Source organism: Candidatus Dormiibacterota bacterium (assembly GCA_035544955.1).
Lineage (GTDB): Bacteria > Chloroflexota > Dormibacteria > CF-121 > CF-121 > CF-13.
Map to the genome: position 1 here is coordinate 56,211 of DASZZN010000009.1, position 57,380 is coordinate 113,590.

General features: G+C 66.6%; 56 protein-coding genes, 2 tRNA genes and 1 pseudogene (1 of these 59 only partly in view). 41 read left to right on the forward strand and 18 right to left on the reverse strand.

The features are described 5' to 3' along the window. Positions 1-43 precede the first annotated feature (43 nt). Both VHK65_02725 and VHK65_02730 read left to right on the forward strand, forming a co-directional pair. Entirely contained in the window at positions 44-691 is a 648-nt protein-coding gene (locus VHK65_02725) for a uracil-DNA glycosylase family protein (GenBank protein HVS05065.1), read from the forward strand. A 13-nt stretch (positions 692-704) separates the two neighbouring features. Further along, complete coding sequence (locus tag VHK65_02730; GenBank protein HVS05066.1) at positions 705-1,229, forward strand: hypothetical protein; 525 nt, start codon at positions 705-707, stop codon at positions 1,227-1,229. Between the two features lie 6 nt (positions 1,230-1,235). Here VHK65_02730 and VHK65_02735 read toward each other — a convergent pair whose 3' ends face one another. Genes VHK65_02735 through VHK65_02745 form a run of 3 tightly spaced genes read right to left on the reverse strand, consistent with a single transcriptional unit; the run spans position 1,236 to position 4,822 of the window. Next, complete coding sequence (locus tag VHK65_02735; GenBank protein ID HVS05067.1) at positions 1,236-3,608, reverse strand: DEAD/DEAH box helicase; 2,373 nt, start codon at positions 3,606-3,608, stop codon at positions 1,236-1,238. Then, the gene (locus tag VHK65_02740; GenBank protein ID HVS05068.1) at positions 3,609-4,535 is read right to left on the reverse strand and encodes a HEAT repeat domain-containing protein; all 927 of its coding nucleotides are present in this window, start codon (positions 4,533-4,535) and stop codon (positions 3,609-3,611) included. Further along, on the reverse strand, positions 4,532-4,822 hold the full coding sequence (locus VHK65_02745; protein ID HVS05069.1) for a DUF503 domain-containing protein: 291 nt from the start codon (positions 4,820-4,822) through the stop codon (positions 4,532-4,534). Before VHK65_02745 ends, VHK65_02740 begins: the two co-directional genes overlap by 4 nt. Before the next feature lie 75 nt (positions 4,823-4,897). Here VHK65_02745 and VHK65_02750 point away from each other — a divergent pair, with 75 nt between their 5' ends. Continuing rightward, complete coding sequence (locus VHK65_02750; GenBank protein HVS05070.1) at positions 4,898-6,712, forward strand: long-chain fatty acid--CoA ligase; 1,815 nt, start codon at positions 4,898-4,900, stop codon at positions 6,710-6,712. Positions 6,713-6,716: 4 nt separating this feature from the next. Here VHK65_02750 and VHK65_02755 read toward each other — a convergent pair whose 3' ends face one another. The 5 genes from VHK65_02755 to VHK65_02775 form a co-directional block, all read right to left on the reverse strand. After that, positions 6,717-7,379 carry a DUF2182 domain-containing protein gene (locus tag VHK65_02755; GenBank protein HVS05071.1) on the reverse strand — a complete coding sequence of 221 codons (663 nt, stop codon included), beginning with the start codon at positions 7,377-7,379 and terminating at the stop codon, positions 6,717-6,719. A gap of 89 nt (positions 7,380-7,468) precedes the next feature. Beyond that, positions 7,469-8,200: a DUF899 family protein gene (locus tag VHK65_02760; GenBank protein ID HVS05072.1), complete on the reverse strand. Its 732-nt coding sequence runs from the start codon at positions 8,198-8,200 to the stop codon at positions 7,469-7,471. Next, a complete protein-coding gene (locus VHK65_02765) occupies positions 8,185-8,685 on the reverse strand; it encodes an SRPBCC domain-containing protein (protein ID HVS05073.1) in 501 nt (166 codons plus the stop codon). Before VHK65_02765 ends, VHK65_02760 begins: the two co-directional genes overlap by 16 nt. Then, positions 8,682-8,990 (reverse strand): metalloregulator ArsR/SmtB family transcription factor, encoded by a 309-nt coding sequence (locus VHK65_02770; protein HVS05074.1) that lies wholly within the window; start codon positions 8,988-8,990, stop codon positions 8,682-8,684. The genes VHK65_02765 and VHK65_02770 overlap by 4 nt, the downstream gene beginning before the upstream one ends. A gap of 45 nt (positions 8,991-9,035) precedes the next feature. Beyond that, positions 9,036-9,617 carry an MBL fold metallo-hydrolase gene (locus VHK65_02775; GenBank protein ID HVS05075.1) on the reverse strand — a complete coding sequence of 194 codons (582 nt, stop codon included), beginning with the start codon at positions 9,615-9,617 and terminating at the stop codon, positions 9,036-9,038. Positions 9,618-9,649: 32 nt separating this feature from the next. On the opposite strand from VHK65_02775, the gene VHK65_02780 reads away from it, so the two are divergent. The 4 genes from VHK65_02780 to VHK65_02795 are packed head-to-tail and all read left to right on the forward strand — an operon-like array spanning position 9,650 to position 14,235. Then, positions 9,650-10,408: a chlorite dismutase family protein gene (locus VHK65_02780; protein ID HVS05076.1), complete on the forward strand. Its 759-nt coding sequence runs from the start codon at positions 9,650-9,652 to the stop codon at positions 10,406-10,408. Continuing rightward, a complete protein-coding gene (gene hemE, locus VHK65_02785) occupies positions 10,405-11,475 on the forward strand; it encodes a uroporphyrinogen decarboxylase (GenBank protein HVS05077.1) in 1,071 nt (356 codons plus the stop codon). The genes VHK65_02780 and hemE overlap by 4 nt, the downstream gene beginning before the upstream one ends. Beyond that, a complete protein-coding gene (gene hemH / locus VHK65_02790; GenBank protein HVS05078.1) occupies positions 11,465-12,454 on the forward strand; it encodes a ferrochelatase in 990 nt (329 codons plus the stop codon). The genes hemE and hemH overlap by 11 nt, the downstream gene beginning before the upstream one ends. Next, a complete protein-coding gene (locus tag VHK65_02795) occupies positions 12,451-14,235 on the forward strand; it encodes an ABC transporter ATP-binding protein (protein HVS05079.1) in 1,785 nt (594 codons plus the stop codon). Before hemH ends, VHK65_02795 begins: the two co-directional genes overlap by 4 nt. Here the strand turns inward: VHK65_02795 and VHK65_02800 are convergent. Then, the gene (locus VHK65_02800; protein ID HVS05080.1) at positions 14,215-14,538 is read right to left on the reverse strand and encodes a hypothetical protein; all 324 of its coding nucleotides are present in this window, start codon (positions 14,536-14,538) and stop codon (positions 14,215-14,217) included. The two genes, VHK65_02795 and VHK65_02800, sit on opposite strands and share 21 nt — an antisense overlap. After that, positions 14,522-15,331 (reverse strand): AAA family ATPase, encoded by an 810-nt coding sequence (locus tag VHK65_02805; protein ID HVS05081.1) that lies wholly within the window; start codon positions 15,329-15,331, stop codon positions 14,522-14,524. Before VHK65_02805 ends, VHK65_02800 begins: the two co-directional genes overlap by 17 nt. Before the next feature lie 117 nt (positions 15,332-15,448). Between VHK65_02805 and VHK65_02810 the strand changes: the two genes are divergently transcribed. The 11 genes from VHK65_02810 (at position 15,449) to VHK65_02860 (ending at position 25,068) form a co-directional block, all read left to right on the forward strand. Next, positions 15,449-16,165, forward strand: coding sequence for a hypothetical protein (locus VHK65_02810; protein HVS05082.1), 717 nt, complete (start codon positions 15,449-15,451; stop codon positions 16,163-16,165). A gap of 174 nt (positions 16,166-16,339) precedes the next feature. Continuing rightward, positions 16,340-17,659: an aspartate aminotransferase family protein gene (locus VHK65_02815; protein HVS05083.1), complete on the forward strand. Its 1,320-nt coding sequence runs from the start codon at positions 16,340-16,342 to the stop codon at positions 17,657-17,659. Beyond that, positions 17,656-19,173 carry an aldehyde dehydrogenase family protein gene (locus VHK65_02820; GenBank protein ID HVS05084.1) on the forward strand — a complete coding sequence of 506 codons (1,518 nt, stop codon included), beginning with the start codon at positions 17,656-17,658 and terminating at the stop codon, positions 19,171-19,173. The genes VHK65_02815 and VHK65_02820 overlap by 4 nt, the downstream gene beginning before the upstream one ends. After that, positions 19,107-20,000: an alpha/beta hydrolase gene (locus VHK65_02825; protein ID HVS05085.1), complete on the forward strand. Its 894-nt coding sequence runs from the start codon at positions 19,107-19,109 to the stop codon at positions 19,998-20,000. Before VHK65_02820 ends, VHK65_02825 begins: the two co-directional genes overlap by 67 nt. Then, the gene (locus VHK65_02830; protein HVS05086.1) at positions 19,997-20,908 is read left to right on the forward strand and encodes an arginase family protein; all 912 of its coding nucleotides are present in this window, start codon (positions 19,997-19,999) and stop codon (positions 20,906-20,908) included. The genes VHK65_02825 and VHK65_02830 overlap by 4 nt, the downstream gene beginning before the upstream one ends. 7 nt (positions 20,909-20,915) lie before the next feature. Further along, positions 20,916-22,034: an FAD-binding oxidoreductase gene (locus tag VHK65_02835; GenBank protein HVS05087.1), complete on the forward strand. Its 1,119-nt coding sequence runs from the start codon at positions 20,916-20,918 to the stop codon at positions 22,032-22,034. After that, the gene (locus tag VHK65_02840) at positions 22,034-22,906 is read left to right on the forward strand and encodes a peptidylprolyl isomerase (protein HVS05088.1); all 873 of its coding nucleotides are present in this window, start codon (positions 22,034-22,036) and stop codon (positions 22,904-22,906) included. Before VHK65_02835 ends, VHK65_02840 begins: the two co-directional genes overlap by 1 nt. Continuing rightward, positions 22,896-23,483 (forward strand): RNA 2',3'-cyclic phosphodiesterase, encoded by a 588-nt coding sequence (gene thpR, locus VHK65_02845; GenBank protein ID HVS05089.1) that lies wholly within the window; start codon positions 22,896-22,898, stop codon positions 23,481-23,483. Before VHK65_02840 ends, thpR begins: the two co-directional genes overlap by 11 nt. A 14-nt stretch (positions 23,484-23,497) precedes the next feature. Then, a tRNA-Arg gene (locus tag VHK65_02850) sits at positions 23,498-23,571 on the forward strand. 44 nt (positions 23,572-23,615) lie between these two features. Continuing rightward, a complete protein-coding gene (gene galT / locus VHK65_02855; GenBank protein ID HVS05090.1) occupies positions 23,616-24,632 on the forward strand; it encodes a galactose-1-phosphate uridylyltransferase in 1,017 nt (338 codons plus the stop codon). Between the two features lie 61 nt (positions 24,633-24,693). Further along, positions 24,694-25,068, forward strand: coding sequence for a hypothetical protein (locus VHK65_02860; protein HVS05091.1), 375 nt, complete (start codon positions 24,694-24,696; stop codon positions 25,066-25,068). Here the strand turns inward: VHK65_02860 and VHK65_02865 are convergent. Next, entirely contained in the window at positions 25,030-25,233 is a 204-nt protein-coding gene (locus VHK65_02865) for a hypothetical protein (GenBank protein HVS05092.1), read from the reverse strand. The genes VHK65_02860 and VHK65_02865 overlap by 39 nt on opposite strands. Then, positions 25,226-26,104: a pseudouridine-5'-phosphate glycosidase gene (locus tag VHK65_02870; protein HVS05093.1), complete on the reverse strand. Its 879-nt coding sequence runs from the start codon at positions 26,102-26,104 to the stop codon at positions 25,226-25,228. The genes VHK65_02865 and VHK65_02870 overlap by 8 nt, the downstream gene beginning before the upstream one ends. Before the next feature lie 37 nt (positions 26,105-26,141). Here VHK65_02870 and VHK65_02875 point away from each other — a divergent pair. The 22 genes and pseudogenes from VHK65_02875 (at position 26,142) to VHK65_02980 (ending at position 49,315) form a co-directional block, all read left to right on the forward strand. After that, positions 26,142-26,223: transfer RNA gene (locus VHK65_02875), tRNA-Leu, on the forward strand. Between the two features lie 108 nt (positions 26,224-26,331). Then, a complete protein-coding gene (locus tag VHK65_02880; GenBank protein HVS05094.1) occupies positions 26,332-26,817 on the forward strand; it encodes a hypothetical protein in 486 nt (161 codons plus the stop codon). 126 nt (positions 26,818-26,943) lie between these two features. Further along, a complete protein-coding gene (locus tag VHK65_02885) occupies positions 26,944-27,378 on the forward strand; it encodes a MarR family transcriptional regulator (GenBank protein HVS05095.1) in 435 nt (144 codons plus the stop codon). After that, positions 27,371-28,594, forward strand: a complete 1,224-nt coding sequence (locus VHK65_02890) for an MFS transporter (protein HVS05096.1) — start codon at positions 27,371-27,373, stop codon at positions 28,592-28,594. Before VHK65_02885 ends, VHK65_02890 begins: the two co-directional genes overlap by 8 nt. 277 nt (positions 28,595-28,871) lie before the next feature. Then, positions 28,872-30,269: a trigger factor gene (gene tig, locus VHK65_02895; GenBank protein HVS05097.1), complete on the forward strand. Its 1,398-nt coding sequence runs from the start codon at positions 28,872-28,874 to the stop codon at positions 30,267-30,269. Positions 30,270-30,350: 81 nt separating this feature from the next. Next, positions 30,351-30,950: pseudogene (gene clpP / locus VHK65_02900) on the forward strand (ATP-dependent Clp endopeptidase proteolytic subunit ClpP). Positions 30,951-31,072: 122 nt separating this feature from the next. Further along, positions 31,073-32,344, forward strand: coding sequence for an ATP-dependent Clp protease ATP-binding subunit ClpX (gene clpX, locus VHK65_02905; protein HVS05098.1), 1,272 nt, complete (start codon positions 31,073-31,075; stop codon positions 32,342-32,344). Positions 32,345-32,360: 16 nt separating this feature from the next. Then, the gene (lon, locus tag VHK65_02910; GenBank protein ID HVS05099.1) at positions 32,361-34,793 is read left to right on the forward strand and encodes an endopeptidase La; all 2,433 of its coding nucleotides are present in this window, start codon (positions 32,361-32,363) and stop codon (positions 34,791-34,793) included. A gap of 435 nt (positions 34,794-35,228) precedes the next feature. Next, positions 35,229-35,402 carry a hypothetical protein gene (locus tag VHK65_02915; protein HVS05100.1) on the forward strand — a complete coding sequence of 58 codons (174 nt, stop codon included), beginning with the start codon at positions 35,229-35,231 and terminating at the stop codon, positions 35,400-35,402. Positions 35,403-35,459: 57 nt separating this feature from the next. Next, positions 35,460-38,063, forward strand: coding sequence for a valine--tRNA ligase (locus tag VHK65_02920; GenBank protein ID HVS05101.1), 2,604 nt, complete (start codon positions 35,460-35,462; stop codon positions 38,061-38,063). 40 nt (positions 38,064-38,103) lie between these two features. Next, positions 38,104-38,574 (forward strand): zinc ribbon domain-containing protein, encoded by a 471-nt coding sequence (locus VHK65_02925; GenBank protein ID HVS05102.1) that lies wholly within the window; start codon positions 38,104-38,106, stop codon positions 38,572-38,574. A gap of 20 nt (positions 38,575-38,594) precedes the next feature. After that, positions 38,595-40,154: a hypothetical protein gene (locus VHK65_02930; protein ID HVS05103.1), complete on the forward strand. Its 1,560-nt coding sequence runs from the start codon at positions 38,595-38,597 to the stop codon at positions 40,152-40,154. Further along, positions 40,151-41,719, forward strand: coding sequence for a hypothetical protein (locus VHK65_02935; protein HVS05104.1), 1,569 nt, complete (start codon positions 40,151-40,153; stop codon positions 41,717-41,719). Before VHK65_02930 ends, VHK65_02935 begins: the two co-directional genes overlap by 4 nt. 16 nt (positions 41,720-41,735) lie before the next feature. Further along, positions 41,736-42,410, forward strand: coding sequence for a Maf family protein (locus VHK65_02940; protein ID HVS05105.1), 675 nt, complete (start codon positions 41,736-41,738; stop codon positions 42,408-42,410). Continuing rightward, the gene (locus VHK65_02945) at positions 42,322-43,662 is read left to right on the forward strand and encodes a hypothetical protein (protein HVS05106.1); all 1,341 of its coding nucleotides are present in this window, start codon (positions 42,322-42,324) and stop codon (positions 43,660-43,662) included. The genes VHK65_02940 and VHK65_02945 overlap by 89 nt, the downstream gene beginning before the upstream one ends. A 50-nt stretch (positions 43,663-43,712) precedes the next feature. After that, complete coding sequence (locus VHK65_02950) at positions 43,713-44,387, forward strand: DUF3105 domain-containing protein (GenBank protein ID HVS05107.1); 675 nt, start codon at positions 43,713-43,715, stop codon at positions 44,385-44,387. 38 nt (positions 44,388-44,425) lie between these two features. Further along, positions 44,426-44,869 carry a 50S ribosomal protein L21 gene (gene rplU, locus VHK65_02955; protein HVS05108.1) on the forward strand — a complete coding sequence of 148 codons (444 nt, stop codon included), beginning with the start codon at positions 44,426-44,428 and terminating at the stop codon, positions 44,867-44,869. A gap of 3 nt (positions 44,870-44,872) precedes the next feature. Then, the gene (gene rpmA, locus VHK65_02960) at positions 44,873-45,133 is read left to right on the forward strand and encodes a 50S ribosomal protein L27 (GenBank protein HVS05109.1); all 261 of its coding nucleotides are present in this window, start codon (positions 44,873-44,875) and stop codon (positions 45,131-45,133) included. Between the two features lie 74 nt (positions 45,134-45,207). Further along, on the forward strand, positions 45,208-46,488 hold the full coding sequence (gene obgE / locus VHK65_02965) for a GTPase ObgE (protein ID HVS05110.1): 1,281 nt from the start codon (positions 45,208-45,210) through the stop codon (positions 46,486-46,488). After that, entirely contained in the window at positions 46,466-47,098 is a 633-nt protein-coding gene (gene nadD, locus VHK65_02970) for a nicotinate-nucleotide adenylyltransferase (protein ID HVS05111.1), read from the forward strand. The genes obgE and nadD overlap by 23 nt, the downstream gene beginning before the upstream one ends. 20 nt (positions 47,099-47,118) lie before the next feature. After that, positions 47,119-47,562, forward strand: a complete 444-nt coding sequence (gene rsfS / locus VHK65_02975) for a ribosome silencing factor (GenBank protein HVS05112.1) — start codon at positions 47,119-47,121, stop codon at positions 47,560-47,562. Between the two features lie 130 nt (positions 47,563-47,692). After that, positions 47,693-49,315 carry a helix-turn-helix domain-containing protein gene (locus VHK65_02980; protein HVS05113.1) on the forward strand — a complete coding sequence of 541 codons (1,623 nt, stop codon included), beginning with the start codon at positions 47,693-47,695 and terminating at the stop codon, positions 49,313-49,315. Between the two features lie 26 nt (positions 49,316-49,341). On the opposite strand, the gene VHK65_02985 is transcribed toward VHK65_02980, so the two are convergent. From VHK65_02985 to VHK65_03010, 6 genes are all read right to left on the reverse strand, one after another. After that, the gene (locus VHK65_02985) at positions 49,342-49,998 is read right to left on the reverse strand and encodes an SGNH/GDSL hydrolase family protein (protein ID HVS05114.1); all 657 of its coding nucleotides are present in this window, start codon (positions 49,996-49,998) and stop codon (positions 49,342-49,344) included. A gap of 172 nt (positions 49,999-50,170) precedes the next feature. After that, positions 50,171-51,211 (reverse strand): polyprenyl synthetase family protein, encoded by a 1,041-nt coding sequence (locus tag VHK65_02990; protein HVS05115.1) that lies wholly within the window; start codon positions 51,209-51,211, stop codon positions 50,171-50,173. A 4-nt stretch (positions 51,212-51,215) separates the two neighbouring features. After that, positions 51,216-52,265 (reverse strand): type 2 isopentenyl-diphosphate Delta-isomerase, encoded by a 1,050-nt coding sequence (gene fni / locus VHK65_02995; protein ID HVS05116.1) that lies wholly within the window; start codon positions 52,263-52,265, stop codon positions 51,216-51,218. 3 nt (positions 52,266-52,268) lie between these two features. Then, positions 52,269-54,695, reverse strand: coding sequence for a diguanylate cyclase (locus tag VHK65_03000; GenBank protein ID HVS05117.1), 2,427 nt, complete (start codon positions 54,693-54,695; stop codon positions 52,269-52,271). 8 nt (positions 54,696-54,703) lie between these two features. Next, complete coding sequence (locus VHK65_03005) at positions 54,704-55,621, reverse strand: terpene synthase family protein (GenBank protein HVS05118.1); 918 nt, start codon at positions 55,619-55,621, stop codon at positions 54,704-54,706. Further along, complete coding sequence (locus VHK65_03010; GenBank protein HVS05119.1) at positions 55,602-57,056, reverse strand: hypothetical protein; 1,455 nt, start codon at positions 57,054-57,056, stop codon at positions 55,602-55,604. The genes VHK65_03005 and VHK65_03010 overlap by 20 nt, the downstream gene beginning before the upstream one ends. 287 nt (positions 57,057-57,343) lie before the next feature. Here VHK65_03010 and VHK65_03015 point away from each other — a divergent pair, with 287 nt between their 5' ends. Then, positions 57,344-57,380 carry the 5' end (the start) of an MFS transporter gene (locus VHK65_03015; protein ID HVS05120.1) on the forward strand. 1,223 nt of this gene lie beyond the right edge of the window, so the window shows 37 of its 1,260 coding nt (coding positions 1-37); the start codon lies at positions 57,344-57,346; its stop codon lies beyond the right edge, outside the window.

Consider the following 57,380-nt stretch of genomic DNA (forward strand, 5'->3'; position numbering starts at 1 on the left):
GGCTGAGCAGAGGCTCCTTGCCACTCTGGGAGACAATCGATCGGTGACGGCGAGCCTTGCCCGACTTCACCTCGAGATCCTCTCCTGCTCCCGATGCGTCGAGGCGGGTTACCTGCCACAGGCGGCCCCGGTCTTGAGCGGCCGTGCGGACAACCGCATCATGCTCATCGGCCAGGCGCCCGGCGCGGTCGAGGCCGTCCGCCGGCTGCCCTTCCAGGGACGGTCGAGGCAGGTGCTGATGGGATGGTTGATCCGTGCGGGTTTTGCCTCGGAGACGCAGGCACGGCGGCAGATCTACCTGACCTCCGTCACCATGTGTTTTCCCGGCAAAGGTACCGGCGGAGGAGACCGACGCCCCAGCCGGGCTGAGGTTGACCTCTGCCGTTCCCACCTTGATCGGCAGCTGGCTCTCATCAAGCCCGAGCTGGTGATCCTGGTCGGCGGGCTGTCCCATGAGCGTTTCCTGCCTGGTCGCCCGCTCGACGCGCTGGTCGGCCGGGTCTTCGACCTCTCCGGCCGCGAGGTCTCAGGTCGCGGCCGCGCCCGGCCGCTGCTGGTGCCGTTGCCGCATCCGTCGGGTGCGAGTCGGTGGCTCAATGCGCCCGAAAACCGGGTACTGCTTGACCGCGCACTGTGGCGGCTCAGTCCGATTGTTCGGACGTTGCTTGACGGTCAATTGGTGGGCGCCTAAACTTCCGACAACAATGCCGCGAGATCGGGAGCGCGACGCCGTCGAGCCAGAAAAGGCGCCGCCCGTCCCCCGCACGGAACCGGACGAAGCCCCCGCCGTCGGCAAGTCGGCCGAGGCCATCCTCGCGTCCATCTTCAGTCCCGTCGCCGAAGCGAGCCCGCTGGAGCAGCTGGAGCAGACGATCCGTCACCCCAAGAAGCTGGTCTATATCGCCATGTCGAACCGCAACTTCTACTGGCGGATGCACGTCTCGAAGCTGGTCCTCGACGAAGGGTACGTGCCCATCAACCCCTTCATGCTCTTCGATTACTACCTGCTGCACACGGTGCCCAAGCAGCTCGTGCGCGAGGCGATCAACAATCTGCTGGCGCGCTGCGACGAGGTCTGGGTCTTCGGGACGATGAGCCTGGGTGTGAAAGTGCAGCTGGGGATTGCGAAGCGACTCAAGAAACCGTTGCGCTTCTACGACATCGCGGACCTGCCGGAGCAGGTCTACCGCATCTCCGAGAAACTCGCCCAGGAAGAGGGGCGCGACTGACGCCCGTTAGACGCGGGTGATCAGGTCGCGCTCGAGGCTCTCGCGCGCCTTGAGCACGAGCTTGCGAAGCGTGGGCCGATCGGTCACGGCCCATTCGATCTGGCGCAGCGCGCTGTAGAGGCCCTTCAGCGCTTTGACGGCGTCACCCAGCTCGACGTCGGTCGGCGCTTGCATCTCGGTCAGCGGGCGGCCGCTGCACCAGTCGTAGGTGAAGTTGACGTAGTCCGTTGAGATCGGTCGCAGGTTCTCTTCACCCCGTTCCTTCTCGCGCGCAGAAAACCGGTAATAGATGATGCGGAGCCGCTTCTGGGCGAGAGCCACCCCGCTCGTCGGAAGGCGCCGCCGCGGCCGCGGGCGGTCGCGATTGCGGTCCTCGGCCGTGACCATCACCAGCGAGGCGGCCAGCTCCGCTGGCGTCAACTCCTCCAGCCAGCCGTCGGCGATGGACTGCGTGATGATCAAGCTGTTCTCCCCGTAGATCCGAGACGCGAGCAGGCCTTTCTCGGTTGGGACAGCCCCGTCCAGGAAGCCGATCTCGCCCAGAACGCCGCGCAGCGCGTGCATCCGCCGCCGGTATTCTCCCTGGCTTCGTTCCGCGTCCTGCTCGGACGCGCGGATCCGTGCCTGCAGCTCGCGGACCTCGGCATGGTGGGCCCGATGCTCGGCGACAAACGGGCACTTGCGGCAGGGAAGCTCGCTGAGTTTGTGCTGCCACGTCTGCAGCTCCTCCTTGAGCTGCGCGAGCGTGCGGCCGCCAACCTCCCGCGTCGAGCCGCCGCGGCGCCGCCGGCCCCGATGCCAGTGCTCGCTGCGCAGCCGTCGCATCCGAACCCGCAGTGAGGCGATCTCCTCCTCGGCGCGGACGAAGGCACTGAAGGTCGGCTCGGTGCAACACGGCTCGCCCTGCGCGTTGAAGCGACTGGCGAGGACATCGGCCAGGCGCTGCCGGAGGTTCGCCAAGCGGTCATCGAGCGATCGGCGGGCCACCGTCTTCTGGTACTGGCCGAAGGAGCGTTCCATGAGGAGGTCGACCTCTTCCGGCGGGTGGTAGCGCAGCAGGTTCAGCGCCATGTTGTAGGTCGGGGCGAACTTACTTTCCACCGTCATTTCTTCGCCGGTGGCCGCCTCGTACACCACGCCGATGTCGATGTCGGGCTCTTTGAGGATCACGCCGTGCCCGATGGGGTCGATCCCTCGTCGACCGGCCCGGCCCATGAGCTGGGTCAGCTCGCCTGAGGTGAGCGGCGCGAAGTCGCGGCCGTCGAACTTGGTAAATGACGAGACCACGCAGGCCCGCGCCGGCATGTGGATGCCCAAAGACAGGGTCTCCGTGGCGAAGACGACCTTGATCAGGCCGCGCTGGAAGAGGTCTTCGACGAGTTCCTTGAGGTAGGGGAGGAGACCCGCATGGTGCATCGCCAGCCCCCGCCGCAGCATGTCCCCATCGAGGAGGTTGCGGTACACCTCGGCCTCATCGGCGTCTTCGATCTGGTCCAGGCGATTTTGCATCGTCGCGTCGATTTGGGCTTTCTCGGCATCACTGGTCAGGTCGAAGCCGTGCACCGCGCAGCGCGCCAGCGCCTCGCGGCATCCGCGCCGCGAGAAGATGAAGTAGATCGCCGGCAGGAATTCTCGGCGCCGAAGACGATCGACCACGGGGAGCAGGTCATTTTCCGGCGGCCGTCGCAGCTGCGACAGCCGGAAATCGGACGCCGCCTCCGCCTGCGCCCGCTGGCGCGTCTCGCGCGGGATGCCGCCCTGCTCGTCGAGCAAGGGATAAAACTCGTTGCGCATCGCCAGCCACAGTCGAAGCTCGACCGGACGTTTGGTGACGCTCACGGTCGCGACGTCCCCACGTTGCAGGCTCATCCACTGCGCGACTTCCTGGAAGTTGCTGATCGTCGCGGAGAGTCCGATGAACTTGATGTGCGGTGGCGCCTGGATGATGATCTCTTCCCATACCGCCCCGCGCGGGAAGTCATCGATGTAATGGACTTCGTCGAGGATGACGTAGCGAACGCGCTCCAGCCGCTGCGGGTCCTCATAGATGAGGTTGCGCAGGATCTCCGTCGTCATCACGACCACTGGTGCACCCGGGTTGATGGTGTTCTCGCCGGTGACGAGTCCGACATACCCATCGCCATGGAGCCGCCGGTAGTCGTGGTATTTCTGGTTCGACAGCGCCTTGAGCGGCGTCGTGTAAATCGTGCGCGCGTTGGTTTCAAGCCCACGGAAGACGGCGTAATCCGCGATGACGGTCTTGCCCGAGCTGGTCGGTGCCGAGACCAGGACACCCTGGTGTGCGTCAAGCTTTTCGATGGCCTCCATTTGAAATGGATCGAGCGGCCATGGCAGCGTTGCCTGAAAGGCGTCGATCAACTAGCGCTTCTTCAGCGGACCAACCAGCTCAGCCGTGGCAGTGCGGTCGCGATCCTTGAGCCAGCGAAGCCGTGTCTCTTCGACCTCTTCGGTGTAGCGCTGACGGCTGCGGCGCATCGCTTTGGCGACCGCATTCCGCACGAGCGGTTCCGGCCCCTTCGCCAGCCGCTCGAGGATCGACTTGGCCGCCGGCCAGTGGAAGGAGCCGATGGCGCTGGAGAAGGCCATCGCGACATTCCATCGGACGATGTGGTCGCGGTCCTTCGACCATTCCCGCAGGCACTTCAGGGTCTCCTCCGGATCAACCCGCAGCAGGCCGTCGCCGATCGCCGAAGGGCCGAGGTTGCGGCGGACGTAGGGCTCCTCATCGCGCATGAGCGGCTGCAGCAGCGACAGCAATTGCGGAACGCGCTCGGGCTTGTCGCGACGGGCCGCGTACTTCACCGCCAGCACGACCGACCGCCGGAGATTCTCGGAGCGGGATGAGCGAAGAACTTCCAGGCGTCCGCGGATCTTGGCGAAGTCGCGGTCGAGCAGGGTTCCGAGCAGCCCGCCGGCCGCTTCGCGCACCTCCCAATGTGGGTCGTCGGCGAGGGCCTCGGCGGTTCGCAGGACGCCGGCGGGGTCCTCGGGATAGCGGCCCGCGAGCAGCAAGCAGGCGACCTGGCGGCCGGTCGGCGATGGCGAGGTGGCGAGCGCGTCGATCCAGCGGGTGACCCGCCCAGTCTGTGCGGCGAGGGCCGTGGCGAGCCGTTCTCCGACCTGCTGGCGGAGGGCAGCCGGGCTTCCAGGGCGCCCATGGTGGAGCTGGCCGTCGAGGGCGGTCACGACGCCGCCCGGATCGTCCCGCGCCAATGCGGCGAGGATGGCGGAGAGTGGGCCTTCCTCTACCGTGCCGAGGTCGTCGGCCCTGGTGGCGGGACTCATGTCCTGAGGATCTCGATGTGGTGCTGGTGCAGGAGGGCCCCGCCGTTGTGATCTGCGACGAAGTCGACGATCTTACTCAGCACCTCGTCGGCATGCCGGCTGTCGTTGCTGACACAGCTGACCCCGATCGACAGAGTTTGCCAGCTGTCCAGGTCGGCCACCTCGGCCACGGACACGTTGAACCGGCCGCGGATTTGTTGCACCAACGAACGGCTCACCTGGCGTTTTCCCTTGAGGCTGTGATTTTCCGGCAACTGGAAAATGAGCTCGCAGGTGCCCACAACCATCTCTATCCCATAAGAATACGTAACAACTCGCCAAAGGCTTATGGCAAGCCGGCGGAGTTCTCTTATAGTGGCGGCATGAGCGCGGCCGTTCGTGCGCCGGAGCCTGCCGCGACGCCTGGCGAGCTGCCCGAAACCGTGCCGGCACTGTTCCAGCGCACCGCGCAGCGTCGGGGCGACGCGCCCGCCCTCCACTTCAAGACGGGGCAGCGTTGGACGCCGATCAGTTGGACCGACTACCGCCGGGCCGTGAACCGGATGTCCAATGCCCTGCTCGCCGAGGGGCTGAATCCCCAGGACCGGGTGGCGCTGTGGTCCTCGAACCGGCCGGAATGGCAGATCGCCGACATCGGGATCGCGCACGCCGGGCTGGTGACCGTCGCCATCTACCAGTCCGATTCCGCGGAACAGGTCAAGTACTTGTTGAATCACTCTGAGTCGAAGGTTCTGATCGTCGAGCATCGGAAACTGCTCGACCAGGTCATTGCGCTGCGGGGCGAACTGCCGGGATTGCAGCGGGTGATCCTCGTCGAGGGCGATGCGCCGGAGGGGGAGGGCTGGGTCGTGACCTGGGAGCAGGCGCTGCGGCGGGGTGATGATTTCGGCCGCGGCCGACCGGGGCTGTTTTCCAGCCGCTGGCAGGCGGTTAGGCCCGAGGACACCGCCAGCCTGATCTACACTTCGGGCACCACGGGTCTTCCGAAAGCCGCAATCCTGACGCACCGCAATCTCACCTGGACCGCGGTCGCGACGTTGCAATGCTTCCGCGGCGACCCCAACGACCGAGTCGTTTCCTATCTGCCGCTGGCGCACGTGCTCGAGCGCGTGGTCAGCGAACTTCGCCAGCTCTGCACCGGTTGCGAGGTGTACTTCTGCCCGAGCATCGACCAGGTGATGGCGGTCGTCGCGGAAGTCCATCCCACGTACTTCACGTCGGTGCCAAGGCTTTGGGAAAAGATCTACGCGGGAATTCGGGCCAAGATGGAGAAGGTCACCGGCCCTCGCCGCATGCTCCGCGACTGGGCGCTGCTGACGGGCGCGCTGCGCACCGCGGCGTATGAGCAGCACAAGCCAATGGCCCCCTGGGCGCGGTGGCAGTGGTCGCTGGCCGACAAGCTCGTCTTCTCAAAAATCCGCGAGACATTGGGCTTCGACAAGATCGAGGTCTGCATCAGCGGCTCGGCTGCCGTCTCACCCGACATGCTCCGTTTCTTCTACGGCCTCGGCATCGAGATCCTGGAGGGCTATGGGCTCACCGAGACCACCGCGCCGGCGACGTTCAACCGACCCGGCGACGCGCGATTCGGCACGGTCGGGCTGCCGTTGCCCGGGGTCGAGATCCGCATCGCCGACGACGGCGAGATCCTGGTCAAGGGCAACAACGTCTTCGAAGGGTATTTCAAGGATCCGAAGACGACCAAGGAGACGCTGGTGGATGGTTGGCTGAAAACCGGCGATATCGGCGAGCTTGACAGAGACGGCTTTCTGAAGATCACCGACCGCAAGAAGGACTTGTTCAAGACCTCCGGTGGAAAGTATGTCGCGCCAGGCGCGATGGAGACCCAGCTCAGAAGTCGGAGGGGCATTGCCCAGGCGGTAGTGCTTGGCGATCGCCGCCCCTTCGTGGCGGCGTTGTTCACCCTCGACCGCGACGCTCCCGAAGCCATAGGTGGTCCCAACGATCCCGTCGCGCAGCGGCTCGTCGATGAGGCGGTCCAGAGTGTCAACCGGGGCCTATCGCACCCGGAGCAGATCAAGAAGTGGCGCATCCTCGACGGCGACTTCCTGGTCGGCGATGAACTCACGCCCAGCATGAAGGTCAAGCGCAAGCGGATCGCCGAGAAGTACGGCGCCGAGATCGAAGCGATCTACGCGGAGAAGAAGACCGCCTGACGGGCTACAACCGAAGGAGGATGTCGGGCCGGATGATCGCGGTCAGGCCCAACATCACACAGGCGGCGCCCGCGACGTAGGAAAGCATGATGCCATGCTGCCACGCTTTCTCCAGGAAGAACACCGCCGCAACGACAGCCATTAATGGCAGGTTCATCAAGCCGAGAACGGCAAGCACCGCCATGAGCGCCCCGCATGACCCCGCGCACTGGAGACCGTGTAAGAGTCCGGTGCGCGCCGCGGCAGACGTGCCGACACCGACGTCATGCGAGAGGATGAAGCTGAGCGGCGACCGACACGCTCGCAAGCAAGCGTTGTTGAGCGGCGTCAGCTGGTATAAGCCCGCGAGGACCACAATGGCCCCACCGAGGCGGGGCAGCCAGCCGTCCAGCGGGGCGGCGATCGATGATCCAAGAAGCTGGATAACGCCAAACAGGACGACCCCGGCCGCCGTCCAGACCACAAGGTAGCCGACCACAAACGCGACTGTCCGGATCTTTCCTTCGCCGCGCGACCGGACGACGCCGGCGTGAGTCAGCACCATCGGTGCCACGGCCGGAAACATCATGGCCACCATCATCACGACCCACGTCCCGAGAAAGAGCCCGCCACCCACCATCGCCATCCCGCCCATGGCGGCCATCGAGGCCGCCTGCTGAGCGATCACCAGCCAGGCAGCGGCGGCAAAGCCGAGCAGCGCGGCAATGATTGCGGTCGCAACGGGGCGCGGCAGAGCGACTTCGGGTGACAGTGTGCCTATCTGTTGGCTCCGTAGTCGAGTGCTGGCCCCCAGTCTTTGCCTCGACCCTCGGGCGTGCGGTCGAAGACCAACCACAGCGGCCACATGAAGTCGACGTGCCGCATGTCCTGGCCGGGGTCGGGCGCTACCAGGAATAGCTCGCTGCTCCAGAAGTGGTAGATCCTCCCGTCTCGTCGAATAAAGACCGTCGCCATCGGAGTTTGCTCGCCGTCGGGCTCCTCGGCCTTGTAGTCACGGTTGTAGGTGTTGTTGGCGGAGGAGAGCAGGCGCGCGTGGCGCCAGCCCCGCGACTGCGCGTGGGCGCGGAAGCGCTCGATCGGCGCCTTCGCGGAGACCGCGAAATTGATCCGCTGGGTGATGTGCGGTACCTCGCCATCGATCGCGTCGATGATCGCCGTGCACGACGGGCAGCCCTCCTCGAGCGGCAGCCCTTTCTTGCCAGGGATGAACATGTGGCTATAGAGGAACAGAGTGTCCTTGCCCTTCGCGAACAGCTCCGAGAGCCGGACCGATCGTGCGGAGCTGGTGCCGGCGTCCCACTCCTCGAAGGTGTAGTCGCGCGGCACGAGTCCGCCGAGCGGGAGCTTCCGCCGCTGCGCGGCCACGGCCTCGATCCGCCGGCGCAGGTCGATCTCCGCCTTCAGGAGTTCGTCGCGCGCCCGGCGGTACTGGTCCGACTCGCCGGGGAAGCGCACCTCGTGCAGCGATTGCTTTACTTCGGTTGCCATTGCCTGACTCCTTTCTTTCCTATTGATTCCGTGCGTGGCCAGTAACTAACGCCGTGCTCGACATAGAACTTGATGAGGGTCGCCGCTTCGCCCCAGCCAAGCGAATTCCCTTCGAAGGACTGCCGACCCTTGGCCGTGGGCGCGAAACCGTGTTCCCGGAGGCGCAGCAGCGTGCCACCCGGGCGCTCTTCGAGGTCGAACTCGACCGTGGTCATCGCATCGGCTGTTTCGCCCCATTGATAGGCGAAGCGCTTTGGTGGAACCACCTCGAGGATGGGGCAGTCCCGATCAGCGTTGATATCTCGTTCGGCTCCCCACCCGCGCCAACGGAGCGTGAGCCTTCCACCGGGTCGTAGGTCGATCTCGCTCCCGCGCGTCCCCCACCACCCGTCGAGTCCCTGGGGGGTCGTCAACGCGGTCCACACCTTCTCGCGCGGCGCGCGGATGAACACGCTGTGGCGGATCTCGGGCCCTGATTCGCTCATGACTCCTCCTCTACGTAGCGCTTGAGCCGCAGCAGACGCTGCTCCCACCGTGCCGAGAGGGTCGTGAGCCAGGCGGTCGCCTCGCCCAGCGGCGCGATCTCCAGGCGGTAGTGGACCTCACGTCCGTGGCGCTCCTTGGCGACCATGCCCGCGTCCTGGAGCGCGCCAAGGTGTTTTACAAGCGCTTGCCGGGTTACTGGAAATTTGACGGCAATGCCCGTCGCGGTCGTGGGGCCCATTGCCAGGCGCTCGAGCAGCTGCCGGCGTGTCGGATCCGCGAGCGCGACGAACACCGCGTCATTCATGTGCAACCCAACAGTTGCACATGGGCACGTCGCCTGTCAAATCGGCTACCGGATCCGCAGGTAGGGGTTGCCGATCCGCTCGGCGCCGATCGTCGAGTTGGGGCCGTGGCCGGGATAGACGACCGTATTGTCGGCGAGCGTGAGGAGTTGGCCGTGCAGGCTGAGGAGCATCTGCTGCGGGCTCGAGCCGGGGAGATCGACGCGGCCGATCTTTCCCATCAGCAGGGTGTCCCCCGTGAAGACGTGATTGCCGACTTTGAATGACAGCCCACCCGGTGTGTGGCCAGGCGTGGGCAGCACCTCGAGCACAAAGTCGCCGAAGGGCATGGTGTCGCCGGCGACGAGGTAACGGTCCGCGGACTTCAACATCGCCGTGGCGTCGGACAGGTGCATCGCGGTCACGGCCTGGGTCGCGGCTTTCACCCGCTCCTTGGCGCCGGTATGCCCGGGGTGCCCATGGGTGCAGCAGATCCAGCGCACCGTTAGGCCCTCGAGCTGGCCGAGGATCTTGGGGGCGTCGTCGCCGGGGTCGATGACCACTGCTTCCTTGGTGTCGGCGGAGGCCACCACGTAGCAGTTGGTGTCCTTCGCACCGACATGCACCTTCCGGATGGAGAGGCGAGCCACGATTCAAGATTAGTGCGATACCCTTGTACCGGATGGCAGAAGCTCGCCAGGCGGTCAAGTACACCTTCCTCAAAGTCGAGGCACCCGTTCTCAGCTGGCCCGTCGAGGAGCGGGAGGCCGCCGTTGGCGATTTCACCGACGTGCTCGTGGCCGGTCCGACGGCGGAGGCCCTGCTCACCTACTCAACGGTCGGGCTCCGCGGCGACTGCGATCTCCTGATCTGGCGGGCGGCCGACACCGTGGCCGCCATCCAGCGGGCGGAGTCGCAATGGCGGGCCACCCGACTGGGACCCTACTTGCGGGTCGCGCATTCGTTCCTGGCGATGATGCGGCCGTCGCCCTATCTCGGACGCCATAAACACCCCGACCAGGAAGGGCGCCGGACCCGCCTGAAGCCGGCCGGCGGACGCTACCTCTTCGTCTACCCCATGGTCAAGAAGCGAATCTGGTACCGGCTGCCGTACGAGCGGCGCAAGGCGATGATGGTCGAGCACTTTGCGATCGGGCACCGCTACCCGCAGGTCAAGATCAATACCGCCTACTCGTTCGGCCTCGACGACCAGGAATTCGTGGTCGCCTTCGAATGCGACGAGCCCGCCGCCTTCCTCGACCTGGTGATGGAGCTGCGCGAGTCGCAGGCCAGCCGCTATACGGAGCGAGAGACGCCGATCTTCACCTGCGTCCTGATGCCGCCCGCGGATGCCCTGCAGCTCGCGCTCGGGCTGAGCACAGAGGAGCCGGCGGATGCCAACGACCTTCAGCGGAAGGTCAGCCTGATCGCGGGCAGATGAGGACGATCGAGGCCAGCGAACTCGGCCGGCCGGCGGCCGATCGCCTGGCGCCCGCCCTGGTTCGAGCCGCGCGCTGCGAGTTCGTCGATCGGCGCCCGGTGTGGTTCATGCGCCAGGCCGGCCGATCGTTGCCGGAGTACCGGAAGGTCCGCGAATCTTACGACCTTTTCACCATTTGCAAGAACCCCGAGCTCTGCGCCGAGGTGACGCTCCAGCCGGTGCGGCGGCTCGGCGTCGACGGCGCCGTCCTCTTCGCCGACATCATGCTGCCCGTAGCCTTCGGGCTGGGGGTCGAGCTCCAACTGGTGGACGGCGTCGGTCCGGTCGTCGAGCAGCCGATCCGCACGCATGCCGATATAGATAGGTTGCAGGCACGACCGGCTGGCGAGGCCGTCCCCTTCGTGCTGGAGACGATCAAGCTCTTGCGCCGCGAACTCGATCCCACGGTCGCCGTAATCGGCTTCTCGGGAGCCCCCTTCACGCTGGCCGGCTACCTGATCGAGGGGAAGCCGTCCCGGGAGTTCCTCCTCACCAAGACCATGATGTATGCGGAGCCTGCCCTCTGGGATGCGCTGATGACGCGCCTCTCCGGGTTGGTGCTCGACTATCTGCTGGCGCAGGTCGAGGCCGGCGCCCAGGTTGTGCAGGTCTTCGACAGCTGGGTCGGCTGCCTCTCGCCGGCGGACTACCGCCGCTACGTGATGCCGCACATGACCGGCATCTTCAGCGGGCTGCGGCGCGGTGGCGCCCCCTCGATGCATTTCGCCACCGGCACGGCCGGCATCCTTCCATTGATGCGGGAAGCGGGCGGCGACGTCATCGGCCTCGATTGGCGGGTCGACCTGGGCGACGCCTGGCGGGTGGTCGGCTACGACCGCGGAATCCAGGGAAACCTGGATCCCGCATTACTGCTGGGGCCCTGGCCCGTGATCGAGGACGGCGCGCGGCGCGTGATCGAGGCCGCGGGCGGCCGGCCGGGACACATCTTCAACCTGGGCCACGGCGTGATCCCCGCCAGCCCTGTCGAACACCTGCAGCGACTGGTGGAGTTCGTGCATGCCGCCTAGGCACACCGCGATCCTGCTGATGGCGTACGGCAGTCCGAACCGGCTCGAAGACGTGAAACCTTACTTCACCGATATCCGGGGCGGTCGAACGCCGTCCCCGGCGGCGGTCGAGGAGCTGACGTCGCGCTATCGGCGGGTTGGCGTCCCAACCCCGCTCTTGGCCGTGTCGACGGACCTCGGCCGGCAACTGGAACGGCTCTTGAACCTGGACCCCCCGAACGACGCGATCTATACGGTGCATCTGGGGATGAAGCACTGGACACCGCGAATCGCGATGGCGATCGACGAGATCGTCGATAGCGGTGCGGATCGGCTGATCGCCATCGTGCTGGCGCCGCACTTCTCGACGATCAGCACGGGTGGCTACCGGCGCCAGGTCGAGGCCGCCCTGGCCGCCCGCGACTCGTCACCAGTCACGCTGGACTTCGTCGAGAGCTGGCACGAGCTGGACGGATACATCCAGGCGGTGGCCGAGAACGTCCGGATGGTCCGCGCGGAGTTCCGCAATCCCGAGGAGGTGGTGGCGGTCTTCACGGCGCACAGCCTGCCCGCGCGCATCCTCAAGGAAGGTGACCCTTACCAGGAACAGCTGTTGCGTACCTCGGAGCTGGTCGCCGAGCGTGCCGGCATCGAGCAATGGCGCTTCTCGTACCAGAGTCAGAGTCACACCGGGGAGCCATGGCTCGGCCCGGATCTGGTCGAGACAGTCGAGGAGCTGGCGGCCCAGGGTCATCGCGCCGTCCTGGTTGCATCGGTGGGCTTCATCGCCGACCATCTCGAGATCTTTTACGACATCGACATCGAGGCTAAGGAGCGAGCCGATGCGCTCGGAATCGAGCTGCGGCGCACGCCAATGCTCAATGCCGACCCCCGGCTCGCGCAGGCGCTTCATGCGCTGGTCGCGGAGCGGAGCCCTCACCCTGCCCTTTCCGAACTATCTCCCCGCTCTTTCACGCCGGAGCGGGGCCCCTACGCATGATCTTTCTCTCCCGCATGCTGGCGATCACGCGCGGCCATCGCGGGTTGCTGTCGATCGCCGTCGTTGGGTCAGTCGTGTACACGGCCCTCAGCGTGCTGCCCGCGTTGATCATCCGGCAGATGCTGACGGTGCTCTCGCGCCCGTCGCCGGCCGGGACGCTCGTCTTGCTGGGCCTCGCCATGGTGGGCGCCACCGCGCTGATGGCCGTGGCCCGCTACCTCGAGGGCGGCTTCGGTCATATCGCCGCCTTCAAAGTCCTGCACGACCTGCGGATGCGAATCTATGAACAGCTGCAGCGGCTGTCGATGGGATTTCACACCCGTCAACAATCGGGCACCATCGCCGCCAAGGTGATCGGCGACGTCGAGACCATCGAATTCTTCACCGCGCACGCCGGCATCCAATTGATCAGCGCCGCCACGGTCCCGTTCCTGCTCGGCATCCTGATGCTGCTCTTCAACTGGAAGCTGGCGCTCGTGGCGCTCGCGCCGCTGGCCGTGATCCTGCTCATCCTCGTGGTGTTTCGACGCTCCGCCTACCAGGCCTTCATGCGCTACCGTGACGAGCTCGGCCGGTTGAACGGGATCATCATCGATTACATCCAGGGCGTTGGGGTGCTGAAAGCGTTTGGGGCGCTCGGCCACGCGCGGCGCGCGATCGACGAGCGAAGTGACGAGCTCAAGAAGGCGGCGACACGAGCCAACCTGATCCACACGTGGTATTTCTCCGGCGTCGAGTGGATGGCCGCCATCCCGGTCGCGCTGGTCCTGCTGGTCGGCGGCCTGATGGCCAACGCCGGTCAGCTCGGCATCCCGGACCTGGTGCTGTTCGTCTTCCTGACGACCCAGCTCTACCGGCCGGTCACCGAGCTCAACCGGCAGCTCGAGGGCCTGCGCAACGCGGAAGCCGCCACCGATCGGATCTTCGAAATTCTGAATGCGCCGATCGAGGTCCAGGAGTCGCCGACCGCGCGGGTTCCGAAGGATCCCCGCTACGACATCGTGCTCGATCAGGTGAGCTTCGCCTACGAAACCGGCCGGCCGGTGCTGCACGACGTCTCGATCGATTTGAAGGAAGGGTCGGTGCTCGCCCTCGTTGGGCCAAGCGGTGCCGGCAAGACGACGGTGGCGAACCTGATTGCCCGCTTCTGGGACCCGCAGGAGGGCGCCGTCCGCATCGGCGGCATCGATCTTCGCGAGTTGCCGCTGGACTACGTCCATCGCTCGGTCAGCCTGGTCTTGCAGGATGTCTTTCTCTTCAACGACACGGTCAAAGCCAACATCAAGGTCGGGAAGCCCGATGCGAGCGACGCGCAGGTGGAGGCGGCGGCGCACGCGGCGTATGCGCACGAGTTTGTCGAGGAGCTGCCGAAGGGCTACGACACCGTCATAGGGGAACGCGGTGTCAGGTTGTCGGGTGGGCAGAAGCAGCGAATCTCGATTGCCCGAGCGCTGCTGCACGACGCGCCGATCCTGATCCTGGATGAGGCGACGTCATCCGTGGATCCGGAGGCCGAACACCTGATCCAGGCGGCGCTCGCCCGCCTCGTCGCGGAGCGGACCGTGCTTGTGATCGCCCATCGGCTGTCCACGATCCGGCAGGCCGGCGAGATCATCGTCCTCGACAAAGGCCGGGTGGTCCAGCGAGGCCGTCACGATGACCTGGTCGATGCGCCCGGCCTCTATGCGACCCTCTACCGGGCGCAGCAGGTGGCCCGTCGCTGGGACGTGGCGACCTCCCAGCGCGCCGAAGAAGATCGGCTACCGCAGGCCGTCGAGTAGGAGTTGCCTGAGCGCCTCGAGGCGCTCGAACTCTTCCATGCTGAGCTTCGCCGTGTTCTTCAGGTTGTGCGGATACTTGATCTTCTGCACGGCGTCGACCAGGGCTTGGACTTGCGCCTCGGTCAGCTGGTACTCGAAGTAGGCGAGTGGCTCCGGGCGAATCTCGCGATGGATCGGGAGATGATGGATCGGCGCCTGCACCGGCTCCGGATCGGTTTCGGCGAGAACCTCCCGGGCGCTCGAGGTCTCCCGGAAGAGCTCGGCTGAACCGCTCAGCGAGACCCGCTTAAACACGAGAGGCAACGGGCTGCTTCGTCTCGACCGGGGCGGCCGGTGCGCGCTTGATGACCGCCTTGGCGAGGGTGCGATAGGCGTTCGCACCTTCGGAGCTGCCGGCGTACTGGAGGATCGACATGCCGGCCAGCGGCGTCTCCGCAAACCGGATGCTGTCCTTGATGACGACGTCGAAGACGACGTCCCCATACCGCTCGCGAACGAGTTCCAGCACCTCTTGCGAGTGCAGCGTCCTCGACTTGTGAATGGTGGCCAGGATGCCGCTGATGCGAAGCTGCGGGTTGAGCTTGGCTCGCACCCGCTCGATCGTGTTATGCAGCAGCTGCATGCCCTTCATGCCGAAGTACTCGCACTGCAGTGGGATGATGACCTCGTTCGAGGCCACCAGCGCGTTGACGCAGAGCAGGCCGAGGGAGGGCGGGCAGTCGATCACCATGAAGTCGTACTCGTCCTGACCGGGTGCGAGCTTCTCCTTGAGGAACGTTTCGCGGCCCATCTCCGAGACGAGTTGGATCTCCGCGCCGGAGAGCTCGATGTTCGAGGGGATGAAGTCCACGCCGAGGTTGCTGTGCTTGACGACGTGTCCGAGGGTGACCTGAGGATCGAGGAGCAAGTGATAAAGCGTGAGCTCGATCTGATCGGGCTGCTTGAAGCCCATGTTGATCGTCAGGTGGCCTTGGGGGTCGAGGTCGATGAGGAGGACTCGCTTCCCGAGTTCAGCGAGCGCGCAACCCAGGTTCACCGCGGTGGTCGTCTTGCCAACTCCGCCTTTCTGGTTGGCAATTGCGATGACTCTGCTCAAACGGTGGCTAGACCTCTGTGCTGGAACGTGGCTGCGGCTATTTAACGGCAATAGGGCCACGGCGTCAAGCTTGAGCTTGTGGATAAGTGTAGGCAATTTCATAAACTGAGCGCACCGATGGTTTTCTACGCGCTGGTCGCGACCTTGATTAGCGCTGCATTTGCCGGCACGCTGTGGACGCGCTATCGGGCCAAGCCGCGGCCGTACCTGCTCGTGTGGTCCATCGCGCTGGCGATCTACGCCATCGCGGCGTTCACCGAGGTCATCGGCGCCGCGGGGGGTTGGAGCCCGCTACTCTACCGGACCTACTACTACTTTGGCGGCATTCTGGTCGTCGGCCCGTTGGCACTCGGCACGATTTACCTGCTCGCCCCGCGGTACAGCCGACTCGCCCTCTGGATCCTGGTCGTGCTCGCCGGGATAGGCCTGGTCGGGGTGCTGGGTGCGAACCTGCAGGCGGTCAAGCTCCAGACACACCAGGTTCCCGACGCCGATACGATCCAGGCCCAGGGCGGCCTGTTCAACGTGCTAGCAATCCTGATGGCCGCGATCCTCAGCAGCGTGGGCAGTGTCATCTTGATTGGGGGCGCGCTTTGGTCGGCGTACGGCGCCTGGCGCAAAGGCGGTGCCCAGTCGCGTCTGGTGGCGAACATCCTCATCGCAGCCGGCGCCCTCATCGTGGGCGGCGCGTCGACGCTGACCCGGGTATTCCACATCTACGACTTGTTCTACGTCGGCCAGGCGATTGGCGTCCTGGTGATGTTCGGCGGCTTCCTCGCCGCCCAGCGCGCGCCGAGCCGCGCCGCGCAGCTGAAGCCGGCCTCGTCTCGCTGAACTCGGCGGCCAAGCCGCGGACGCAGGGACTACCATAAGTGCGCCGTTGAAACGGCACACCCATGACGCACGCGGGGATCAGCAGCACCTGGTGGGCTTCGACCGACGGACAGCCTCCGCCAGCAACCGGCGACGGCCACGCGCCCGACCCGGATGCTCGAACAAGGAGGCTCAATGAAACTCGTCAAGGAATTTCCCGACAGCGATAGCCAGGAGGAGTGGCTGGCGCGTGAACGCGCCCATCTCTCCCAGGTTCTTTATCGCTACACGCCGCTCGTCATCGATCGCGCGCAGGGCTCCTATCTCTACACGGTCGACGGGCGGCGGTATCTCGATTTCGCCTCGGGGATCGGAGTCACTAACCTGGGGCACGGCCATCCGGAAGTGGTCAAGGCCGCGCACGAACAGCTCGACAAGCTGATGCACATCTCCGTCGTCGCCCACCATCAGCCGGCCATCGAGCTCGCGGAGCGGATCGCTTCGTTGGCGCCGGGCAAGCTCGACAAGGTCTTCTTCGCGAACAGCGGCGCCGAAGCGGTGGAGGGGGCCATCAAGCTGGCCCGGTACACCACCGGGCGGCCCGGGCTGATCGCCTTCCAGGGCGCGTTCCATGGCCGCACCTATGGAGCCCTCTCGTTGACCGCCTCGAAGGGCTACTACCGGGAGCGCTACGAACCGCTGCTGCCGGCGGTTTACCACGTGCCCTATCCCTATCCCTATCGCAACCCGACTGGCACGGACGAGGCCGCGACGCTGGACTATGTCTTTAGCTTCATCGACGAGATGCTCGACACGCGCGTGCCGCCAAAGAACGTCGCCGCCTTCATCGTCGAGCCGGTGTTGGGTGAAGGGGGGTATGTCGTTCCGCCGCCGGCGTTCATGCCGCGGCTGCGAACCCTATGCGACCGGCACGGCATCCTGCTGATCGCCGATGAGGTGCAATCGGGCTACGGCCGTACCGGCAGGATGTTCGCCTGCGAGCACAGCGGTGTCGTTCCGGACATCATGACGCTGGCCAAGTCCATCGCCTCCGGCCTGCCACTGAGTGCCGTGGTCGCCACCTCGAAGCTCATGGACCAGTGGGAACCGGCCGCGCACGGCTCGACCTTCGGCGGTAATCCAGTCTCGTGCGCCGCCGGTATCGCGACCCTCGACGTCATCAAGCGCGAGCATGTCCTGGAGAACGCGACCGACAAAGGTGCGCAACTGATCAGCCGGCTGCGCGAGCTGCAGCGGCGGACGCCGTCGATCGGCGAGGTCCGCGGCCTTGGGCTGATGGTCGGTATCGAGTTGGTCAAGCAGGATGGGTCCCCCGACAAGGACCTGCAGAAGAAGATCCGGAAGGTGTGCCTCGATTCCGGGATGGTCGTCTTGAGCTGCGGCCCGCACGACAACGTCCTGCGCTTGATACCGCCGCTCAATATTTCGCAAGCCGAGCTCGACGAGGGATGGGAGATCTTGAATGGGGCGTTTCAGGAGGTGGCAGCAGCATGAGCCAGACGATGACGAGCGAGCGGGGCCAGAGGACGGACGCGAAGACCTATAAGAACTACATCGGCGGCCACTGGGTGGAGTCGAAAAGCGGGCGGACCTTTACCTCGACCAACCCGGCGCACAAGGACCAGGTGCTGGGCGTGATGCAGGCGTCGAACGCGGACGACGTGAACGCCGCCATCGAGGCCGCCGTGAAAGCATTTCCCGGTTGGCGGCATACGCCGGCGCCGGTCCGGGGCGAGATCGTCCTCAAGGCCGCCTTGATCATCGAGGCGCGCAAAGAAGAGTTGGCGCGGCTGATGACCCAGGAGATGGGCAAGGTCCTCAAAGAGGCCCGTGGTGACGTGCAGGAAGCGATCGACATGGGCAAGTACGCGGCGGGCCTGGGCCGTCATCCGCATGGAGAGACTGTGCCGTCGGAGCTGCGGAACAAGTGGGCCATGACGGCGCGGGTTCCGCTCGGCGTGGTCGCCTGCATCACGCCCTGGAACTTTCCGATGGCGATCCCCTCGTGGAAGATCTTTCCGGCGTTGATGGCGGGCAATTCCGTGGTGTTCAAGCCGGCCTCCGACACGCCCATCGTCGCCACCAAGCTGGTCGAGATCCTCGAGGAGGCGGGACTGCCCGGCGGGGTGCTGAATCTCGTCACCGGCAGCGGGAAGGACGTGGGCGACGTGCTGGTCAAGGATCCGCGGGTCCAGGGCATCTCGTTTACCGGCTCGACCGACGCGGGCCGGCACATCGCCGAAATCGCCGGCCGCAACCTGAAGCGGCTGGGCCTGGAGCTGGGCGGCAAGAACGCGATCGTCGTCCTCGATGACGCGGACCTGCCGTTGGCCGTCGACGGCGCGGTGTGGGCCGCCTTCGGAACATCCGGCCAGCGCTGCACGGCGGCCTCGCGGCTGATCGTCGACAGGAAAGTCGCGAGCGAGTTCATCGACCTCCTGCAGGAGCGCGCCGCCAAGATGAAAGTCGGCGACGGCCTGCAGCCGGACACCGACATGGGTCCGGTGATCAACGAGGCCGCGCTCAAGAAGGTCCATGAGTACACCGAGATCGGCAAGAAGGAGCATGCGCGGCTGGTGCACGGCGGCGACTTCGCCGGGAGTGAGGGCTGGTTCTACCGGCCCACGATTTTCGCCGACGGCAAGAAGGAGATGCGCATGGCGCAGGAGGAGATCTTCGGTCCCTCCACGCTCGTCCTGCCGGTCAGCAACCTCGAGGAAGCGCTCGAGGTGGCGAATTCCACCCAGTACGGATTGTCGATGTCGATTTACACCAACGACCTGCGCAAGGCCTTCCACGCCATGGAAGAGATGCAGTCCGGCATCGTCTACGTCAACGCGCCGACGATCGGCGCGGAGATCCAGCTCCCCTTTGGCGGCGTGAAGAACACCGGCAACGGTCATCGCGAGGCCGGCACGGTGGCCCTCGACGAATTCACGGAGTGGAAGACGATCTACGTCGATTACAGCGGCCGGCTGCAGCGGGCCCAGATCGATACGGGGGAATAAGCACCGCGGTCAGCGCGCAGAACATCCAGTACATCGACGTCGGGCAGCGGAGGGTTCGGTACCTCGACCAGGGATCGGGCCATCCGCTGCTTCTCTGTCATGGGTTCATCGGCTCGCTCGAGAACTTCCATACATGGGGCCCGGCGTTCAGCGGCCATCGGCGGGTGTTGATCCCCGACCTGCCCGGATGCGGTGAGACGGCGGCCGGCAATCCACCATTCACGGTAGCCACCCACGCGGAGTTCCTCCGCGCCTTCGCGGAGCGGCTGGGACTCGAGGAGCACGATGTCGGCGGCATCTGCCTGGGGGCGACGGTTGCCCTCGAGTACGCGTCCCGCTTCCCGGACCGGATTGCGCGGCTCGTCTTGCACACGCCGATCTACTCGCCGCAGACGCTGCGGTCGGCGTTCAAGCGACAGGTTGCCGCCTTCACCGCCGCCCCTGTCTTCTGGTCGGTCGACCGGCTGCGCCGCAACCGAATGGTGTCAGATCTCTATAAGCGGTTCCTGGTTGAAGGCCCCGGCGTCGACCCCTACGATGCGCAGGTGAACTTCGACAATCAGGTGCGGGCCGACGGGCGCGCCGCCCGCCAGTGGTTGCGTGACGGGATCACCCGCGACTATCGCGACTTCCTCAAGGGTTGGCGCAAACCGGCCCTCGTCGTCGTCGCAGCTGACGACCGCACTGTCGACGTCAATGCCATCCGCAACCTGCGCGATTTGATGCCGCAAGCCCAGGTCCGGGTGATCGAATCGGCGGGGCATGGGTGGACGCCAACCTTGATTGCCGCACAGGTCGAGGCCATTTCCGCGTTTCTCAAGACGTGAGCGAACATTTTTTCAACACCGCCGGGCTCGAGCCGTGGGGTGGCCTCAAACGACCGGCGCCGGGGATCCGGCCCGATGTTCGAATCCTGGGCGTGCCCATGGATCGGGGTTCTCTCTACCGTCCGGGTGCGGCCAAGGCGCCGGCCGAGCTGCGAAAGCTGTCCGCGATCTTCGCCCCAGTCAGCGAGCACGCTGAGCTCTTCGACACGGTCACCATCCAGGACGATGGCGACCTGACGCTGGTCGACGGCGACATGGGCGCCAATGTCGACGCGGTCGCCGCGGCAATCGAAAAAACGCCCACGGGCACGCTGCCGCTCGTGCTTGGGGGCGACCACACCACCGTCAGCCCGACGTTGATCGCCCAGCAACGCCGCCTCAATGGACGGCTCAGCATCCTCTACATCGACGCGCATCCGGACCTGAATGACTCCTCTCGCCATACCCGCTGGTCGAATGGCTGCGCCCTGCGGCGAGGGCTCGAGCTCGGTCAGATCGATCCCAGGAAGGTGATGCTGCTGGGCTGCCGCGACTACGACTGGGAAGAGGTGGAGTTCATTCGCAAGATGGGCGTCACCTTGGTCACCGCCGCGACCGCGCATCGCTGGACGGGCTCCCAGCTGGCGGACGAAATCGGCTCACGCATCGGCAGCGACGCGCTGCATATCTCGCTCGACATCGACTCACTCGACCCCTCGATCGCACCGGGGACCGGCGTTCCCTCCGCCGGCGGGCTCACCTCGCGCGAGCTGCTCGACTTCCTTCACCAGCTGCGCGGCGTGCGGCTTGCCGGGCTCGACGTCGATGAAGTCGCGCCGCCGCTCGACGTCGGGCACGTCACGAGCCTGGCGGCGCTCAAGTTCATCTTCGAGTACCTCGGGATGGTGAAGCTCGGAAGAACGGCCTGATGTAGTCATCGTCGGCGCTGGCGTGATGGGCTGCAGCCTCGCCTTTTACCTGTCTTTAGCGGGGCGGCGCGTGATGGTGATCGACCGCAGCCGGATCGGCCAGGGTGCGACGGCGGCCTGCGCGGGCGGGATCCGCGCCCAGTTCTCGACCGAGATCAACATCCGGATCGGGATCGAGGCTAAGCGCCTGCTGGCGCGCTTTGTCCAGGAGACCGGGCAGCGCGCCGACTTCCGTCAAGTTGGCTACCTCTTTCTGCTGACAACCGACGAGGAGCGCTTGCACTTCCACGACGCGGTCGAGCTGCAGCGCGCCTGCGGCCTCGATGACGTGGTCGAGCTCGCACCCTCCGCGGCGCGGGCCCTGGTGGCGGGACTCCAAACCGACGACCTGTGCGGGGCGACTTTCTGTCCCAGTGACGGCCTCGCGGGTCCGAACGAGGTGACCTACGGATTCGCGAACGCCGCCCGGCGGCTGGGTGCCGTCATCCGGGAGGACACGCCGGTCGAGGCGTTCTTGATGTCCGGTGGGACGGTGACGGGCGTGCGGACCCCGTCCGGCGAGATCGAATGCCCGCAGACCGTGATTTGCGCGGGGCCGTGGTCGAGCCCCGTGGGTGCGATGCTCGGATTGCACCTCCCGATCGTCCCTTCGCGCCGCCAGGTCTTCGTCACCGAGCCGTTTACCGGCATCCGTCGCGACAGCCCGATGACAATCGACTTTCACACCTCCTTCTACTTCCATCCCGAGGGCGATGGTGTGCTCTTTGGCATGAGCGACCCGGCGACGCCCCCCGGCGACGACACGCGCGTGGACTGGTCGTTCCTCGACCGCATCACGGCGGCGGCCCAGCGACGCTGGCCCCCGCTGCTGGAGGCGCGCGTCAAAACCGCCTGGGCCGGGCTCTACGAGAACACGCCCGATTTCCAACCGCTGATCGGGCCGCTCCAAGCGGGCCTCTGGATTGCGTCCGGCTTTTCCGGACACGGGTTCATGATGGCGCCGGTGGTGGGCAAATGGCTGGCGGGCTGGATCGCCGACGGCGCGCCGCCCGCCGACCTCAGCGCGTTTGCCCCGGACCGGTTTGCCGCCGGCGCCACCGTCGAACCCGAGCGCAACGTGGTGTAATGAGCCTCGCTTTGCGTCGTGGCGTCCTCCTCCTCGTCATCGGCGGCATGTTGAGTGCCTGCACGGCGCCGGCGGTCTCGCTACCCTTCTCGGAACCGGCGGCGGCGGTCGTCGATGGGCACACCATTTCGATGAAGTCCTACCAGGCGCGACTCGAGGTGAGCCGTCATCGCGATCCGTTCTCGGGCATCCCGGAAGCCATTCCCAGCCCCATCCCCACCCAACGGCTCGAGACGTTCACCATCGAGCAACTCGTGCGCGAGGAGATCGTCCGGCAGGAGGCAGAGAAGCGAGGTATCAGCGTCGGGAACGGCGCGGTCGATTCGCGCATCGCCGCGCTCAAAGTTAAGTCCGGCACGACGTCCTTCAGCGCCGCTCTGCAACGCAACGGCTTCACCAGCGACAGCTTCCGTTCCTATCAAGGCGCCCTGCTGATCGAGGTCGCGCTGCTCCACGCCATGGCGAAGGACCGGGCTGACTCCGCCGCCCGCGAGCTCACGGCCGGTCAGGCATTCGCCTCGGTGGCGGCCCGCTGGAGCGATGACAGCGGAACCTCCACCCGAGGTGGTGATGCGGGCTGGCTGCGCCCCGTCGACATCCCGGAGGCGCCGCTCGCGGCCGCCGTGCAATCGCTCGCCGCCGGAAGTGTGACCGGCATCATCCCCACCAACCGGGGCTACACGATCGCCACCGTGCTCGAGCGTCGCAGCGACGAGGTGCATCTTGCCGTCATCCTGGTGCTCGCTCCGGTGGTGGATCTCTACAGTCCTCAGGGCACGCCGTCCTGGTTCACAAAGTTCATCGATGACCGTGAGGCGGCGCTGCGGCGCGCCGGGAAGATCGAGCTCAAGGTCGGCGCGCGTGCCGGATGAGGGCGAGCGCTGGCGCGTCTTTCTGGCGATCGAGGTTCCGGGAACCGTCCGCGAGGCGCTGACCGGGCCGCTCGCCGCGCTTGAGCCGCTCCGTGACGTCGTTCGGATCAACGCCATCGAACGAATCCACCTGACGGCCCATTTTCTCGGTCACCTTCCGCGCAGCGATGTCGAGCAACTCCAGCCCGCGCTGGCCCCGGTCGTCGGGCGACATCAACGCTTTCGCCTGACGGCGGAGGGCGTCGGCGCCTTTCCCGATATCCGGCGCCCGCGCGTGCTCTGGGCTGGCATCGCGGGCGCCGATCTGCCGAAGCTGATCGCCATGCAGGCGGAACTGGGGGAGACGCTGCGGAATGCGAGCGTAACCGTCGAAGACCGCTTCAATGCTCACCTCACCTTGGGCCGGGTCCGCCGGCCGCTGAGGGCGCCTGAACGTGAGGTGCTGGTTGGCTGGTCCACGCAGTGGGCTAGGGCGGCCTTCGGCGACATTCCCGTGCAACAAGTCCGGCTGATGCGCAGCCAACTTGGCGGTGGGCCACCGAAATACACGACCGTGGCGACATTCGATCTACAATAGGGCCTCTCCGCGATGCGCCCATAGCTCAGCCTGGATAGAGCACCGGGCTACGGACCCGGGTGCGGGGGTTCAAATCCTCCTGGGCGCATTTTTTCTCGCCGCGCGGCAGAACCGCGCTTATGATTCGACGCGATGCCGCGCGCGGTGCGAACCGACATCGTCCAACCGGACGGCCGGCACGTGTACCTCTACGGCGACTTCGAGCCCGCGCCAGCCGGCTACCGGGCGCCGGCGATGCCCAATGGTGTCTATCAGCGGCGCTGGAATCCGTTGCGGCGCGAGTGGGTGCTGGTGGCCGCATCACGGCAGGCGCGCACCTTTTTACCGGACCGCGCCGACTGCCCGCTCTGCGCATCGGGACCGGAGCACTCCAGCGAGATTCCGGCGGCGCGGTTTGAGGCCGCGGTTTTCGAGAATCGCTTTCCCTCCATGGTGCCCTGGCCGCCGGCGGGCGGCCTCTGCGAAGTGGTGGTCTATACCGCAGCGCACGACGGATCGTTCGCGACGCTGGCGTCGGCGGAGCTGGATCGTCTGGCCGAGGTCTGGACCGATCGCTACCGGGCCCTCACGGCTCGCCGGGGCATCAAGTACGTCTTCATCTTCGAGAACCGCGGTGAGCAGGTCGGGGTAACGCTGAACCACCCTCACGGGCAGATCTATGGCTATCCGTTCGTCCCGCCGGTGGCGGCGACCGAACTGGGCCGGCACGCCGGTGGATGTCTCCAATGCCGTGTGATCCGGGATGAGATAACCGCAAAACGTCGCATCCTGATCAATGAGGGCAGCATCGTCGCCTACGTCCCCGAGGCCGCGCGCTGGCCGTACGAGGTCCACGTCGCGACGCGCGCCCATCGGGCCGCCCTTCCGGACGTTCCGCCCGCCGGTCGCCGGGCAATCCTGACGGCGATGCAGCGCGTCACGCGCGCCTACGACCGCCTCTTCGAGCTTCCGATGCCGTACATGATGTCGATGCACCAGTCGCCCGGGGAGGTTTCCGCACAGGCGCACCTGCATGTCGAGTTCTATCCGATCCTGCGCGACCGGGGGCGACTCAAGTACCTGGCGGGGTCCGAATCGGGGGCCGGCGTCTTCATCAACGACACGCTCGCGGAGGAATCGGCGGATCGGCTGCGCAGCGTGCTCGAGTAGCGGCTCGGTAGCAATCGTGCCACGCCCAACGTAGGCAGGGGATCCCTACGTTGCTCTAGACGTGGATCTGCTTCGTGGGGGCCTCAGCTTGTTTGCCCTGCTCAATGCCGCGGGTTGGGCGGCCCTGGCGGCGGCCTGGGCCTTCCGTCCGGACTGGGCGGAGCGGCTGCCGCTGGAGCTCGGCACCCACGAGCGCTATCTGAAGGCCGCCCCCAAATGGGCGCGGCTCGCCGCCTCCCTTACGGGGTTCTGGACGTTGGCAGCCGCGCTCTACCTGACCGCCGGCCACAACACCAGCCCATTCATCGTCATCCCGCTCTTTACGGCCGCCGCGGCCTGTCTGATCGTTGCCATCGTCGCCGCCGGAGCCGTCTTTGGTGCCGTCCGGCCCGACCCCCTACCGGTCTCGCTGGAGGGCAGCGAGCAGCCGCTCTAACCGCCCGGCCGCCTCATTCAGGTCCCGCGTAATCGAGGTCAGCTCCGTGGAGGCGCCGGCCTGCAGCTCGCCCGACTGCGCCAGCTGCGATAGGCGGTATCCGGCGCCCATCACGGTGTTTTTGAGCCTTCGAAGCTGCTCCTCGGTGGCCGAGAGCTCAGGCATCGCGGATGAGGGCGGCAGCCACCAGGGCGGCCAGTGCGGCGTTGCGCTCGAGCAGAGCGACGTTGGCGCGAATGACGCGATCGCCGAGGCGAGCCTGCAGCCGGCTCAGCTCTGCTGGCGTTCGGACCGGCCCGCGGGCCGTCGTCGCCTCGTCTCCGGCCAGCTCCGACCGCGGGATCGCAAGGTCGCCCGCCAGTGGCTGGCAGATGACTACCCCAGATCCGCCAAGCTCCCAGTGCCCGGCGAGAATCGCGACCAACTCGTCCACCGTCTCGACACGGACCGGTACCCGAAGGCCGGCGGAGCTAGCGAGGAAACCCGCGAGCAATGACGACCGCCAACCGATCACCGGTACGCCCAGGGTCTCGAGCCGTTCGAGCGTGGCTCCCGCGTCAAGCGTCGATTTCGGCCCGGCACAGACGACGCACACCGGTTGCCGGCCGAGCTCGGTAAGGTCGGACGACACGTCCTCGCCGTCTCCCGGATGGACTCCGCCGATGCCGCCTGTGCTCACAACCCGGATCCCGGAGCGCGCCGCGGCGACGATGGTCGCGGCGACCGTCGTACCGCCAAAGCCGGGGCTCGCCAGCGCCGCGGCAAGGTTCCAGGGCGAGACCTTGACGGCATCACCTCGCTCCGCCAGGGCGGCGCACTCAGCGAGTGTCAGGCCAATTCGCAGAGTCCCGTCGAAAACCGCCACGACGGCGGGCATCGCGCCGGCCTTCTCGCAGGCGTCCCACTGGCTCCGGACCGCGTCTATCGCCGCGGCTTTGGGCAAGCCGTGCGTGATCACCGCCGACTCGAGGGCAACGACCGGTGCGCTAGCGGCGATCGCCTCAGAAACCGCGCGCGCGATGACGAGGCGGCTCATGGCAGGTCATGTTACGTGGGTATATTTGGTGCTGCCTGCGGGCGTAGCCGAACTGGTACAGGCGCACGGCTTAGGACCGTGTGGCGCAAGCCATGGAGGTTCGAGTCCTCTCGCCCGCACGAGCCTTGACAGCCACAGCGGACGGGTGTATTGCTGGAGCGTCTGCGCCGTGTACCATCCGCCGCGCAGACGCTGGTTGGCCGGAATGGGAAGAGGAGGGATTGGCGATGGGAGCCAAGAGCAGCCGTTTGATCGTGCTGGTGCTGAACTTATTGGCCCTTGGACTGCTGGCGACGTCTGCCTACGCGGACGATCCGACCGTACGCATCCCGGGCGGCTGCCCAACCGGGAAGGTCTCGGTACCAGCGGGCGGGTCGCTGACACTGGTGTCGGGATGGGCAATGGCCACACGCGGCAACACGCAAGCCTTCGCGAACGCTGCGACCGGGGTCATGACGATCGATGGGCAGCCGGTGACGGCCGTGCAGTCCGACGTCTTTCCGCTGCCGGTTGACTTTGAGCCATTCGATGCCTGGCGTGTCCAGTGGTCGTACACGACCACCGGGCTCGCTGTGGGACAGAGCATCGTGGTCACCTTCACCATCGTGCTGGCTCATCAAGTCGCAGACCATGAGCTTGGACGGGGCAAGCCCATCATCCTTCCGGCGGGGCAACTGTTCCCGCCCATCACCTGCACCGTGACGGGCATCTGACTCACGAAAGGGCCGTCCCTATGGGCCGGCCCTCCCTAGCCTGAGCCCAAGCGGCTAGCACCGCGGCCGAGGATGGGCCCCCCTCTCGCAGATAGTTCGGTTTCGTATAATGCGGTTTGGGACTTTATGGCGAAACCGCAGCCTGAGGCCGGCCGCCGCGTGCTCCGAGAATTGGAACGCCTCGGGCAGCGATCGGGCCGCTACGTGCAGCAGCGTCTTGCTCAGCTCGACGTAACCGACCTGGAGGTTCATGTCCTCTGGCACCTCCGAAAAGGCGGCCAGACGCCAGCCGATCTACTGCGCGCTTTCGGTATCCAGCCGTCGACGCTTACGGGAGTACTCGACCGGCTCGAAACGCGTGGGCTGATCAAACGCTCGCGCCATCCCACCGATCGACGCTCCCTACTCCTGGTGCTAACGCCTGCGGGTCAGCGGGCCGCGATGACGGTCCGCCAGGTGCTCGACGGGTTCGAAGCGGAGGTGCGCGGGCGGGTTGGCGCTGCCGACCTCGCGGGATTCTTCGCCGTGGCTGCTGCCGTCGACGAAGTCATCGATGCCTGACCGCGGCTTCAGAAACCTCTGGCTCGCGACCTCGGTGAGCCAGCTTGGCACGCAGGTGAGCGAGCTCGCCATCCCGTTCATTGCGATTACAACCCTGCACGCCGCGCCCTTCGAAATCGGTGTCCTGAACGCGGTGCAATTCCTGCCGATTCTCCTGTTGAGCCTGGTGGTCGGGGTGTGGGTCGATCGCCTGCGTCGTCGACCGGTGCTGATCGCGAGCGACCTCGCCCGGGCGTTCATCCTTTTCTCGATTCCCGCGGCGGCCATCTGGCACGTTCTGTCGCTGCCGCAGCTCTACGTCGTGGGCTTCCTGGTGGGCTCGTTCACGGTGCTGTTCGACGTCGCCTACCAGTCGTACCTGCCGGCAGTCGTCGATCGCGACCAGTTCATCATGGCCAACAGTCGGTTACAGGTCAGCGAGCAGGGCGCCTCGGTCATCGGTCCCGCACTGGGCGGCTCACTGATCAGCCTGCTCACCGGCCCCATCGCGGTCGCCATCGACGCGGTCAGCTACATGGCCTCGGCAGGGTTGCTGCTCCGCATCCGCCGAAAAGAACCGGCCCCGGTGCGAACCGAAGCCGAGGTGGGTGTCCGCCGCGAGATCGCCGATGGTCTACGGTTCGTCTGGCGGCAGCCGATCCTGCTGGCGATGGCGATGACCGCCGGCTTGATGCAATTATTCGGGCGGATGGTCTTCGCCGTCCTGCTCCTCTACCTCGTTCGCGAGGTTGGGCTTGGTGCGGGCGCCGTGGGGACGATCTTCTCTCTCGGGAGCGTCGGCTTCGTGGTCGGCGCGCTCATCGCGGGTCGCGTCAGCGCCGCCCTCGGGGTTGGCCGCACTATCGGCGTCGCCGCGGTGCTGGCCTCCGCCAGCCCACTCCTCTACGCCTTCGGCCCACGAGCGCTCGCCGGGCCCCTGGTTGCTGCTGGCTTTTTCCTTTATGGCGTCGCCGCGGTGGTCTGGACCGTCAACAACCTGAGCCTGCGACAGGCGATCACGCCTCCGGCGTTGCTCGGCCGTGCGAACGCGTCCATGCGCCTGCTTGGCTGGGGAGCGATCCCCGTCGGAAGCGTGATTGGTGGCCTCCTGGGTGGCGCCATCGGCCTCCGGCAGACGATCGTACTTGCGGCGCTGGGGTCGTTGCTGGCCTCACTGCCAGTCTGGCTCTCGCCGCTTCCACGTTTGCGCGAGCTTCCGCAGCCGTCCCCCGTGTAGCCCGCGCTACTCGCGGTGCGGCCGGTCGGCGTTACGTGAACGTCGAATCGACCGTCGTCGGCGGCGCTGCCACCAGACGGAAAGCACGATGAGCACGCCCGCGATGATGAACGCGATGAGGATGTTGCCGAGGAAATCCCAAATCGACCTGCAACCTGTGCAGTGGCCGCCGCTTGGAAGGAGCCGGGACGCCGCCGTCACCGGTCGAGTCTATCGTCCAGTTGGGTCGTCCACTCGGCCGTTTGCGAATTTGCGGCGAACTGGTAGCGTAAAACCCGTGGCCGCGGTCAAAGTCGATACCGAGCGTAAACCTGGCTCGCAGGTCATTCTTTCGGTGGAAGTCGATGCCGACCAGGTCTCGCGATCGATCGACCAGGCCTATGGCCGGCTGGCGCCGCGAGTCCGAATTGCGGGCTTCCGGCCGGGCAAGGCGCCGCGACCGATGGTCGAGCGGGAGATCGGCTGGCCGGCGCTCCGCCAGGAGGCCCTTGACTTGATCCTTCCAACCGCGTACAACTCAGCGCTCGACGAGGCCGGCCTCGATCCGATCGACGTGCCTCGCGTCGAGGTGCAACAGTTCGACCGCGGCCAGCCGATGAAATTCACGGCAACCGTCTCGATCAAGCCCGAGATCACGCTCAAGGACTACAAGGACATCAGGGTCCCCCGTCCGCGCAGCGAGATCGGCGACAAGGAGGTCGACGAGGCCCTGGAGCGGTTGCGCGCGCGGTTCGCCGAGCTGCATGCTGTCGAGCGGCCGGTGCAGGCCGGCGATTTTCTAACGATCGATACCCACATCATCAAATCCGGGGCGGTGCTGATCGGCGAAAGCGAGACCGAGGCGCTGCTCGAGGTCGATAAGGATCGGCTGATCACTGGCCTTGCCGAAGGTCTGCTGGGGCAGGCGCCGGGCGAGACCCGTGACATCGCGCTGACGCTCCCGGCCGACTACCCCAAGAAAGATCTGGCCGGCCAGAACGTCGCTTTTCGCATAACCGTGAAGACGATCAAGGAACGCCGGCTGCCCCCGCTGGATGACGAGCTGGCCAAGCAGGTCGGACGAGGTCAGACGTTTGACGAGCTCCGGCAGGAGGTCCACGACGAGCTGCAGGAGGCGGCACACCAGGCCGACGAACAGCGTTTCGAGAACGATGTGCTCAAAGCGCTGGAGGAGCGGATGGAGGCAGAGGTCCCTGAGGCGCTCATCGAGCGCGAGGTCTCACGCCGCATCAGGGAGCTGGAGGTTCGCTTGCAGGAGTCAGGCGTGAAGATGGAGCGGTATCTCGAGTACACGAACACCTCGACGGAGGTGCTCAAGGCGGAGCAGCGCCCCGCAGCGGTGCAGAAGGTTCGGCTCGAGCTCGCTCTGGAAACGGTCGCCGAGCGCGAGGGCGTAACAGTGTCCGACGCCGAGGTGGACGAGGCGGTCGCCAACGCCCTGGCCGAGGAGGATCACGCCGGTCATCGGCACGGGGACCTGCGCACCGCCGACCCGGTGCGGGCCTACTTCCGGCACCAGCTTTTGATGCGGAAGACCATTGACTATTTGAGCAGTGTGGCAGCCCCAGAACCTTCCGATACAATGGAGCCGCCCTCGGAAGCGAAAGAGCTGGAGAGTGCGGGGAAATCGGCGTCGGGCGGAGAGAAGCGGACCCGGCAGAAGAAAGGACGCTGACCGAATGCGTATTCAAAAGTGAGTACGCGGAAGACTGGATTGTAAGAATTGGACCCTATAATGACGACAGGAGAGCCAGGCATGAATTTCGAACGGCTCAGCCGGCGTCCCGAAGCCCTCATCCCCATGGTCATCGAGACCACCAACCGCGGTGAGCGCGCCTTCGACATCTACTCCCGGCTACTCAAGGACCGCATCATCTTCATCGGCACTCCCATCGACGACCAGGTCGCCAACGTCGTCATGGCGCAGCTGCTCTTCCTCGCCTCGGAAGACCCCGACAAGGACATCAACATCTACATCAACAGCCCGGGTGGCGTCGTGACCGCCGGGCTGGCGATCTACGACACGATGCGCTACGTCAGCCCCAGGGTTTCCACCGTCTGCATGGGCCTGGCCGCCAGCATGGCGACCGTGCTCCTCGCCGGCGGCACCAAGGGGATGCGCTTCGCGCTGCCCAACACCCGGATCTTGATCCACCAGCCGTCGGGTGGATTCCAGGGCCAGGCCTCGGACATCCAGATTCACGCCATGGAGATCCTGCGCATTCGCAAGACCCTCAACGACATCCTGGCGCAGCACACCGGCCAGCCGATCGAGAAGATCGAGCGCGACACCGAGCGCGACTTCTTCATGAGTGCCGAAGAAGCCAAGGGCTACGGCATCATCGACGACATCATCCTCAGCACCGCCCGCCCGAGCGACCCCGCCGCCAAGGATGGCCGTCTCGAGCTGAGCACCGCCGGCAGTGGCCGGCCGGATCCGCGGCCCGAACCCGAACGGGAAGGTCCCAAGACGTCCCGATGAACGAACGCGAGGATCGCCGCCGGCACACGCGCTGCTCCTTCTGCGGGAAGGACCAGTCGCAGGTGCGCAAGCTGGTCGCCGGTCCCGGCGTCTACATCTGCGATCAATGCATCGATCTCTGCCAGGAGGTCCTCGAAGAGGACACCAAGACCACCTCGCAGAAACGCACCAAGGGCGGGCTGATTCCTAACCCCAAGACGATCAACGCGGCGCTCGACCAGTACGTCATCGGCCAAGACCACGCCAAGCGCGTGCTCTCGGTCGCCGTCTACAACCACTACAAGCGCATCGCCCACAGCAAGATGGCGGGCGACGTCGAGCTGCAGAAGTCGAACGTGTTGCTCGTCGGCCCGACCGGCTGCGGTAAGACGCTGCTGGCGCAGACCCTTGCCAAGATCATCGACGTCCCATTCTCGATTGCCGACGCCACCTCATTGACAGAGGCCGGCTACGTCGGCGAGGACGTCGAGAACATCCTGCTCCGCTTGATCCAGGCCGCCGACTTCGACATCGCCCGCGCCGAGCGGGGCATCATCTACATCGACGAGATCGACAAGATCGCCCGCAAGTCGGACAACCCCTCGATCACCCGCGATGTCTCGGGCGAGGGTGTGCAGCAGGCCCTGCTGAAGATCCTGGAGGGGACCATCGCCAACGTCCCGCCGCAGGGCGGCCGCAAGCATCCCCACCAGGACTTCATCCAGATCAACACCACCAACATCCTCTTTATCTGCGGCGGCGCCTTCGACGGTCTCGAGCGGATCATCGAGCACCGTATCGGCCACAAGCAGATCGGCTTCGGCTCCGAGGTCCACTCGAATCGCACCAAGGAGACGACCAAGATCCTCAAGCAGCTCCAGCCGATGGACCTGTTGAAGTACGGCCTGATCCCCGAATTCGTCGGCCGGCTGCCGATCGGCGTCACCCTCGATTACCTCGACGAATCGGACATCATCCGGATCCTCACCGAGCCCAAGAACGCCTTCGTCAAGCAATACCAGAAGTTCTTCGCGCTCGATGACGTCCAGCTGGTCTTCGAGCCGGCGGCGCTGACCGCGATCGCCAAGAAGGCGCTCCAGCGCGGCACCGGCGCGCGCGGGCTGAAGAGCATTATCGAGGACATCCTCTTGAACTCCATGTTCGAAGTTCCGTCACGCCCGGAGGTCAAACGATGCGTCATCACGGAGAAGTCGGTCAACCTCAGCATGGAGCCCGAGATGTACTCGGAAGAAGAGCTCGAGGAGATCGCACCCGAGCAGACCGCGTAGGACGATCTTGTCGACTGTGACCGGCGGGCCGGCCACCATCCAGCTAGCGCTCCTCCCCCTGAAGAACGTCGTTCTCTTTCCCCACATGATCGTGCCCCTCTATGTCGGGCGGGAACGATCGATCAACGCGCTCGAGGCCGCGATGGGGCAGGGCAAGCAGGTGTTCATCTGCACCCAGCGCCAGGCCGATTGCGAGGACCCGAAGCAGGAGGACCTCTATCGCGTCGGGGTGATCGGCGAGGTGGTGCAGATGCTCAAGCTGCCCGATGGCACCATCAAAGTCCTGATCGAGGGGTCATCACGGGCGGTGATCGAACGATTTATCGAGACCGAACCGCACCTCCGGGTAGAGGTCGCCTTGCTGGACGAGGACTTCCTGCCCTCGCCCGAGCTGGAGGGCCTGATGCGTGGTGTGGTCGACCTCTTTGACCGCTACGTCGAACTCGACAAGAAAGTGCCGCCAGAGGTCAACCTCACCGTGCGCGGCGTCGAGGATGCCGGCCGGATGGCGGACATCGTGGCCTCCAACCTGGGCATCGGCGTGACCGACAAGCAGGACGTGCTGGAGACCTTCCAGATGAACGCGCGCCTCGAGAAACTCTCGACCGTTTTGCAGCGGGAGATCGAGATCCTCGACATGGACCGCACCATCCGGCAGCGCGTGCGGCAGCAGATCGACCGGCGGCAGAAGGAGTTCTACCTCAAGGAGCAGATGCGCGTCATCCAGGAAGAGCTGGGTGGGGAAGAGGCGCATCCGACCGAGCTCGACGAGTTGCGCGAACACGTCAGGACGCTAGAGCTGGCCGACGCGATCGAAGAGCGCCTTCTCAAGGACGTCGACCGCCTGGAGCGGATGCCGCCCGGCTCGCCGGAGATCTCGGTGCTGCATAGCTACCTCGACCTTGTCGTCTCCCTTCCCTGGCACGCGTCCAGCGAGGACGTCACCGACCTGCGTGCGGCCGAGAGGGTGCTTGACGAGGATCATCACGGCCTGCGAAAGATCAAGGAGCGCATCCTGGAATTCCTGGCCGTGCGCCAGCTGACGAAGTCGCCCAAGGGGCCAATCCTCTGCTTCATCGGGCCGCCCGGCGTGGGGAAGACGAGCCTTGGCCGCTCGATCGCCCGCGCGCTCGGGCGGAAATTCGTTCGCGTGTCGCTGGGCGGCGTGTCCGACGAGGCCGAGATCCGCGGGCACCGGAGGACGTACGTCGGCTCGATGCCGGGGCGGATCATCAAGGGCCTGCGCGAGGCCGGTACCCGCAATCCGGTGTTCCTGCTGGATGAGATCGACAAGATGTCATCGGATTTTCGAGGGGATCCCGCCTCGGCGATGCTCGAGGTCCTTGACCCGGAACAGAACAAGCACTTCTCGGATCACTACCTGGAAATCCCCTTCGATCTTTCGGAAGTCCTGTTCATTACCACGGCAAACGTCTACTACTCCATCCCGAGGCCGCTGCTCGATCGGATGGAGGTGATCAACCTCCCGGGCTACACCGCCGAGGAGAAGATGGTGATCGCGCGCGAGTTCCTGATCCCCAAGCAGCTCGCCGATCACGGCCTGACCGAGAAGCATATCGAAATCACCAGGCCGGCGGTCTCCACGATGATCAACCGGTACACGAGCGAGGCAGGCGTCCGCAACCTGGAACGCTCGATCGCCGGCGTGTGCCGGAAGGTCGCGCGCGAGGTCGTCAAGGGCAAGACCCGCCGGATGACGATCGCGCCGAGCCGGCTGGATGACCTGCTCGGGCCGCCCCGGTACAAGCCCGACGAGGGGCACAAGGAGCCGCTGGTGGGCGTCGCCAACGGGCTCGCCTGGACCGAGGTTGGCGGCGTGCTGCTGACGATCGAGGTGATCACTATGCCGGGCAAGGGCAACCTGAATCTCACCGGGCAGATGGGCGATGTAATGCAGGAGTCGGCGCGGGCCGCGCTGTCGTATGCGCGATCGAATGCCGAGGCACTCGGCATCCCGGTCGATTTCCGCGACAAGCTCGACCTGCACATCCACATCCCCAAGGGGGCGATCCCCAAGGACGGGCCCTCGGCGGGGATCTCGATTGCGCTCGCCATCATCTCCGCGCTGTCGCAGCGACCGATCCGGTCAGACGTCGCGCTCACCGGCGAGATCACGCTGCGCGGTCGAGTGCTCCCCATCGGCGGGCTCAAAGAGAAAGTCCTGGCCGCCCACCGCATTGGCATTCGCACCGTTCTCTTGCCGGAGGACAACGAGGCCGACCTGGCCGACATCCCCGTCGATATCCGCAAGCGCCTGTCCTTCAAGTTCGTCAAGACCATGGACGAAGTCATCGCCGAGGCGCTGCTGCCGAGGACAGGGACAATCCTGCTGCCCGAACTGACGCAGCCTGCGGGCGTCGAAGAGGCGGCGGCCGCGAACGCCGACGAACGGCCACGATCCGATGCGCCGCGCCAGCCGTCTCTCTAGCGAAGTCACCGAACCACGTTCGCGCAAGGGTTGGGGTGCCGCCCCGGTCATTCAGTTATTAAGATCGGCCGTGGGAAGACTGTCGAAACGCAAACGGTTGCTGGCTGTCGGGTTGGGCCTCATCGTCCTCGCCTGCAGCGGCCTGGCGCTGGGCCACAAGCTCGGGGAACGGTGCGGCGGCTGGTCCGGACGCGACGCTAACGGCTTGCCCCTCGGCAGCGTCACAGTTCGGGACCTCGAGACTCACCCGGAGTTCGCCCTCTACTATCCGGGAGCGAGCGTGATCGACCACGGCGGCATTGACGAGCAGGATTCGTTTCTGGGTCGTCCGGGCTCGGCTTACACGACCAGCGTCCTTGAACGTCTGACAGTGCAGATCGCGTCTATGCCTGGTATCAAACCTGGCTTACCGCGCACGGCTGGAAGACTGCCGAGATGCTGCAGAGCACCGCAGAACTCTCCGTCCAGGGATGGAAGCGTGGGTCCCGGGAGGTCATGCTCGTGTCAATTCTGGACCCGGAGCGCTGGCAAACTGCCTTCCAGAACACCATTCCATCAGGCCAAACGATCGTCCGGACCCGGTACGGCATTTACCCGGTCGGTGGATAGTCGGTCGGCACGGCGACGCCGCTAGGAGCACGACCGGCCTTTAAACTGTTGCGCACCATGGAGACGCGGTATGACCCGAAGATTGTCGAGCAGCGCTGGTACGACGCCTGGGAGCAGCGCGGCTACTTCAAGGCGCGGGAGAGCCTGACCGGCAAAACCTTCACGATCTCGATGCCGCCGCCCAACATCACGGGTGACCTGCACATGGGGCACGCGATGTACACGCTGCAGGATGTGCTGGTCCGCTGGCACCGTATGCTCGGCGACGCCGCGCTCTGGGTGCCGGGCACGGATCACGCCGCGATCGCCACGCAGAACGTCTTGGAAAAGCAGCTCGCGAAGAAAGGGACGTCCAAGGAAGCGATCGGTCGCCAGGCCTGGGACAAGCTCGTGCAGGAGTGGTACGACACCACCGGCCACACCATCCTGCAGCAGATGCGCCGCCTCGGCTTCTCAGCCGATTGGTCGCGCATCCGCTTCACCATGGACCCGGCCTACGTGGAGGCGATCCGCTACGTCTTCGTCCAGCTGTGGAAAGAAGGGCTGATCTATCGCGGTCCCCGGATCGTCAACTGGTGCCCGCGTGACCAGAGTGCGATTTCCGACCTCGAAGTGCAGTACGAAGAAGAGGACGGCCATCTCTATTACCTGGACTACCCGGTCGATGGGGGCGGCACGATCCCGGTCGCCACGGCGCGCCCGGAAACGATGGTGGGCGACACCGGGGTTGCTGTCCACCCAGACGACTGGCGCTACAAAGACTTGATCGGTAAGTCCGTCATGCTGCCGATCGTCTTCCGCCGGGTGCCGATCGTCGCCGACGAGGCCGTCGACCAGGAATTCGGCACCGGCGCGGTCAAGGTCACGCCCGGGCACGACGCCACCGACTATGACATCGGGGAGCGGCATCATCTGCCGGTCCTCAGCATCCTGAGCCTGGACGGCCGGATGAACATCCCGGAGGTCCCGCAGCTCCATGGCCTCAGGGTCGCGGAGGCGCGCGATCGGACCGTCGAGATGTTGCGCGCCGAGGGCGCTTTGCAGAAGGTCGAGCCCTACCGCCACTCGGTCGGCCACTGCGACCGCTGCGGGGCGGTCATCGAGCCGATCGTGTCGGCCCAATGGTGGGTGCGGATGCAACCGCTGGCGGGGCCGGCGATCGCGGTGGCGGAAATGGACGCTCTGCGCTTCCACCCCGAGCGCTGGCGCGAGCAGTACCTGCGCTGGATGCGCAATATCCGGGATTGGAACATTTCCCGCCAGCTCTGGCTCGGCCACCGGATTCCGGTGTGGACCTGCGCCAACGGGCACGCGGTCGCCTACCTCAAGGACCCGCAGCAATGCGAGCAGTGCGGCGACCGCCATCTCAGCCAGGACCCCGACGTGCTCGATACCTGGTTCTCGTCATCGCTCTGGCCCTTCGTCACGCTCGGCTGGCCGTCGGACACGGAAGATCTGCGCCACTTCTATCCGACGCAGGTGCTCGACACCGCGCGCGACATCCTCTACCTCTGGGTGGCCCGCATGGTCTTCATGAGCCTGCATTTTCTGCACGTCGTGCCCTTCTCGGACGTCCTGATCCACGGCACGGTGCTGGCGCCCGACGGCCGGCGCATGAGCAAGTCGCTCGGGACCGGCGTCGATCCGCTCGAGATGATCGAGCGGTACGGCGCGGATGCGACCCGCGCCTGGACCGCGTACTTCGGCACCGGCGGCCAGGACATCCGCTTCTCCGAGGAAAAGATCAAGTCCTACCAGCTCTTCGCGAACAAACTCTGGAACGCGACCCGGCTGCTGGCGGCGAAACTGCCCGACGGCGCACCGGTGATGCCGATCGACGAGGCGACGCTCGAGCCGGCGGATACCTGGATCCTCGGACGGCTCAGCGCGGTCACCCGGTTGGTCACCGAATCATTCCAACGTTTCGAGTTCGGCCCGGCGATCGATGTGCTCTACGAGTTCACCTGGCACGAGTTTGCCGACGATTACCTCGAATTGATCAAGCCACGGCTGCAAGCTGCCGATGCCTCGACGGCGACGGCCCTGGCGGTCGCGGTCAACGTGCTGGAGACCACCCTCAGGTTGCTGCATCCGATCATGCCGTTCGTGACCGAAGAGCTCTGGCAGCGGCTGCCGCACGAGGGCGAGACGATCATGTACGCGGCCTGGCCGTTGGCCGACGAGACGATCGAAGATCGCGGGTTGATAGAGGAGATGGCGCACCTGCTCGAGGTGGTGCGGGCGGTTCGCAACGTGCGTCAGGCATCGGAGCAAAAACCACGGCGGCAGCCAGCCGAGGTGACCTCGGCGCGGCGCCTGCTGACGGAACCGGTCGGCCGCGCCTACCTGGCCACGCTGGCCCGGCTGGAGCTCGATGGCAAGCTACCCGAGGGCATGCCACAGTCAGTGGTGGTCGTCGGCGATACGACGGTGCGTCTCGGGCTCCCCGGCGCTGGCGGGGTCGAGACGGAGCGCCTTCAGGCCGAACTGCAGAAGAAACTGCGCGAGATCGAGTCGATCGAGGCGAAGCTGAACAACCCGGACTTCACGGAGAAAGCCCCCAAGGCGGTCGTCGAGCGGGAGCGCGCCCGGCTCGCCCAGGCCCGGCAGGCCGCCGCCGGGCTACGGGCCCTATTGGGTGAAACCGGCGAATTAGGGTAAGGTATCGGAAGTCAAATTCTGTGAGTGCTGAGGAGGCGCATTGCCGAATCTAACGTCGCTGAAACCGCTGCTCTTTATCGTCATCTTTTACCTGCTGGCGTTCTGGCTGAGCCTCTCCTACTGGGCGTTCCGCGACGCGCGGGAGCGCTCGAACAGCGTGCTGTTCCATGTGTTCGCCACCGGCCTCTCGCTGGTGCTGCCGATTTTCGGGCTGTTCATCTACATGATCATCCGGCCACCGCTGACGATGGCCGAGCGCCGTGCGTTGGAGCTCGAGACCCAAGCGTTGTCCGAGCCGGGCGGCCCGGCGCGCGAGCTGCGGCCTTGCCCCAGCTGTGGCGAGCCGATCGACTCCCAGTACGTCCTCTGCCCGCACTGCAAGACGCAGTTCAGCAAACTCTGCCCGCGCTGCAACAAGCAGCTCAAGCTGGGGTGGAGCGTCTGCCCCTACTGCGCCGAAGAGGTCCCACTCCAGGGTGGGGCCGTCCCCACGCCGCGCATCGCTCGCTAGTTAGCTTGAGCTAGGCAACCATGCCGCTTGCGGCGCAGGCGCTGCTCCCATTTCTCGCTCTGTTGGGTGCGTCGGCCATTATTCAGCGCCGGCCGCGCCACAAGTCCAACGGCTGGATCGCCGTGGCCGCGACGGGCACCGCCGGAATCATCGCCATGGTCGAGCTGGTGCAGCTCGCGCCCGGCGAGCACGTTGATGTTCCTTACCTGACGACGTTTCCCTATGCCGACCTCGCCGTCCGGCTCGACGGGCTCTCGCTGGCGTTTGCCAGCGTCACCTTGATCACCGCGGCGTTGCTGATGCTGGCGCGACTGGGGCTGCGCGGTGATCGCCGCGAGCCCTGGTTTGGCTGGCTGCTGACCAGCGCTGCCGCGTGCGCGGTGATCTTCGCCCACAACCTGCTCCTGGTCTACATCGCGCTCCAGCTGCTCACCCTCGCCTGGAGCGGGGCAGTTGACGAGACGGCGCGCCGGCGCCGCGGCCTTCGTCTCGCTGTCCAGGTCGCGGACATCGGGCTGCTGCTGGCGGCCGCCAGCGCGATTCAGTCGGTCGGAACCAGCGCCTTCTCGGGCGTGCCGTCCGATACCTTCGGGCTCGCGACCTTTGTCCTCGTGCTGCTGCCGGTTGCCGTGCGGGTCGTGGCGTTGGCGCTAACCACGGGTGGCCCGCAGGCGACGGTGGCTTTCGAGCCCGCTATCGCCTGGGTCGCACCCGCGGGGTACCTGCTGATGCGCATGCTGGCCCTGATGGGCGGCCGGCTCCCCGACCGCCCGACGGCGGTCGCGCTCTTCGCGGTCGGCGCGCTGGTGGCGCTCGGGTTTGCGGGCCTTGCGCTCCTCGAGCGACCGGGCCCACGACTCGCCGCGCTGGTGCTCGTCGCTCAGGCGGGCCTCGCCCTGGCGTTCTCGACCGGTAGCGACCCGCTCATGACGGTCGCCTGCACCTGGCTGTGGCTGCTGCTCGTCCCGCTCGCGGGGCTTGCCAGCGTCCGGGTTGCGACCGGATCGGCCGCGGAGGGACTCACCATGCTCAACCTCGCCATGATCCCGGGAAGCGTCGCGTTCATCGGGTTATGGCTCGGCGGCCTCGCGCTCAACGCCCGGGGGCTGCTCTTCGCGATGATCCTGGTCCTGCTGGCGGTGGGCCTCGCGGCGATCGCGACGCTCCGCCGGATGGTGCCGTTACGATCGGCCCGCCTCGAGATCGCCGCGGGATGGGGTGCCGGACTCTTGCTGATCGCCGCCTTTCCACTTGTCGTAATGGACCACCTCGTCGTGCCGGCTGCGGCGACCGTCCGGCTGGTCCCTCGCGGAACCGTGGCGACGAGTCTGTTCGGGCTCGTCGCCGGTGGTGGGACCTGGCCGGCGTTCGTCGTGTCGCTTGCGCTCGTGCTGGGCTTCGGGGTCGCGGTGTGGGGGCTTCGCCTCAAAGCCCACACCCAACCCTCCTCCAGAGGGGGAGGGCATTTTGTGGCGTGGACATTGCCCGGCGTGTCGTTGCCGTCGGTGCCGGAATGGACTCGCTTCCTGCTCTGGGGCGCCTTCGGCATCGCGGTCTTCAACGTCCTGACGCGCTCATGATCGTGTACCTGCCGGCGGCGCTGTTTCTCGTCAGCCTGCTGGTGGCCTACGGCAGTGCCGGGCCCCGGCGACAGGTGGCGACCATCGGCACGGTGCTGGCGGCCGCCTGGTCGCTGCTGCTGCTGGTCGACCCCGGTTCGGCCACATGGGCGATCGGACCGATCGTCGCGACTGTGCTGCTGCCACGCCCGGGTCAGCGCGTCAACTCGAGCTTCGAAGGATTGACACGGCGTGTCATCTCCATCGCCCTGGCATTGCTGATCGCCATCTTCCTGGCCTCGCGGTTGCCGGTTGGCGAGAACCCGCTCTTGCTCAGCGCGGTGCCCTGGTTCCTCGGCGCGCTGGGCGCCGCCTGGTTTACCAGCCCGATCGACCAGCCCGAGCGGCTGCAGGGCCAGGTGCTGATGGTGGCGGCCGCGGCAGCCGTCATCCTCGCCGCCGTTCCAGCCGGACCGCTCACCGCAGGCGTGGCCGGAGCCATGGCGCTGATGCCGCTCGCCGGCGAGCGCTGGCGTCTGCCGGGCGCGCTCCGGTTACCGGTGAGCGTTGGGCTACTCGGGCTCGCCGGCGCCGCGGCCGTGGTGGCCATTGTCGGTACGTCGATCGCCCGCGTCGCCCTCTTCGACCTGTCGGTCAACGTGAGCGGGGCGATCCTGCTCGCCATCGCCGTCTTACTGGTCGCCGGTGCGGCCATCGCGCCGGTCGGCTTCGAGTGGGCGGCGCTGCTGGGGGTCCTGGCCGTGAGCGCGTCGGCGCCCAGCCTGCGTTGGGCGGCCCTGGGGGCGCTGATCGCGGTGGCCACGGTGCTGGTGAGGGACGCGGAACACCCGGCCTGGCTGGCCTTCGGCGTTCTTGGCCTTATTCCGGTGCTGCAGGGACTGGCGACGCCGGCCTGGAGCGGCCGAGTGCAGGCCGTGGCGCTCGCGCTTGGGCTCGTGCTCATGGTGCTGGCCTCACGAGGCGGGATGCTCCGGGTGCTCGTGCTCCCCGCCACCGGGTTTCTCGTCATCCTGACCCTCGGCGCTGTGACTCCGCCGAACCTCGTTCGGTTCCAGTGGATCGCAGCGCTCGCCACCGCGCTGTTGGTGTCGCGGATGGTGCTCGCCTGGCTCATCGACAGGAGTGGACGTGCGGAGATCGTGCGCGACCAGCTGCTCTTCGCCCTGCTCCTGCTCGCGATCAGTGCACGTGACTCGCTGGGGCTCGGTGCGCTCGCCGCCGCGCTGCTGCTCGTCGACCTCGCGATCGTCCGGATCGAGGCCATGCCCGAGCGATGGTCGGGGACGGCCGCCCGGCTGGTGCTACTCGCCCGCTCCAGCTGGCCACCGGCCGTGACCTTCGCGGGAGCCGCGATCGCCGTCATCGCCGCCCTGCAAGCCAGCCTGGTCCTCGGCTTGCTGGCCGCCCTGGTGCTCGCCGGGCTTCAGCTGGCGCCGCTCCTCGACCGCCATGCGCTGACGCCTGCGCTGGAGCGGCCCCGTTCGGCATTGGGATGGGTCGGTCCGGCGCTGTCGATCGCCTGTGGCGTCGCGCCTGCCCTGCTGCTGCGCATGCTGCGGCTCTGACCCGGGGAGCAATTTCGTGCGACCCCTCGTGCTCGCGTCGACGTCCCCGAGGCGGATCGAGATCCTCACGCGGTTGGGCATCGCGTTTCGGGCCGTGCCGCCGGGGATCGAGGAGCGGCCGCCGGTGCCGCTCGGCCCGCTCCGCTACGTCGCCTGGGCTGCAGCCGAGAAGGCCAATGCGGTCGCGAGGCGAATGCCAGGGGCACTCGTGGTCGCGGCGGATACCGAAGTCGTCCGCGATCGCCGCATCTATGGGAAACCCGGCGACCGCCGCGAGGCGGCCGCCTTCCTGCGGTCACTCTCCGGACGCCGTCACCAGGTCTACACCGCGGTTCATGTCATCGACGGACATACCGGACGCCAGGCTCAGGGGATCTCGCGGACGGATGTCACAATGCGTGAACTTTCGCCGCGCGTGATCGCGGCCTATGTCCGCACCGGAGAGGCGCAGGATAAGGCCGGTGCCTACGCTATACAGGGCAAGGGCCAACGGCTGGTCGAATCGATCCGCGGGCCCTACGACAACGTCGTTGGGATGCCGATGCGCCTGCTGACACGGTTGCTGGGCGAATGTGGGATCCCGCTTCCGCTGAGGAGTCCGGATGAGCCCAAGGTCACTCAAGAACGCCGCAAACGCTCTCGCCGTCAGCCTGCTGCTCAGCCCGCTGCTGCTGGCCGCATGCACCGGTAGCGAAAGCTCGCGGCTGGTCATCACGCAGAGCACAGATGCCCCCACCGGCGGCGACCACAAAGGGCACCTCGCGCCCGGGGTCTTCACGGGCATCACCCTCTCGATCCGCAATACCGGCGCCGGCGCAGCTCGCGGGTTGGTCGTCGAAGACGTCCTGCCGGCCGGGTTTCATTACTACGAGCTGACGACCCTCGGCGGCAATGCCATCCGCACCGCCAGCAGTGATCCGGCGTCCAAGGGTAACCCGTCGTGGGGAACGTGGACGATCCCCGCGGGCAACGGCAACACGATCAGCGCCCTCGTTCTCAGCTTCACGGTGCAGGTGGCGTTGAACCCAGGCGATTACAAGAATCAGGTCAAGATCACGACCGCAGTCCCCGGGGAGGTCGACCAGGGCGATCCGGTCGCGCTCGTCGTCGAGCCGCGGCCTTCGCTGACCCTCACCGCGGCGGCCACCGCCGGCCAGGTCCTGACGGGCGGCATGGCAACCTATGTCATCTCGGTCGCGAACGTCGGCTCGGCGGTCGCGAAACGCGTCGTGGTCTCGGTGAGCCTGGCGCCCGGCTTCCTCTACAGCGCGACCACCAACTATGAAGGCAACGGGATCCGGGTGGCGACGGTCGATCCACCGGCGAACAGCCTTCTCCCACTCTGGTCGTCGTGGGATATCCCGGGGGCGAGCAATGGAGTGCCGGGCCTGCTGCGGCTCACGTTTCAGGCCCGGGTCTTGCCGGCCGTCGCGCCGGGACTGTACAACCTGACGGCGGCGGTCACCAGCTCCGCCGATGTTCCACCGCAGACGATTGGGAACACCGCGCCCGTTTCGGTCGGCAAGGGGAGCAAACTGCCCGTCACGATGACGGTCGCGCCGACCGCCCCGTACGCCGCCCAGAGCGGCACCGTCACGTACGTCATCACCCTGGAGAACGACAGCAACGACGCGGCCCAGGCGGTGACGGTGACCGACACCTTGCCGCAGGGCTTTACCTACCTGACGACCAACAGCATCGCGATCAGCGGGAAGCCCACCGGCTCGCGGCTCCAGCCGGCGGCTGGTTCGGCGACGCCGCAGTGGGGCCCGTTTGTCGTTCCCGCCGGCGGCTTCAATGGCGCCATCCTGGTGATCACCTTCACGGCGAAGGTCAACAGCGCCGCGCTCGGGGCGCACGCCAACGTCGTCTCCGGGAACAGCAGCAACGCCCAGATCACGGGCGGGTCAGACCAGTCGCCTGTCATGGTCACAGCGGGCTAGCGGCGCTTCCGCGGTTTGGTCAGCGTGTCGGTTTGGGAGAATGAGGGGCAGTGTCCAGAACCCAGCGGGAGCTGAAGGCGCTCCGGCAGCAGCAACGGGAAGAGGCGGCGGCGCGCCAGCGCGCTCGTGACCGCCGAAACCTGTTCATCATCGGCGGCGTCCTCGGCACCGCCGCGCTCGCCATCCTGATCGTCGCGCTCGCCCTCAATCACGCGGCCCAGGTGACGAGTCAGAACCGACTACCGTTCCACGCGGTCAGCACCACGCAGGGGCAGCCGGTCGCGGATGAGGGCCGAACGCACGTGGACCCGTCCACGAGTCCGACCTACCAGTCGTATCCGCCCGCCTCCGGGCCGCACTATTCCGCTGCGGGCATCGCCCCCGTCCCCTGGCAGACGATCGCGACCTCCAGCACCCCGCTGGTCGAAGGCCAGTACATCCACAACCTCGAGCACGGCGGGATCGCCATCCTCTACAACTGCCCGACGGGCGCCGACTGCACCACGCTCCAGAATTCGCTCGAGAACTACGTCCGCAACCTGGCGCCGGCCGAACCGGCGTTCAACGAGGTGAAAGTCGTGCTGACCCCCTATAGCAGGGGGATGACGCGGAAGGTGGCCCTGGTTGCGTGGGACTACATCGAGTTCCTGGACGTCTACGATCAGGCGGCGATCACCCAGTTCTACGAGAACCACGTCAACAAGGGGCCGGAGAACATCGCCTAGTGCTAAACTACGGAGTCGCGCCCGGGGGCGCTTTATCCATGTTTGCCATCGTAGCCACCAGCGGAAAGCAGTTCCGAGTGTCGGAGGGCGATCGAATCGTCGTCGATCGCGTGTCCGCCAACGTCGGCGAGACGGTGCGCCTGGACTCGGTCTTGCTGGTGGGCGGCGATGGCGGGCCGATGGTGGGCATGCCCTTCGTGTCCGGCGCCGCGGTCGAGGCGACGGTGGTCTCGCACCGGTCCGGCGACAAGATCATCGTGTTCAAGTTCGAGGCTCGCAAGCGGAAGCGGCGCAAGACCGGGCACCGGCAGCAACTCTCCGAGCTCCGCATCGGCGCCATCCGGGCCCCCGACGGCAAGAGCGGCGAGCGGCCGGCGGCGAATGGCCCTCCCGCGTCGACGGAGCGGCCGGCGAGCGCGAAGCCGGCACCGAAAGCCCGCAAACCCGCAGCGGCGCCCGCAGTAAAGACCACGCAGGAGTAAGACATGGCACACAAGAAAGGCGCAGGGAGCTCACGCAACGGACGCGACAGTGTCGGCCAGCGGCTGGGCATGAAGACGGGCGCGGGTCAGGCGGTGAACGCCGGCACCATCCTGCTTCGCCAGCGAGGCACGGCGATCTTTCCCGGGACCAATGTTGGCATGGGCCGCGATCACACGCTGTTCGCGCTGGTCGACGGCGTGGTCCGCTTCGAGCGAACTGGTCACGGACGCAAGAAAGTCTCCGTCCTCGCGCAAGCCGTCTAGCCGGTCGAGCTAACGGTCGCCCGGCCCGGCCGGGCTGACACGGCTCGGATCATGCCGCTGGCAGGGTCGTCCTGATGTTCACGGACCGGGTCAAGATCTTCGTCAAGGGCGGCGACGGTGGCGCCGGTGCCTTGAGCTTCCGCCGCGAGAAGTTCGTGCCGCGGGGCGGCCCCGACGGCGGGAACGGCGGCCGGGGCGGCAATGTCATCCTCGAGGTCTCGCGGCAGGTTAACTCCTTGCAGGACTATCGCTTCAAGCATCACTTCCCCGCGGGCCGCGGCGGCCGCGGCGGTGGCAGCCGGCGGCACGGAAAGGACGCCATCGATATCGTCCTTCCGGTTCCTCCGGGGACCCTGGTCAAGGATGAGGAGGGAAAAACCATCGCTGACCTGGTCGCCCAGGGGCAGCGCCTCGTCGTCGGCAAGGGCGGGCGAGGTGGCCGTGGCAACGCCAGCTTCAAGACGTCCACCCGCCAGACGCCACGCTTCGCCGAGCTGGGCGAGCCTGGGCAGTCCACCTGGCTCTGGCTGGAACTACGGCTGATCGCGGATATCGGCCTGCTCGGGCTGCCGAACGCCGGCAAATCGACGCTCCTCTCCGCCGCGAGCGCCGCCAAACCGAAGATCGCCGACTATCCCTTTACGACCCTCGAGCCGGTGCTCGGCGTCGTGGAGCTCGCCGAGGACGCCACCTTCGTCATGGCGGACCTTCCCGGACTGATCGAGGGTGCGCACGCCGGGGCGGGCCTCGGCCTGCAGTTCCTTCGGCATGTGGATCGCACCCGCGTGCTGATCCACGTCATCGATGCCGCCGCCGGCGATCAGCACCAGTTGTGGAGCGACTACCAGCAGGTGCGGACTGAGCTCAAGAAATACAGCGCGGCGCTGGCGCGCCGCCCGCACCTGGTGGCGCTGAACAAGATGGACGCCGTCACGGACGGGTCGGAGGTCCTCGCCTTTCGACAGCGCCTGGTGAAGCTTCGCCGGCGCACCTTCCCGATTTCGGCCGCCACCGGTGACGGGGTTCAGGACTTGCTCTGGGCGGCGTGGCGCATGCTCGAGAAGCGCAAGGGTGAACCGGCGCCGCAACCGTTGCCCGCGCTCAAGGTCTATCGCGGTCCCACCTCCGCCGAACCGTTCACGATCGAGCCGGTCGAGGGTGGGTTCCTGGTCTCCGGCGACCAGCTCGAGCGACTGCTGGCCATGACCGACATGACCAATCCCGAGGGACTGGCGCATTTCCAGCGCATGCTCGATCGCTGGGGTTTGAACGACGCGCTGGCGCGCCACGGTGCCCACGGCGGGGAGATGGTGAGAATTTCCGACGTGGAGTTTGTCTACGATCCGCAACGCTGACATCGGCATTTTGGGCGGGACCTTCGACCCCGTGCACAACGGTCACCTCGCCGCGGCCCGCCAGCTGCGAGGTGTCGCGGACCTCGATCAGATCTGGTTGATGCCCAATGCGACGCCCCCTCATCGCACCGCGGCGCCGGCCGCGCCCGCGCCGGATCGAATGTGCATGGTGGAGCTGGCGGTCGCCGGCCATGATGGGCTGGTTCCTTCCCACATCGAGCTGGACCGCGGCGGTGTCTCCTACACGATCGATACCGTTCGCGAGCTCGCGCGTGCGTATCCAGGTCAACGATTCGTGCTGCTTGTTGGATCCGATGCCGCACTGCAGATCCGCACCTGGCACGAAGCCGAGGAGCTGCTCGATACCGCGAGTTTCGTGATCTTCAACCGGCCCGAGACCGCGCTCGCGCCGCAGACACTGCACGAGCTGGGGTTTGCGCCCGCCCGCACCCGGATCGTCCATCTCGACACGCCCGCGATCGCCGCCCATCAGGTTCGCGATCGCCTTGCGCGCGGGGCTCCGATCGAAGACCTGGTGCCGTCCGCCGTGGCCGATTACATCCGCAACCATGCGCTCTACCGCGGCCCCGGTGTAGAAAGGCGAGCGTAACAATTGCGATAATTACGTCGGTGACCCCCCTTCAGCTCAGCCGGCTCATCGTGAACGCGGCTGCCGATAAGAAGGCTCGGGGCATCGTCCGGCTCGACATCCGGCAGAAAAGCTCGATCGCGGATTACTTCGTCATCTGCGAGGGCGACACGGACCGACAGGTGCGCGCGATCACCGACTCGATCGTGGGGGCCTGCCAGGTGAAGGGCGTGCGGCCGTTGCGCACAGCCGGCTACGACGACGGATCCTGGGTCGTCCTCGACTATGCCAGCGTGATCGTGCACGTGTTCCTTCCGGGCGAACGCTCCTACTACGATCTCGAGTCCCTCTGGAAACCGCCGGCGAAGGCCGCCTCGCCCGCGCCTGCCGCCAAGAACGGCGCGAAGAAGGCCCCCGCGAAAGAGCGCGCGCGCCCCAAGGCCAAACCGACCCGTCCCTCTCGACGCCGCATCCGAACGGCCTAGCGCCGCCCCCACCCTGCCCTCCCCCGCAAGCGGGGGGAGTGTATGCGTTTGTGCGCCGCGTCTTAATGGCGCCCTCAGCGCTGTGGGATAATATCGCTCGTCGCGCTGCCGTAGGGCGCGGCGCACGAAGATGGCCCCCACCAAATCGGCCGCTCCGCCGCACCCCCATGTCACAGTGGACGATGTGTGGCGCGGCGCCCTACCCAAGGAGACCGAGCTCGTGGCTGGGGCCGCCGGCAGCCGCCGCGAGGTCGTCTGGTGCACGGCGCTCCGGGCCCGCTCGCCGGCGTTCACCCCGCTTCGCGGCGGAGAGTTGCTTCTCATCAATCCGCAGGTGCTGACCGCCGTTGATCCGCGCCTCACGCTCGCCCGCCTGCTCGACTCGCTGGCGGGGCAGGGCGTGGCCGGGGCGGCGGTCCTCGGTCGCGTGTCCCCCGAGGCGCGTCGCGCAGCCGACGCCCACGGGCTGCCGCTGTTTTCGTTGCCGGCGACTATGCCGCTCGATCAGGTGGAGCAGCAGGTCCTGCGCTTCATCGTCGACCGCCGAGCCGAGCTGCACGAGCGCGCGCAGGATTTGCATCGCCAGCTGAGTGAGCTCGCGATGGCGGGACGCGGACTGCCTGCACTGCTGGCGCGGCTCCATGAGCTGACCGGCGTGCCGGTCGTGCTCGAGCGCGATTCCACCGTCGACTACGTCGGAACCGGTCGACTCTCCGAGAGTACGTCGGCCGCCATTGCCAAGGAACGCCCGGCGCTGGAGGAATGGTTGCGGGAGGTCCCGCTCAGCGCCTTCGATCCGCCGGTCGCGGTGCGGCCGCTGAACGAGGGTCAGGCGCGCCTGGTCGCACCCATCCTGGTGCAGGGCAGCATTGCGGGGTTTCTCTCATTGCTCGGCTCGGACGGCGAGCTGGGGGAGATGCATCGGCTGGCGGTGGGCCGCGCCGCGCACGCCTGTGCCATCGAGCTGGTTCGTGCTCGCGCCGCCCGTGATGCCCGTGACGAGGTCGAGGAAGAGCTGCTCGACGTGCTGACCGCGGGGCGGCCAGGTTCGCAGCAAGCGGCTGGCGAACGGGCGAAACGCAAAGGGTTTGACGTCGATGCGCCCTACCTGGTCATCGCCGCCGAGCCCGCGGAGCCCGGCCGCGCGCCAAAGATCCGCGCGGCGTGGGAACGTCACCTGGCCACCATGCGGACCAGTGCGCTGGTGCGTGAGCGGGGCGAGTCAACACTGGCGCTGGTCAGCCTTGCGGGCCGGCGCGCACTTGACCCCAAAGCCCTGATCGAGCAGCTGCATCGCGCGGCCCGCGCCGTCGGCGGCCCGGTCGCGCTCGGCTACGGTGCGGTCCGCACCGGGACGGCCGAGATCGCCAGCGGCGCACGCGAGGCCGAGCAGGCCTTGACGATGGGCCGGCGCCTCTTTGGACCCGACAGCGCGACCGCGTTCAAGAACCTGGGCCTCTACCGGCTGCTCTACGCGCTGCAGCCGCTGCCGGAGTTACGGCAATTTCGCGACGACGCGCTGGCGCGGCTGGGAGCAAAGGATCGCCGCGGCGTGCTGCTCCAAACGCTCGGCGCCTACCTCGCGACCAATGGCAGTCCGACCGATGCGGCGGACCGCCTGCACCTCCATCGCAACACGGTGCTCTACCGGCTGGGCCGCATCGAGGATCTGCTCGGGGTCGACCTGCGCAACGCCGAAGTGCGGCTCGCGCTGCATCTGGCGCTCAAGATCGGCGACGTCCTCGAGGCTTAGCGCACGCCCGACGAAGACGGCGCGCTTTATTTCGGATGGGTGCGAATGACGTCAGGGATCTGTGGTACCGGCGGCGGCGGACCGACAACGGGAGCTGGTCCGGCACCGAGTGCGGAGAGGACGGCCGCGGCCATCGCCGCGTGCCCCTGGTCACCGGGATGGAACCAGTCGGCACGGCCGAGATAACTCGACCCACCGTCCTGGCCGTGGAATACGTTGACCGCGTAGAAGCCATCCAGGCTGACGAACGTCCCACCGTGCCGGACGCACACCTGCTCGATGATCGCGTCGATGCTCGTGGATGGCAGCCAGCTGCCGATGCAGAGCACGCGCGTGTGCGGCGCCGTGACCGCACTCACGATCGTCTCGTACTGCGACGCGAACACGTCCGGCGGCGTGTTGAAGCCGACATCATTCGTGCCCAGCTCGATCGTCACCAAAGCCGGGTGGGCAGCGGTGACGGCGCCCAGCTGCGGGATCGCCCAGGCGGCCTTCGCGCCGCTGCGCGCCACGAGGGTAAGCGTCATCCCCAGCTTGTCGGCGACCAGCGCGGGAAACGTTCCGTCCTGCGCGGTCGCGAAACGGCCGGCGCTGATGCTGTCGCCCAGGGCGACGTAGACCTTCCCCTGGAGGCCCTCGTTGTCGGTTCCCGCATGCACGCCGATGACCTCACTCGGTGCCATCACGGGACCCCTCACGGCCGGCTGCCCGATGGCGAGAACGAATAGCAATGCCCAAACTAGATATGTCACGACCCTCGGGGTACGCGCCGGTATAGCCGCTGACCCCATCCTCCTCCGACCATTGTGCCAGCCGCGGCCCATGCGCTGCCCCCTAAAACGTCGCTCACGCCGCCTAAACCAGTCCCGACTCCAGGGTGGTGACCATCTCGGCCAGGGCACGGACGGCCCAGTTGGGACGGTCGGTCATGCCGAAAAGCTGCAATCGGGCTTCGGCGAGGTGCTCGGCCGCCTGCCGGCGGCAAATGCCCTGGGCGCTGGCCTGGGTGATGATGGCGCGCGCCGTCTCCATCTCGGCGGCGGTGAACCGGGCTCGGGTGAGCAGCGCCCGCAGCACGCGCCGGTTGCCGGCCGCCCCGCCTTTGAGTGCGACCAGCGTCGGTAGCGTCTTCTTCCCGTTCTTCAAGTCGCTGCCGACCGCCTTGCCGGTTTGCGAGCTCGAGCCCCAGACACCGAGCATGTCGTCGATCACCTGGAATGCGACGCCAAGGTGGTAGCCGAACTTGCCGGCTTTGTCGAGCGACTCGTCGCCCACGCCCGCCGCCAGTCCGCCCAGCCGGGCCGAGCACTCGAAAAGCGCCGCCGTCTTGAGGCCGATCATCTCCAGGTACTCGTCGACTGAGACGTCGACGCGCTGTTCGAACTGCAGGTCGATCACCTGGCCGCGACAGAGGGCGAGCATCGCCTCGGAAAGCAGCGAGAGCGCCGGTCGCGTGCGGTCGGCATAGCGTGCGGGCAGCAGGTCGACAACGGCCCGGGTGACGAGCGCCTCCAGCGCCGCGCCCGCGTTGATCGCCTGGCCCAGCCCCCAGACCTTCCAGACCGATGGCCGGCCGCGACGAAGCTCATCGCGGTCCTGGACGTCGTCGAAGACTAACGAGAAGTTGTGCACAAGTTCGACGGCGACGGCCGCCCACAGCGCGTCCGCGTAGCGTCGCCCGAACGCCTCGCAGGTGAGCAACGCGATGTTTGCCCGCAGCCGCTTGCCAGGGCGGTCGCCGGATTTGCGCAAGCCGAGGTGGTACTGCACCATCTCGGTCAGGAGCGAGCTCTGACTCGAGCCGGCCCGCTGCGAGAGGCGCGAAAGTTCGCGGTCGAGCGCCTGGTTCATCGCCTGCAGGCGATCGGTGCGGCTGGCGAAGCTCTTGGTCTTCACGCCATCATCGAGCTTCCGTGGGTGGGTTGGCCTTGAGGGCGGCGATGGTGGGTGCCCCGGCGCAGAACATGGCGACGCGTAGCTGCCAGGCGAAGCCGTCCAGCAGTCGCCGTACCGACTCTTCGCCCTCCGAAGCCGCAGCGAGGACGGCGTGGGCGAAACCGGTCAGGTCCGCCCCCAGTCCGATCGCCTTGGCGGCATCGAGACCGTGATGCAGTCCGCCGCTGGCGATCAGCGGCAACCGCGGTGCCGCGCGGTGCGTCGCGACCAGCGCCTCGGCCGTCGGGATGCCCCACTCGGAGAAGGCGAGGGCGAGCTCGACTTCCTCGGGTCGCTCGCGCCGAAAGGCCTCCACCCGGGCGAAGCTGGTGCCGCCCAGGCCGGCCACGTCGATGGCGGCGACGCCGGCTTTCGCCAGCAGCGTCGCGGTTTGCTCCGAGATGCCACAGCCGACTTCTTTCACGATCACCGGAACGGGCAGCTCCTGGCATAACATGGCGATCTTCTCGATCAATCCCTTGAAGTTGTGGTCGCCTTCCGGCTGCAGCGCCTCCTGCAGCGGGTTGAGATGCAGCACCAGGGCATCGGCCCCGATCATCTCGATCGCTTCCAGGCACTGTTCCTTGCGCATGCCGTAGTTCAGCTGGACGGCGCCGAGGTTGGCGAAGAGCAGGACGTCGGGGGCGACGCTACGGACCTGGTAGGTGGGGCGGAGGTCCTTGTGGGTCAGCCCGGCACGCTGGGAGCCGACGCCGAAGGCAATCCCGACGGTCTGCGCGACCAGCGCCAGCCGGCGGTTGATGTCGCCGGCGGCCTGCGCGCCACCGGTCATGCTGGAGATCAGGAAGGGGAGCTTGAGCGGTTTGCCCAGAAAGCTCGTGGTGGTGTCGATCGCGTCCAGGTCAAGGTCCGGGAGCGCCTGGTGGGTGAAGGCGAAGCGCTCGAAGCCGGCGCCGCGCGTCGACTGGACGGAGGCCTCGAGTGATAACCGCAGATGTTCGAGCTTGCGCTGCGCGATGCGAGAGACCGGATGGCCGTTCGCGTCCAGCGCCATGGGCTAGCTCGCGGCCGCCGTGGCGTCTGGCGTGCCGGGGTGATCGTCGTGCACGTCGGCCTCGAGAGCGTCCGGGTTCTCCGCCTGGCGCTTGCGCATCATCTGGATGAAGTAGTCGACGATGATCGGGTCGAACTGCGTGCCCTTGCCGGCCTCCAGTTGCGCGAGCGCGAACTCCGGCGTGCGCCGCTGGCGATAGGGCCGCGTCGACGTCATCGCGTGATAGGCGTCGCAGACGGAGACGATGCGGGCATGCAGCGGGATGTTCTGACCCGCCAACCCGTCCGGGTAACCGCTGCCGTCGTACCACTCGTGGTGATGCAAGACGACGTTCAGGATCTGGCGGAAGGCCTTGATCGGCTGCAGGATGCGCGCGCCCAGGATTGGGTGCATGCGCATGATCAGCTTCTCGTCCTCGTCGAGCTTGCCTTCTTTGAGGAGCACCTTGTCGACGACGCCGATCTTGCCGACGTCATGCAGAATCGCCGCCAGGCGCAGCTGGTTCTTGTGTGCCCCCGAGAGCTGCAGCATGTCGCCCAGGTCTTCGGCCAGCTTGGCCACCGACTGCGAGTGGCCGCTGGTATAGGGGTCCTTGGCGTCGATCGACGCCGCGAGCGCGTTGAGCGCCTCCAGCGTCGCCTCGCTGTTGGGCGACAGCATGCCTTCGGCGAGCTCTTCCAGGTGGCTCGAGTTGGCGATCTGGCCAAGCCGTTTCTCGAGCGTCGCGACCATGCCGGGACCGACCGTGTCGGCGCTCGCCAGCTGCGCCACGACTTCGCTGAGGACCGAGTCCAGGGCGGCGACGCTTTCCAGCTCGCAGGCGCCACAGATGCAGTTGCGGCCACGCTTCTTCGCCATGTACATGGCGAGGTCGGCTCGGTTCAGCAGCTCGTCGCGGTTGCGGGCATCCACCGGATAGGTCGCCCACCCGACCGACGCCGTCAGCGGCGCGAAGATGGTCTTGGGGTTGTACATGAAGACTTTCGAAAGCGTGTCGCAGATCTCCTGCGCCCGGATCGGCGCGGTCTGGATGTCGACGCCCGGGAGGATGGCGACGAACTCCTCGCCGCCGTAGCGGGTCACGGTGTCCTCGCGTCGCATGGTGGACGAGATCGTCCGCGCGGCGGCTTTCAACGCTACGTCACCGGCCGCGTGGCCGAAGCTGTCGTTGTAGACCTTGAAGCGGTCGAGGTCGATCATCATCACGGTGATCGAGCCACCGGTGTCTTTCGTCTTCTCCATCTCTTCGTCGAACCTGGTGTGGAAATAGCGGTGGTTCGGCAGGCCGGTGACCGAGTCGGTGACCGACAGCTTCTGCGCCTGATCGAGGGCGTGGGCGTTGCGCATGGCAATGCCGGCACGCTCGGCGAAGGTCAGCATCAGCTCCTGCTCGGTCTGGCGAAGCGGTTGCTCGCGTCCCACGAAGCCGACGATCATGTCGGCGATCGCGCGCGCGCCGTGGAAGACCGGGATCCGGAACCACATGCCGGGCGGTAGCGGCTTGTGCTCGTTGGGCAAGAGAAGGTTGGGGTCCGACACCGCGATCACCTGCTCGCCGACCGCCGGCGTCAGGGCCAGGCGAGCCGTGGCCAGGTCGACCCCGGCGTGGTGTTCCTTCAGCTCGGGCGTCCAGTCGACGTAGAGCATCGAGGCCGGCGGCATCGACTCGTCCTGGCCGATCAAGGGGGGCATCTGCACCTGCATCAGGAAGGCGTCGGCGTTGAGCAACGAGCGGCCTTTCTCGGCGGTCAGCTGGCAGGTCTGCTCGAACTCGAGGTCCCGGTTCAGCTCGACCGTGACTTCCGACAGCGAGGCATGCGCCCGCTCCAATTCCTCCTGCAGAGCTCGCTCCGCGCGCCGGGCGCGGTCGCCGACGAAACCGACGAAGATGCCGGTCAGGGCGACAAAGCCGGTGCGCATCGCCAGGTTGGTGAGGTCGTTCAGCGTCAGCGCCGTGCCCTGGACCGTGTTGCCGTAGTAGACGACGGCGGTGTAGCTGAGCGCAATCGTCAGAACGGCCACGATCGCGGCCAGTCCACCGAATCGAACCGCGGTTGTCACGGTCACAACGAAGTAGGCTAAGAAGAACGGCGACGCGAGGCCGCCGGTGACGGCAACGCCACCGGTCACCAGCAGCACGTCACCGATGGCCGAGATGTAGCCCGCCGTCAGCCATTCCGGCTTGCGCGGCAGCAACACGACGAGGAGAGTCAGGTTGTAGATCGCGCCCAGGCCGATCAGGGCCAGCAGGGTCACCAGCGACTGGCTGTTGAGGCTGGACGACAGGAAGGGGAGGGCGCCGAGCGAGACGAGAATCGCGAGCCAGCGGATCCAGATGATGCGCCGCTCCATCTCGATCGCCGACGCATCCGGCCTCCCGGCCTCCGACGGCTTGCGGGCGCCGAGCTTCAGGTTGATGGAGCTGCTCATGGATCCGGTTAGCTTGCCTTCAGCACCCGTTCGGGCCGGCCCTGGCTGTGGCGGCCACCGGGAGCTTCGTAGAAGTCGAGTAGGACCTGCGTGCTGTCGATCAGGTGGCTGAGAAATTGCTGCGTGATGCCGGTCCGGCGCTCGCGCGCGATGGCCTTCTTCAGCTGCTCGAACTCTTCTTCCATCAAGTGATGGACGGCGTCGCGGGCGCTCTCCAATGTCCGCTCGGCGGACCCGCCAAAGATCAGGTCGACCGAGTTGAAGCGGCCCTGCGCCGATTCGCGCTCGTGCGTGCGCAGGTCGTTCGCCAGCCGCACCACGCGCGCAGCCTGGCAGATGTGGCCGAAGATCCGGTTCTTCAGTTCTTGCGAGACGTCCTGGTAGGAAAACGCCAGGATCGAGACTTGCACGATGGGGAAGGAGCTGCTGTACATGCCGTTCGCCAGGTAGGCGTCGAGCGTGACGCGCTCCTTGTGCTTGAGCCAGTGGTTCTCCTGGAGCATCGTCCAGATCGATTTCTCCCAGACCAGCCGGCGCATGGCGGTCCATTCCTCGGGGACTTCGTCTTCGCGGAACTGCTCCTCGATCTTGCCCGCCACCGTGGCGTTGACAAGGGGCATCTGGCTCAGATCGCGGTTCGGCCACAGCAAGAAGTTCTGGCAGACCCGGCGGTAGTCGGCCAGGTCGAGCTCGGGATGTTCCTCTTCCAGATAGTCGTCGATGTAGACGATGTACGCCATCGTCCGCGCCAGCGTGAGGGCTTGCTCGAAGCTCGCGCTCGGATGCAGCAGCACGGCGGCGCGGCAGACCTCGCCCAGCATGTCATCCCCTCGCGGGTTCGCGTCGACCAGATGGCGCACGACCAGGCCTTCGTCGGCCTGCCGCATCAGATTCTCTTTGAGCTTGTTAATTCGCCGGTCTAGCATGTTCGCTCCTCGCGAGCAGGATCTGGGCCGAGAGCACGGCTGAACGGACAACCTGGGTTGGCCCGTAGAGCGTCTTGCCGACCCACATAGGAATGACGGGTTCGCCCTCCGTTTCATGTAGGTAGGCGGCAGCCCGGCGGAGTTGCTCTTTGATCTCGGACCGGAATTCGGCAGGTGCCAGCATGAGGGCCTGCACCGCGTAGGCGGTCTCTTCCGGGGTGCCCTGTTTGAACCAGCCCCAGGAGCCGTCCTCCCGCTGGGTCTTCGAAAGCCAGGCGAAGGCCGGTAGGCAGAGATCGGGTGCCGACGTGGTGAGCGCGAAGACGGCGTGGGCGGTGGCATAGAAGGGGGATCCATGCCACTTGTCGACCCAGTGGTCGCCGTCTACGCGCGCATCACGCAGGTACTTGACGACTTTCTGTTGAATCACGTGCTGGCGGGGGAAGGGGGGAGCGACCTGGAGCACCTCGAGGATATGGGCGTTGGCCGTTACAGAAGCGTCACGCTCGAGCGGAAACGTGAAGAAGAAATTCACGCCCTCGAACGGCCGGAGTGGCCCGGCCGAGATCGGGAAGCCGTAGCGATGCAACACGCTGAGCGTCAGCGCCGTGTCATCCGAGTCGGGCCGCAGTCCATGCATTGACACCCCGACGCCGTCGTCGGTGAGCGCCTGCGCGAGGTAGCGCACGAGCGGCTGCGCTTCCGCCGGGCGCTGGTCGGCGCGGGCCAGGTTGTAGAGCACCCAGGCGATCTCGAAGACCTCGAAGGGCGCGACGGTCGGCAGGCTGCCGTCGCCCCGATTGCGCAGCAACATGGCGATGTACTCGTTCGCCTGCTCGTCGCGGGTCTTGAGCATGAAGTAGGCGGTCGCCGAGGGCGAGTTCGCGAAGGAGCCGTTGGCGGAGAGTTGCTTCCGGGCGGCCTCGATGTCCAGCCGGTTGCCCAGGTATTCGAGCGAGTGCAGTAAGGGCGTCGCCACGTTGTAGACGAGCCGGGGCGGGATGTGCCCGATCTTCGCGTCCCTCTGGGCGGAGATTCCCATGAACCGCTCGTACGGTAGTGGCAGCTCGCGAAGCTTGGCCGCGTCGAGCATCGCCGGCAGCACCAGCTCGAAGCCGGCCAGGTCGGGGCCCGTCTGCCAGTTGCCGGTATCTTCGTGGACGAAGCGAAGCGCCTTGACGCGTGCCCGGTGGGCGGCACCGTCCTGGAGGTTCTGCGGCAGGTCGACCAGCGCGACCAGCGCGCTCAGGGTCGAAACTAGCTTGTCCTTGGGAATCGGCAGCGCCGTTCCGAAGCTTCCATCCGCGTTCTGGCTGCGGAGCAGCCAGCCCAGCGTCTGGGGATAGGCCATGGCATTGGGATCGTTCGGCTCGCGCAGGCGGGCGACGAACGCCGTGTCGTAGGCCGCCGCCGAGATCTCGCCCTGCTGGAGCAAGGCCAGCAGCTGGCGGGTGGCGGCCGGTAACGGCAGTTCACCCGGCCGTGGCAGAACGTCCTTGGTTGTGGAGTGGACGTCGTTGATTTCCGTAGTCGCGACCCCCTTAATGGCGCTTGCGGTGCGCCTACCCGGAGGCTACTGCCGGCCCGTTGCGGGATACGTTGCGGTACGGCGTCACGGGGCCGTATCGCCGGTGACAGGCCCATGACCCTGGAAAGCGGTCCGCGTTCCGGGCGTTGTCCGAATACGGGTCTTGCGGGACGGGGCCCGAAGAGAGGGACGGGTTGTTTCGGCCGAAGGTGTTATCGGGCGGGCTGGACC

Bases quoted from the DNA above. Each gene is read 5' to 3' on its own strand.
- VHK65_02730 (HVS05066.1), top strand. From the start codon at position 705: ATGCCGCGAGATCGGGAGCGCGACGCCGTCGAGCCAGAAAAGGCGCCG.
- VHK65_02740 (HVS05068.1), bottom strand. From the start codon at position 4,535: ATGAGTCCCGCCACCAGGGCCGACGACCTCGGCACGGTAGAGGAAGGC.
- VHK65_02745 (HVS05069.1), bottom strand. From the start codon at position 4,822: ATGGTTGTGGGCACCTGCGAGCTCATTTTCCAGTTGCCGGAAAATCAC.
- VHK65_02750 (HVS05070.1), top strand. From the start codon at position 4,898: ATGAGCGCGGCCGTTCGTGCGCCGGAGCCTGCCGCGACGCCTGGCGAG.
- VHK65_02760 (HVS05072.1), bottom strand. From the start codon at position 8,200: ATGGCAACCGAAGTAAAGCAATCGCTGCACGAGGTGCGCTTCCCCGGC.
- VHK65_02765 (HVS05073.1), bottom strand. From the start codon at position 8,685: ATGAGCGAATCAGGGCCCGAGATCCGCCACAGCGTGTTCATCCGCGCG.
- VHK65_02770 (HVS05074.1), bottom strand. From the start codon at position 8,990: ATGAATGACGCGGTGTTCGTCGCGCTCGCGGATCCGACACGCCGGCAG.
- VHK65_02780 (HVS05076.1), top strand. From the start codon at position 9,650: ATGGCAGAAGCTCGCCAGGCGGTCAAGTACACCTTCCTCAAAGTCGAG.
- hemE (HVS05077.1), top strand. From the start codon at position 10,405: ATGAGGACGATCGAGGCCAGCGAACTCGGCCGGCCGGCGGCCGATCGC.
- hemH (HVS05078.1), top strand. From the start codon at position 11,465: ATGCCGCCTAGGCACACCGCGATCCTGCTGATGGCGTACGGCAGTCCG.
- VHK65_02795 (HVS05079.1), top strand. From the start codon at position 12,451: ATGATCTTTCTCTCCCGCATGCTGGCGATCACGCGCGGCCATCGCGGG.
- VHK65_02810 (HVS05082.1), top strand. From the start codon at position 15,449: ATGGTTTTCTACGCGCTGGTCGCGACCTTGATTAGCGCTGCATTTGCC.
- VHK65_02815 (HVS05083.1), top strand. From the start codon at position 16,340: ATGAAACTCGTCAAGGAATTTCCCGACAGCGATAGCCAGGAGGAGTGG.
- VHK65_02820 (HVS05084.1), top strand. From the start codon at position 17,656: ATGAGCCAGACGATGACGAGCGAGCGGGGCCAGAGGACGGACGCGAAG.
- VHK65_02840 (HVS05088.1), top strand. From the start codon at position 22,034: ATGAGCCTCGCTTTGCGTCGTGGCGTCCTCCTCCTCGTCATCGGCGGC.
- galT (HVS05090.1), top strand. From the start codon at position 23,616: ATGCCGCGCGCGGTGCGAACCGACATCGTCCAACCGGACGGCCGGCAC.
- VHK65_02865 (HVS05092.1), bottom strand. From the start codon at position 25,233: ATGCCTGAGCTCTCGGCCACCGAGGAGCAGCTTCGAAGGCTCAAAAAC.
- VHK65_02870 (HVS05093.1), bottom strand. From the start codon at position 26,104: ATGAGCCGCCTCGTCATCGCGCGCGCGGTTTCTGAGGCGATCGCCGCT.
- VHK65_02880 (HVS05094.1), top strand. From the start codon at position 26,332: ATGGGAGCCAAGAGCAGCCGTTTGATCGTGCTGGTGCTGAACTTATTG.
- VHK65_02885 (HVS05095.1), top strand. From the start codon at position 26,944: ATGGCGAAACCGCAGCCTGAGGCCGGCCGCCGCGTGCTCCGAGAATTG.
- VHK65_02890 (HVS05096.1), top strand. From the start codon at position 27,371: ATGCCTGACCGCGGCTTCAGAAACCTCTGGCTCGCGACCTCGGTGAGC.
- clpX (HVS05098.1), top strand. From the start codon at position 31,073: ATGAACGAACGCGAGGATCGCCGCCGGCACACGCGCTGCTCCTTCTGC.
- VHK65_02915 (HVS05100.1), top strand. From the start codon at position 35,229: ATGCTGCAGAGCACCGCAGAACTCTCCGTCCAGGGATGGAAGCGTGGG.
- VHK65_02920 (HVS05101.1), top strand. From the start codon at position 35,460: ATGGAGACGCGGTATGACCCGAAGATTGTCGAGCAGCGCTGGTACGAC.
- VHK65_02930 (HVS05103.1), top strand. From the start codon at position 38,595: ATGCCGCTTGCGGCGCAGGCGCTGCTCCCATTTCTCGCTCTGTTGGGT.
- VHK65_02935 (HVS05104.1), top strand. From the start codon at position 40,151: ATGATCGTGTACCTGCCGGCGGCGCTGTTTCTCGTCAGCCTGCTGGTG.
- VHK65_02945 (HVS05106.1), top strand. From the start codon at position 42,322: ATGAGCCCAAGGTCACTCAAGAACGCCGCAAACGCTCTCGCCGTCAGC.
- rplU (HVS05108.1), top strand. From the start codon at position 44,426: ATGTTTGCCATCGTAGCCACCAGCGGAAAGCAGTTCCGAGTGTCGGAG.
- rpmA (HVS05109.1), top strand. From the start codon at position 44,873: ATGGCACACAAGAAAGGCGCAGGGAGCTCACGCAACGGACGCGACAGT.
- obgE (HVS05110.1), top strand. From the start codon at position 45,208: ATGTTCACGGACCGGGTCAAGATCTTCGTCAAGGGCGGCGACGGTGGC.
- VHK65_02980 (HVS05113.1), top strand. From the start codon at position 47,693: ATGGCCCCCACCAAATCGGCCGCTCCGCCGCACCCCCATGTCACAGTG.
- VHK65_02985 (HVS05114.1), bottom strand. From the start codon at position 49,998: ATGGCACCGAGTGAGGTCATCGGCGTGCATGCGGGAACCGACAACGAG.
- fni (HVS05116.1), bottom strand. From the start codon at position 52,265: ATGGCGCTGGACGCGAACGGCCATCCGGTCTCTCGCATCGCGCAGCGC.
- VHK65_03000 (HVS05117.1), bottom strand. From the start codon at position 54,695: ATGAGCAGCTCCATCAACCTGAAGCTCGGCGCCCGCAAGCCGTCGGAG.
- VHK65_03005 (HVS05118.1), bottom strand. From the start codon at position 55,621: ATGCTAGACCGGCGAATTAACAAGCTCAAAGAGAATCTGATGCGGCAG.